Annotated in this window: 58 protein-coding genes, 3 tRNA genes, 2 pseudogenes and 1 riboswitch (2 of these 64 only partly in view); of the genes and pseudogenes, 41 read left to right on the top strand and 22 right to left on the bottom strand. The window is 60.4% G+C overall.

The window, feature by feature from the left end; genetic code table 11:
* Positions 1–35 carry the 3' end of a sodium-translocating pyrophosphatase gene (locus tag N2599_RS10910; protein WP_027508485.1) on the top strand. It extends 2,101 nt beyond the left edge of the window, so the window shows 35 of its 2,136 coding nt (coding positions 2,102–2,136); the start codon falls outside the window, past its left edge; its stop codon occupies positions 33–35.
* A 69-nt stretch (positions 36–104) separates the two neighbouring features.
* Here N2599_RS10910 and N2599_RS10905 read toward each other — a convergent pair whose 3' ends face one another.
* On the bottom strand, positions 105–629 hold the full coding sequence (locus N2599_RS10905) for an outer membrane protein assembly factor BamE (RefSeq protein WP_027508486.1): 525 nt from the start codon (positions 627–629) through the stop codon (positions 105–107).
* 189 nt (positions 630–818) lie between these two features.
* Here N2599_RS10905 and N2599_RS10895 point away from each other — a divergent pair.
* The 6 genes and pseudogenes from N2599_RS10895 to N2599_RS10870 all read left to right on the top strand — a co-directional run bounded on the left by N2599_RS10895 (position 819) and on the right by N2599_RS10870 (position 5,284).
* Positions 819–1,408 (top strand): annotated as a pseudogene (locus tag N2599_RS10895) (ubiquinol-cytochrome C chaperone family protein).
* A gap of 10 nt (positions 1,409–1,418) precedes the next feature.
* Positions 1,419–1,973: a YceD family protein gene (locus N2599_RS10890; protein ID WP_027508488.1), complete on the top strand. Its 555-nt coding sequence runs from the start codon at positions 1,419–1,421 to the stop codon at positions 1,971–1,973.
* 105 nt (positions 1,974–2,078) lie between these two features.
* Entirely contained in the window at positions 2,079–3,125 is a 1,047-nt protein-coding gene (gene plsX / locus N2599_RS10885) for a phosphate acyltransferase PlsX (RefSeq protein ID WP_027508489.1), read from the top strand.
* A gap of 19 nt (positions 3,126–3,144) precedes the next feature.
* Complete coding sequence (locus N2599_RS10880; protein WP_027508490.1) at positions 3,145–4,116, top strand: beta-ketoacyl-ACP synthase III; 972 nt, start codon at positions 3,145–3,147, stop codon at positions 4,114–4,116.
* 111 nt (positions 4,117–4,227) lie between these two features.
* Entirely contained in the window at positions 4,228–4,566 is a 339-nt protein-coding gene (locus N2599_RS10875) for an integration host factor subunit alpha (protein ID WP_022714764.1), read from the top strand.
* Positions 4,567–4,747: 181 nt separating this feature from the next.
* Complete coding sequence (locus tag N2599_RS10870; protein WP_027508491.1) at positions 4,748–5,284, top strand: MerR family transcriptional regulator; 537 nt, start codon at positions 4,748–4,750, stop codon at positions 5,282–5,284.
* A 54-nt stretch (positions 5,285–5,338) separates the two neighbouring features.
* Here the strand turns inward: N2599_RS10870 and N2599_RS10865 are convergent, their stop codons facing one another.
* Positions 5,339–5,653: a DUF1236 domain-containing protein gene (locus N2599_RS10865; RefSeq protein ID WP_027508492.1), complete on the bottom strand. Its 315-nt coding sequence runs from the start codon at positions 5,651–5,653 to the stop codon at positions 5,339–5,341.
* Between the two features lie 296 nt (positions 5,654–5,949).
* On the opposite strand from N2599_RS10865, the gene N2599_RS10860 reads away from it, so the two are divergent.
* From N2599_RS10860 to N2599_RS10850, 3 genes are all read left to right on the top strand, one after another.
* Positions 5,950–6,564: an HAD family hydrolase gene (locus N2599_RS10860; protein WP_051336469.1), complete on the top strand. Its 615-nt coding sequence runs from the start codon at positions 5,950–5,952 to the stop codon at positions 6,562–6,564.
* Positions 6,565–6,655: 91 nt separating this feature from the next.
* A tRNA-Pro gene (locus tag N2599_RS10855) sits at positions 6,656–6,732 on the top strand.
* Between the two features lie 181 nt (positions 6,733–6,913).
* On the top strand, positions 6,914–7,222 hold the full coding sequence (locus N2599_RS10850) for a hypothetical protein (RefSeq protein WP_027508493.1): 309 nt from the start codon (positions 6,914–6,916) through the stop codon (positions 7,220–7,222).
* Positions 7,223–7,290: 68 nt separating this feature from the next.
* Here the strand turns inward: N2599_RS10850 and N2599_RS10845 are convergent, their stop codons facing one another.
* Entirely contained in the window at positions 7,291–7,554 is a 264-nt protein-coding gene (locus N2599_RS10845) for a membrane protein (RefSeq protein ID WP_027508494.1), read from the bottom strand.
* A 322-nt stretch (positions 7,555–7,876) separates the two neighbouring features.
* Here N2599_RS10845 and N2599_RS10840 point away from each other — a divergent pair, with 322 nt between their 5' ends.
* Positions 7,877–8,089: a hypothetical protein gene (locus N2599_RS10840; RefSeq protein ID WP_027508495.1), complete on the top strand. Its 213-nt coding sequence runs from the start codon at positions 7,877–7,879 to the stop codon at positions 8,087–8,089.
* 34 nt (positions 8,090–8,123) lie between these two features.
* Here the strand turns inward: N2599_RS10840 and N2599_RS10835 are convergent, their stop codons facing one another.
* The 5 genes from N2599_RS10835 to N2599_RS10815 are packed head-to-tail and all read right to left on the bottom strand — an operon-like array spanning position 8,124 to position 13,057.
* Positions 8,124–8,417 carry a helix-turn-helix domain-containing protein gene (locus N2599_RS10835; RefSeq protein WP_027508496.1) on the bottom strand — a complete coding sequence of 98 codons (294 nt, stop codon included), beginning with the start codon at positions 8,415–8,417 and terminating at the stop codon, positions 8,124–8,126.
* A gap of 39 nt (positions 8,418–8,456) precedes the next feature.
* The gene (locus tag N2599_RS10830) at positions 8,457–9,701 is read right to left on the bottom strand and encodes an O-antigen ligase family protein (RefSeq protein WP_027508497.1); all 1,245 of its coding nucleotides are present in this window, start codon (positions 9,699–9,701) and stop codon (positions 8,457–8,459) included.
* Positions 9,698–11,248, bottom strand: a complete 1,551-nt coding sequence (locus tag N2599_RS10825; RefSeq protein WP_027508498.1) for an undecaprenyl-phosphate glucose phosphotransferase — start codon at positions 11,246–11,248, stop codon at positions 9,698–9,700. The genes N2599_RS10830 and N2599_RS10825 overlap by 4 nt, the downstream gene beginning before the upstream one ends.
* Positions 11,249–11,293: 45 nt before the next feature.
* A complete protein-coding gene (locus tag N2599_RS10820) occupies positions 11,294–12,475 on the bottom strand; it encodes a glycosyltransferase (protein ID WP_027508499.1) in 1,182 nt (393 codons plus the stop codon).
* Between the two features lie 6 nt (positions 12,476–12,481).
* Positions 12,482–13,057 carry a polysaccharide biosynthesis/export family protein gene (locus tag N2599_RS10815; RefSeq protein ID WP_027508500.1) on the bottom strand — a complete coding sequence of 192 codons (576 nt, stop codon included), beginning with the start codon at positions 13,055–13,057 and terminating at the stop codon, positions 12,482–12,484.
* Positions 13,058–13,250: 193 nt separating this feature from the next.
* Here N2599_RS10815 and N2599_RS10810 point away from each other — a divergent pair, with 193 nt between their 5' ends.
* On the top strand, positions 13,251–15,404 hold the full coding sequence (locus N2599_RS10810; protein WP_027508501.1) for a GumC family protein: 2,154 nt from the start codon (positions 13,251–13,253) through the stop codon (positions 15,402–15,404).
* On the opposite strand, the gene N2599_RS10805 is transcribed toward N2599_RS10810, so the two are convergent.
* Together N2599_RS10805 and N2599_RS10800 are read right to left on the bottom strand one after the other, a co-directional pair.
* A complete protein-coding gene (locus tag N2599_RS10805) occupies positions 15,405–16,643 on the bottom strand; it encodes a GNAT family N-acetyltransferase (RefSeq protein WP_027508502.1) in 1,239 nt (412 codons plus the stop codon). It abuts the gene before it with no gap.
* Positions 16,644–16,766: 123 nt separating this feature from the next.
* Positions 16,767–16,976 carry a DUF2842 domain-containing protein gene (locus N2599_RS10800; RefSeq protein WP_027508503.1) on the bottom strand — a complete coding sequence of 70 codons (210 nt, stop codon included), beginning with the start codon at positions 16,974–16,976 and terminating at the stop codon, positions 16,767–16,769.
* A 111-nt stretch (positions 16,977–17,087) separates the two neighbouring features.
* Here N2599_RS10800 and N2599_RS10795 point away from each other — a divergent pair, with 111 nt between their 5' ends.
* The gene (locus N2599_RS10795) at positions 17,088–18,191 is read left to right on the top strand and encodes a COX15/CtaA family protein (RefSeq protein ID WP_027508504.1); all 1,104 of its coding nucleotides are present in this window, start codon (positions 17,088–17,090) and stop codon (positions 18,189–18,191) included.
* A gap of 21 nt (positions 18,192–18,212) precedes the next feature.
* Here N2599_RS10795 and N2599_RS10790 read toward each other — a convergent pair.
* The 4 genes and pseudogenes from N2599_RS10790 to N2599_RS10775 form a co-directional block, all read right to left on the bottom strand.
* Positions 18,213–18,969: pseudogene (locus tag N2599_RS10790) on the bottom strand (TSUP family transporter).
* Between the two features lie 31 nt (positions 18,970–19,000).
* Positions 19,001–19,933, bottom strand: coding sequence for an N-acetyl-gamma-glutamyl-phosphate reductase (argC, locus tag N2599_RS10785; RefSeq protein ID WP_027508506.1), 933 nt, complete (start codon positions 19,931–19,933; stop codon positions 19,001–19,003).
* A 78-nt stretch (positions 19,934–20,011) separates the two neighbouring features.
* Entirely contained in the window at positions 20,012–20,965 is a 954-nt protein-coding gene (speB, locus tag N2599_RS10780; RefSeq protein ID WP_027508507.1) for an agmatinase, read from the bottom strand.
* Positions 20,966–21,048: 83 nt separating this feature from the next.
* A complete protein-coding gene (locus tag N2599_RS10775) occupies positions 21,049–21,840 on the bottom strand; it encodes a phenylalanine 4-monooxygenase (RefSeq protein ID WP_027508508.1) in 792 nt (263 codons plus the stop codon).
* Between the two features lie 156 nt (positions 21,841–21,996).
* Between N2599_RS10775 and N2599_RS10770 the strand changes: the two genes are divergently transcribed.
* Entirely contained in the window at positions 21,997–22,458 is a 462-nt protein-coding gene (locus tag N2599_RS10770) for an Lrp/AsnC family transcriptional regulator (protein WP_027508509.1), read from the top strand.
* Positions 22,459–22,529: 71 nt separating this feature from the next.
* Here N2599_RS10770 and rpsI read toward each other — a convergent pair whose 3' ends face one another.
* The 3 genes from rpsI to N2599_RS10755 all read right to left on the bottom strand — a co-directional run bounded on the left by rpsI (position 22,530) and on the right by N2599_RS10755 (position 24,120).
* Positions 22,530–22,997 (bottom strand): 30S ribosomal protein S9, encoded by a 468-nt coding sequence (gene rpsI, locus N2599_RS10765; protein WP_027508510.1) that lies wholly within the window; start codon positions 22,995–22,997, stop codon positions 22,530–22,532.
* A gap of 2 nt (positions 22,998–22,999) precedes the next feature.
* A complete protein-coding gene (gene rplM, locus N2599_RS10760) occupies positions 23,000–23,464 on the bottom strand; it encodes a 50S ribosomal protein L13 (protein ID WP_027508511.1) in 465 nt (154 codons plus the stop codon).
* Positions 23,465–23,694: 230 nt separating this feature from the next.
* On the bottom strand, positions 23,695–24,120 hold the full coding sequence (locus N2599_RS10755; RefSeq protein ID WP_027508512.1) for a PaaI family thioesterase: 426 nt from the start codon (positions 24,118–24,120) through the stop codon (positions 23,695–23,697).
* A 73-nt stretch (positions 24,121–24,193) separates the two neighbouring features.
* Here N2599_RS10755 and N2599_RS10750 point away from each other — a divergent pair, with 73 nt between their 5' ends.
* A complete protein-coding gene (locus N2599_RS10750) occupies positions 24,194–25,027 on the top strand; it encodes an enoyl-CoA hydratase (RefSeq protein WP_027508513.1) in 834 nt (277 codons plus the stop codon).
* 204 nt (positions 25,028–25,231) lie between these two features.
* Here N2599_RS10750 and N2599_RS10745 read toward each other — a convergent pair whose 3' ends face one another.
* Both N2599_RS10745 and N2599_RS10740 read right to left on the bottom strand, forming a co-directional pair.
* A complete protein-coding gene (locus N2599_RS10745; RefSeq protein WP_027508514.1) occupies positions 25,232–26,068 on the bottom strand; it encodes an EamA family transporter in 837 nt (278 codons plus the stop codon).
* 476 nt (positions 26,069–26,544) lie between these two features.
* Positions 26,545–26,868 carry a hypothetical protein gene (locus N2599_RS10740; protein ID WP_027508515.1) on the bottom strand — a complete coding sequence of 108 codons (324 nt, stop codon included), beginning with the start codon at positions 26,866–26,868 and terminating at the stop codon, positions 26,545–26,547.
* Positions 26,869–26,965: 97 nt separating this feature from the next.
* On the opposite strand from N2599_RS10740, the gene N2599_RS10735 reads away from it, so the two are divergent.
* The 4 genes from N2599_RS10735 (at position 26,966) to N2599_RS10720 (ending at position 30,304) form a co-directional block, all read left to right on the top strand.
* Entirely contained in the window at positions 26,966–27,394 is a 429-nt protein-coding gene (locus N2599_RS10735) for a CoA-binding protein (RefSeq protein WP_027508516.1), read from the top strand.
* A 104-nt stretch (positions 27,395–27,498) separates the two neighbouring features.
* A complete protein-coding gene (locus N2599_RS10730) occupies positions 27,499–28,782 on the top strand; it encodes an O-acetylhomoserine aminocarboxypropyltransferase (protein WP_027508517.1) in 1,284 nt (427 codons plus the stop codon).
* Between the two features lie 7 nt (positions 28,783–28,789).
* A complete protein-coding gene (locus N2599_RS10725; RefSeq protein WP_027508518.1) occupies positions 28,790–29,134 on the top strand; it encodes a cupin domain-containing protein in 345 nt (114 codons plus the stop codon).
* 387 nt (positions 29,135–29,521) lie between these two features.
* The gene (locus N2599_RS10720; protein WP_051336463.1) at positions 29,522–30,304 is read left to right on the top strand and encodes a DUF1194 domain-containing protein; all 783 of its coding nucleotides are present in this window, start codon (positions 29,522–29,524) and stop codon (positions 30,302–30,304) included.
* A gap of 18 nt (positions 30,305–30,322) precedes the next feature.
* On the opposite strand, the gene N2599_RS10715 is transcribed toward N2599_RS10720, so the two are convergent.
* Together N2599_RS10715 and N2599_RS10710 are read right to left on the bottom strand one after the other, a co-directional pair.
* Entirely contained in the window at positions 30,323–31,567 is a 1,245-nt protein-coding gene (locus N2599_RS10715) for a cytochrome P450 (RefSeq protein ID WP_027508519.1), read from the bottom strand.
* 50 nt (positions 31,568–31,617) lie between these two features.
* On the bottom strand, positions 31,618–32,871 hold the full coding sequence (locus N2599_RS10710; RefSeq protein WP_027508520.1) for a GGDEF domain-containing protein: 1,254 nt from the start codon (positions 32,869–32,871) through the stop codon (positions 31,618–31,620).
* Between the two features lie 367 nt (positions 32,872–33,238).
* Between N2599_RS10710 and N2599_RS10705 the strand changes: the two genes are divergently transcribed.
* From N2599_RS10705 to N2599_RS10675, 7 genes are all read left to right on the top strand, one after another.
* Entirely contained in the window at positions 33,239–33,868 is a 630-nt protein-coding gene (locus N2599_RS10705; protein ID WP_027508521.1) for an ATP-dependent Clp protease proteolytic subunit, read from the top strand.
* Positions 33,869–34,170: 302 nt separating this feature from the next.
* Entirely contained in the window at positions 34,171–35,448 is a 1,278-nt protein-coding gene (clpX, locus tag N2599_RS10700; protein WP_027508522.1) for an ATP-dependent Clp protease ATP-binding subunit ClpX, read from the top strand.
* Positions 35,449–35,850: 402 nt separating this feature from the next.
* Positions 35,851–38,268 carry an endopeptidase La gene (lon, locus tag N2599_RS10695; RefSeq protein WP_027508523.1) on the top strand — a complete coding sequence of 806 codons (2,418 nt, stop codon included), beginning with the start codon at positions 35,851–35,853 and terminating at the stop codon, positions 38,266–38,268.
* On the top strand, positions 38,240–38,476 hold the full coding sequence (locus N2599_RS10690) for a hypothetical protein (RefSeq protein WP_132561580.1): 237 nt from the start codon (positions 38,240–38,242) through the stop codon (positions 38,474–38,476). The genes lon and N2599_RS10690 overlap by 29 nt, the downstream gene beginning before the upstream one ends.
* The gene (gene hupB / locus N2599_RS10685) at positions 38,473–38,748 is read left to right on the top strand and encodes a DNA-binding protein HupB (protein WP_027508524.1); all 276 of its coding nucleotides are present in this window, start codon (positions 38,473–38,475) and stop codon (positions 38,746–38,748) included. Before N2599_RS10690 ends, hupB begins: the two co-directional genes overlap by 4 nt.
* Positions 38,749–38,872: 124 nt before the next feature.
* Positions 38,873–39,022: riboswitch (FMN riboswitch) on the top strand.
* Positions 39,023–39,110: 88 nt separating this feature from the next.
* Positions 39,111–40,010, top strand: coding sequence for a DMT family transporter (locus N2599_RS10680; protein ID WP_027508525.1), 900 nt, complete (start codon positions 39,111–39,113; stop codon positions 40,008–40,010).
* A gap of 93 nt (positions 40,011–40,103) precedes the next feature.
* Entirely contained in the window at positions 40,104–42,302 is a 2,199-nt protein-coding gene (locus N2599_RS10675) for an esterase-like activity of phytase family protein (protein WP_027508526.1), read from the top strand.
* Between the two features lie 67 nt (positions 42,303–42,369).
* On the opposite strand, the gene N2599_RS10670 is transcribed toward N2599_RS10675, so the two are convergent.
* Positions 42,370–43,356 (bottom strand): aldo/keto reductase, encoded by a 987-nt coding sequence (locus N2599_RS10670; protein ID WP_027508527.1) that lies wholly within the window; start codon positions 43,354–43,356, stop codon positions 42,370–42,372.
* 171 nt (positions 43,357–43,527) lie between these two features.
* Here N2599_RS10670 and N2599_RS10665 point away from each other — a divergent pair, with 171 nt between their 5' ends.
* The 15 genes from N2599_RS10665 to N2599_RS10595 all read left to right on the top strand — a co-directional run.
* The gene (locus tag N2599_RS10665) at positions 43,528–43,929 is read left to right on the top strand and encodes a (R)-mandelonitrile lyase (protein WP_027508528.1); all 402 of its coding nucleotides are present in this window, start codon (positions 43,528–43,530) and stop codon (positions 43,927–43,929) included.
* 219 nt (positions 43,930–44,148) lie between these two features.
* Positions 44,149–44,225, top strand: a tRNA-Asp gene (locus N2599_RS10660).
* A 32-nt stretch (positions 44,226–44,257) separates the two neighbouring features.
* A tRNA-Asp gene (locus tag N2599_RS10655) sits at positions 44,258–44,334 on the top strand.
* Between the two features lie 246 nt (positions 44,335–44,580).
* Positions 44,581–44,946 (top strand): NADH-quinone oxidoreductase subunit A, encoded by a 366-nt coding sequence (locus N2599_RS10650; RefSeq protein ID WP_027508529.1) that lies wholly within the window; start codon positions 44,581–44,583, stop codon positions 44,944–44,946.
* The gene (locus N2599_RS10645; protein ID WP_027508530.1) at positions 44,937–45,521 is read left to right on the top strand and encodes a NuoB/complex I 20 kDa subunit family protein; all 585 of its coding nucleotides are present in this window, start codon (positions 44,937–44,939) and stop codon (positions 45,519–45,521) included. The genes N2599_RS10650 and N2599_RS10645 overlap by 10 nt, the downstream gene beginning before the upstream one ends.
* Before the next feature lie 18 nt (positions 45,522–45,539).
* Entirely contained in the window at positions 45,540–46,142 is a 603-nt protein-coding gene (locus N2599_RS10640) for an NADH-quinone oxidoreductase subunit C (protein WP_027508531.1), read from the top strand.
* A 230-nt stretch (positions 46,143–46,372) separates the two neighbouring features.
* Entirely contained in the window at positions 46,373–47,563 is a 1,191-nt protein-coding gene (locus N2599_RS10635) for an NADH-quinone oxidoreductase subunit D (protein WP_027508532.1), read from the top strand.
* A complete protein-coding gene (locus N2599_RS10630; protein WP_027508533.1) occupies positions 47,563–47,835 on the top strand; it encodes a hypothetical protein in 273 nt (90 codons plus the stop codon). Before N2599_RS10635 ends, N2599_RS10630 begins: the two co-directional genes overlap by 1 nt.
* Before the next feature lie 16 nt (positions 47,836–47,851).
* Positions 47,852–48,982, top strand: a complete 1,131-nt coding sequence (gene nuoE / locus N2599_RS10625; RefSeq protein ID WP_027508534.1) for an NADH-quinone oxidoreductase subunit NuoE — start codon at positions 47,852–47,854, stop codon at positions 48,980–48,982.
* Between the two features lie 12 nt (positions 48,983–48,994).
* Complete coding sequence (gene nuoF / locus N2599_RS10620; RefSeq protein WP_027508535.1) at positions 48,995–50,299, top strand: NADH-quinone oxidoreductase subunit NuoF; 1,305 nt, start codon at positions 48,995–48,997, stop codon at positions 50,297–50,299.
* Positions 50,300–50,302: 3 nt separating this feature from the next.
* Entirely contained in the window at positions 50,303–50,920 is a 618-nt protein-coding gene (locus tag N2599_RS10615; RefSeq protein ID WP_027508536.1) for a helix-hairpin-helix domain-containing protein, read from the top strand.
* Positions 50,921–51,117: 197 nt separating this feature from the next.
* Positions 51,118–53,199: an NADH-quinone oxidoreductase subunit NuoG gene (nuoG, locus tag N2599_RS10610; protein ID WP_027508537.1), complete on the top strand. Its 2,082-nt coding sequence runs from the start codon at positions 51,118–51,120 to the stop codon at positions 53,197–53,199.
* 11 nt (positions 53,200–53,210) lie between these two features.
* Entirely contained in the window at positions 53,211–54,254 is a 1,044-nt protein-coding gene (gene nuoH, locus N2599_RS10605) for an NADH-quinone oxidoreductase subunit NuoH (RefSeq protein ID WP_027508538.1), read from the top strand.
* A gap of 40 nt (positions 54,255–54,294) precedes the next feature.
* Positions 54,295–54,786, top strand: a complete 492-nt coding sequence (nuoI, locus tag N2599_RS10600) for an NADH-quinone oxidoreductase subunit NuoI (RefSeq protein WP_027508539.1) — start codon at positions 54,295–54,297, stop codon at positions 54,784–54,786.
* 141 nt (positions 54,787–54,927) lie between these two features.
* Positions 54,928–55,239: the 5' portion of an NADH-quinone oxidoreductase subunit J gene (locus N2599_RS10595; protein ID WP_027508540.1), read on the top strand. The gene runs 303 nt beyond the window's last position; the window shows 312 of its 615 coding nt (coding positions 1–312); the start codon lies at positions 54,928–54,930; its stop codon lies beyond the right edge, outside the window.

The following is a 55,239-nucleotide window of genomic DNA, read 5'->3' as shown; positions in this document are numbered from 1 at the left end:
TCGTCGCCTTGCTGCTCTTGGCCGTCCTAGCCTGATCGAACGCATAGAGACAAAGAAGAAACCCGCCGGATCGCTCCGGCGGGTTTCTTTGTTGAGTCGGATATTTACCGGATACTTGCAGGATTCTGTGGGTTGCCTGAAGGCGTTCCGAAAAGGCTCTTTGCTGCGCCGCCTGCGCCGCCTGCCAGAACCTGCTGCAGGAAGGTCAGTTCGCGGCCACCGGTTGCGGTCACGCGCGAGACCGAATCGAAGACCTTGCCGTCCTGGAGCGTGTAGTTCGCGCGGCGCGCGACGACACCGTCCTTGTCGAAGTAGATCGCAAGCACGCTCTGATCGACAACCTTCAGTTTCTGGAAGGCGACGGCGCGAGTGCGCTTCTGTGAGATGTAATAGAAGACCTCGGTGTCGAACGTTGCCGTCGTCGAAGGCGTGCCGAGCGACAGGAGCACCTGTTCGCGGCTCGAGCCTTCCGGAACGAGATTGAGGGATTGGTCGTCGACGATATAGCCGCCGTTGAGCACTGTTCCCGTTTGGCAACCTGTGAGGCTTGCTGAGGCAATCATGATGGCAATGGCTGCGCTGCTGAAGAATTTTATATCAGACTTGAAATACCGTTTCTTCAACGACATCTACTCCCTTGAGGTATCGATAGGCAACTTCTCGGCCCTGCAATCACCGCTGATGCAAAACCTTTGTGGCCTTTCCGGGGTCGAATACTCCCAATTCCCCGAGATCGAACCGACGAGGGCACTGTCCCGAAAGTGGCCACCTTCGGCATTGCAATTCGCGCCTGCTTCGGTAAACCAGCTTTCGAAATCATGCAACACGACCCACGCAACTCCGCGTGAAGAATGAGGCTTTTCCGGAAGAAACAATGATCCTCGGGCTCTTTCGCAAGAAAAACAATAATCAGGTGATCGTCGAGCGGCAGTATTCGGTACTGACCGCAGCAGCCCGCATGCCGGAATTCTATGAGACCATGCATGTTCCGGACACCGTGATGGGCCGCTTCGAGATGCTGTCGCTGGTGATGATCCTCTTCTTCCGCCGCACACGCTCTTCCGGAACCAGCGGACAGGAAATCGCCCAGGAGATCGTCGATGCCTTCTTTGAGGATATCGACCATTCGATCCGCGAACTCGGCATCAGCGACAATGGTGTGCCGAAACGCATGAAGAAGCTTGCCGGCATGTTCTATGGACGGCTCGAATCCTATTCGGCGGCAATGGATGCCGGCGACCGCGCGGCCCTTGCCGCAGCCCTTAACCGCAACATCCATCCGCAAGCCGCCGGCGCTTACGATATGGCAAGGCTTGCCAACTGGATGTTTGATGCCGAAGCCGACCTGTCGGCCCAGTCCGAAGACCGGATCGCCACCGGCTCAGCGACGCTGCCACAGACAGCGTAAGGAGGACGCCATGAAGCACCGCAACGACGACATTCCGTTTTCTTACCTCGTCAAGGTCGGCCATATCTCCGCGAACCCCGTCGAGGTGCATCTCGAAGCGGACGAGAAGGAGCGGAAGGCGCTTGCCGAAAACTGGAACGTCCTGTCCGTCGACGATCTGCGTGCGGACCTGCAGATCAATCGCTGGAAGAAGGATGGCATCCGCGTGAAGGGCAGGGTACAGGCAAAGATCGTTCAGGCCTGCGTGGTGACGCTCGAGCCGGTGCCGGCTGATATTGACGAGCAGTTCGATCAGATATTCGTGCCCGAAAATTCGAAACTCGCCCGACCTCCGGCCAGCGAGGCCGGCGAAATGATTCTCGATCCCGACGGGCCGGACCTGCCGGAGACCTTCTGCGGCGACACGATCGACGCGGGTGAGGTGGTGATGGAATTCGCCGCGCTGGCGATCGATCCCTATCCCCGCAAGCAGGGTGTCGAGTTTACCGGCCATATCGAGGATACCGGCGAAAACGACAAGAAGCCTTCTGCCTTTGCGGTGCTCAAGGATTGGAAGAAGGACTGAAAACCCGTTGAGTATTTGATACAATTCAGTTGTAAGCGATAGGAAAACCGGTATTTTGGCCGAAATTTTCGCTCCCCTCAGGCGAAAGAAAAGGATCAGGGACGCGTGATAAGAATATCTCTCGACCTCATGGGTGGCGACTTTGGTCCCCAAGTTGTCATCCCCGGTGCCGCGAAAGCTTTGGAAAGGCATCCGGATATCTCCTTCGTCTTTTTTGGACTGAAAGAGCAGTGCGATCCGGTTCTCGCCAAGTTTCCGAAGGTCAGGGAAAAGTCTGTCTTCCACGATTGCGAACTTGCCGTTCGCATGGACGAGAAGCCGAGCCAGGCGCTGCGCCGCGGCCGCTATGTTTCCACCATGTGGCGCTCCATCGAGGCCGTGAAGAAGGGCGACGCCGATGTCGCCGTTTCCGCGGGAAATACCGGCGCGCTGATGGCCATGGCAAAGTTCTGTCTGCGCACGATGGCCAATATCGAGCGCCCGGCGATTGCGGCCATCTGGCCGACGCTTCGGGGCGAGAGCATCGTTCTCGATGTCGGCGCCACGATCGGCGCTGATTCTCAGCAGTTGATGGATTTCGCTCTGATGGGCGGTGCGATGGCGCGCGCGCTTTTCGAACTCGAACGTCCGACGGTGGGCTTGCTGAACGTCGGCGTCGAAGAGGTGAAGGGCCAGGAGGAGGTCAAGGAGGCAGGCCGGCTGCTTCGCGAGGCCCATATCGATTCGCTCGAATATTCCGGTTTCGTCGAAGGCAATGACATCGGCAAGGGCACCGTCGATGTCGTCGTGACCGAAGGTTTCTCGGGCAATATCGCCCTGAAGGCGGCAGAAGGTACGGCAAAGCAGATCGCCGAATACCTGCGTGCCGCGATGTCGCGCACGCTACTTGCTAGGATCGGCTATCTCTTCGCCAAGAGCGCCTTCGACATGCTTCGCGAAAAGATGGACCCTAGCAAGGTCAATGGCGGCGTATTCCTTGGTCTCAACGGCATCGTCATCAAGAGCCATGGCGGCGCCGATGCAGACGGCATCGCCGCAGCCATCGAGGTCGGCTATGACATGGCCAAGAATGGCCTTAATCAGAAAATAGAAAACGATCTCAAGAAATATCATGCCAAGCGGCTGCCCCCGATGGGGCCGGAAGCTGCATGAGCGACAGGGTTTTAGCAGAATGATCCGTTCAGTGGTTCGCGGGTTCGGAGCCGCACTCCCGAAGCGCGTAATGACCAATCGCGAGATGGAAGATGTCGTCGATACGTCGGACGAGTGGATCGTCCAGCGCACCGGCATCCGCCAGCGATACATCGCAGGCGACGGCGAAACGACGTCCTCGCTCGGCGAGCAGGCTGCGCGTGCGGCGCTCGACAAGGCCGGCCTGACGTCTGCCGATATCGATCTCATCATCTGCGCCACCTCAACGCCCGACAACACCTTCCCGGCGACGGCGGTCAATATTCAGAACCGCCTCGGCATGCACCACGGCTTTGCTTTCGACGTTCAGGCCGTCTGCACCGGTTTCGTCTATGCCGTGACGACGGCGGACGCCTATATCCGCGGCGGCCTTGCCAAGCGTGCCCTCGTGATCGGCGCGGAAACCTTCTCCCGCATCCTTGATTGGAACGACCGCACGACCTGCGTGCTCTTCGGCGACGGTGCCGGCGCGATTGTGCTCGAGGCTGCCGAAGGTGAAGGAACGACGGCTGACCGCGGCATCCTGACGGCGCATCTTCGCTCCGATGGATCGCACAAGGAGAAACTCTTCGTCGATGGCGGCCCGTCCACCACCGGCACCGTCGGCAAGCTGCGCATGGAAGGCCGCGAGGTCTTCAAATATGCCGTCGGCATGATCACCGACGTGATCCAGGCCGCGTTCGATTCGACGGGAACGACCGCCGAAGACCTCGACTGGCTCGTGCCGCACCAGGCGAACCGCCGTATCATCGACGGCTCCGCCAAGAAGCTGCATATCGCTCCCGAGAAGGTCGTCATCACCGTCGACCTGCACGGCAACACATCAGCCGCCTCGATCCCGCTCGCACTTGCCACTGCCGCAGGCGACGGACGCATCAAGAAGGGCGATCTGGTGATGCTGGAGGCGATGGGCGGCGGCTTCACCTGGGGTGCCATGCTGCTGCGCTGGTGACGGCGAAGAATCGCAAAAAACTGGCGACGAACAAGAGCTTGACCGTAAGGCGCAAGACAAATAGTCTTTGCTCGCTTTTAAAAAATATTTTGTAGAATTGGCGGGGAGACCATGACCGGAAAGACAGTGACGCGAGCAGACCTGGCGGAATCGGTTTTCCGGAAGGTCGGTCTCTCCAGGACCGAATCTGCCGAACTCGTAGAGACCGTGCTCGACGAAATCTGCAATGCGATCGTCCGTGGCGAAACCGTCAAGCTTTCCTCCTTCGCCACCTTCCAGGTCCGCGATAAGAACGAGCGCATCGGCCGCAATCCCAAGACGGGCGAAGAAGTGCCGATCTCGCCCCGTCGGGTAATGACCTTCAAGGCTTCGAATGTCCTGAAGACCCGTATTCTCAAGGCGCATACGCTGCGCAAGGTCAAGCAGAAGCCCGCAAATCCGGCCATGTAAGGATGCAAAGAGATAGGTTTGCACCTGTCCCTGATTGCTATCTCCCGATCATTTTTTCTTCAATCGCGCTTCCGACTTGTGGGCTATGCGAAGACGTGACTTGAATTCGACGCCGCAAACCGTTGAAATATGATGAGTCGCGGTTTGAACCGCCGCCGGTGATCGCGTAGGGAGTACGACCTTGGACAAGAGCCCCGATGCTTTCCGAACAATCAGCGAAGTCGCTGACGACCTCGATCTGCCGCAACACGTTCTGCGTTTCTGGGAAACACGCTTTCCGCAGATAAAGCCGATGAAGAGGGGCGGCGGGCGCCGCTATTACCGGCCGGAAGACGTGGATCTGCTGAAGGGCATCCGGCATCTTCTTTACGACCACGGCTATACGATCAAGGGCGTTCAGAAGCTCTTGAAGACCAACGGCAACAAGTTCGTCGTCGCTGTTGCGCAGGGTGATCTTGCCAGCGTCGAGGCACTTGCCTCGGGTGGCAGGGACAGCGCTCCGGGTGAGCCGCGCGTCGGCATTGCGGAGGAGGATCAATTGGTCGGCCGCGCCAAGCCGCCGATTACCCGCCGCTTCTTCAATTTCGTTGCCGGCGACGACGATCAGGCGGAAGTCTCGATCGGCAAATCGAGCGTCAGCAAGGAGGACAGGGCACTTCTGCAGGAGGCGCTCTACGATCTTCTGGAATGCAAGCGCCTCCTGGATCAAGTGCGGTAGAAGATTGCGTTCGAGCCTCGCCTCCGCGAGCGGGCGGATTCACGCCTGATCCGATCACTCGAGGATTTCAATGACGCGGTGCGTCTGAGGTTCGACGATCACTCTGCGATTGTTGACGACGGTATAAGCATAGCCGTCGACATTCGGGACCTCATGGATTTCGACCGTTTCCGGAAGTGTCGTTCCGACGACGACATCGCCCTCATAGACGACAGAAGGCACCTGCTGCTCCATCACATAGGTGCGAACTTCGCCCGGCAACACGATGGAACCCGTAGGGGCGGGGTCGATGACAACCGTACCCTGCGCGAAGGCAGCGGAGCAGGCCGTCAGCACGGCGGCGGTCGTGGCCAGCATGGTCTTGCGCATAGGACAAACCTCCTTTCCTTACCCAGCCTTGATAAAAAAACGCCCCCACGGGTCCGTTGTTCCGGAAAAGGTCACCGCCGCCTGCTGCTGCCTCTGCACTGACCTTGGCAAAGCTGCCGGCATCTGTGTAGAGAGGATCGCATGAGCGGACTCGTGCGACGAGAACCGTCAGGAGAAACAGAAGGGACAATCCTGATCTGCGTCCGCCTTTCTGCTTCCAAAGTCCATTTCGCAAGGAATTCCCTGTGTCTTCTCCCAATGTACCCGGCAAAGCCTATGATGCGTTCCTCTTCGACATGGATGGCACGCTGCTCAACTCCATAGCGGTCGTCGAGCGCGTATGGAGCGAATGGGCAAAGGATCACGGCCTCGAGCCGGAAGTCTTCCTGAAGACGATACACGGCATCCGCGCCAGCGACGTCATCCGTCAGCTGGCGCTCCCCGGTGTGGATCCGAAATACGAGGCGGATAAGCTGCTGGCCGAGGAAATGGAAGATGTCGAAGGCATCATACAGATCCCCGGCGCAATCCGCTTTCTAAACAACATTCCCTTCGATAGGTGGGCGATTGTCACGTCGGCCCCGATCGAACTCGCCAAGCGCCGCATGGCTGCCGCCGGCATCCCGATGCCGAAGGTCATCGTCACCGGCGAGGAGGTTTCGGCAGGCAAACCCAGCCCGGAATGCTATCTGCTCGGCGCCAGCCGCCTGGGAGTCGATCCAAAGCGCTGCCTGGTCTTCGAAGATGCGGTTGCGGGCATACTTGCAGGAGAAGGTGCAGGAGCCGATGTCACCGTCATTACCGCAACACATGCCACACCCTTCGAAACGCCGCATTTCTCGATCGCGGACTACGAGGCATGGACCGTGAAGACAATCGGCGGCAGCGGAATCGGAATCGTCGGAGCCTGAGTGGGATATCGGCTTTTTGCGCGGAGAACGGCTTTTTCCGCTTGCATTGGACGCCGCGAAAAACTAAACGAAACAAGCCGTTTCGGCAGGTCGGGGCGTAGCGCAGCCCGGTAGCGCACTTGACTGGGGGTCAAGGGGTCGCTGGTTCGAATCCAGTCGCCCCGACCATTTATCCCCTTGAAATCTCAGTCAAAACTTGACCATGACCTCGTCATGGAGCAAAGCCGGAAGAAAACCGGCCGCTCGCGAAACCGTGATGATCTGTTATCGCGTTATGCCGGTTTTTTCCGGAACAAGTCCGTCCCCCTCAGGGTTAGCCTCCGTCACCCACGCAACACTGGAGGACCCTATGCGTATGAAACTTTTAGCAGCATCGATTTTGGCCCTTGGCATGGCAACATCGGTTTCCTATGCCCAGAGCCAGGGCGCCCCGGCCGGCTCAACGACTTCGCCGCCAATGGTGCCCGAAGCGGAAGACTACCCCTTTGGCCAAGATAACAATCCGCCTGCCAGGGTTGATCCCAATCCAACCGGCAGCATAACCACGACGCCAGGTGGCTCCATGGAAAGCAATTGCTCTGCGTACGACAAGGCACGGACCTCTCCTGGCCGCGGTGACGACCAGACTGATACGGCTGAATTGTGCGGCAACAAGTAACGGGGCGCTGTCGAAAAGGAGGCCGGCTTCCTGCGGGGGCCGGCCCTTCCTTGAGGATCACTGGCTGCTCAGTCGGCGCTGTCGACCACATCACGTCGTCTGACGAGCTTGAGGCTTCTGTCTGCCTGAATGATGTAGGTCTCCTCCACCCATCGGCCGGTCGGGTCGATAAACTGGTGGGGAAGAACGGAGCCGGGCGGCGATTTGCTAAGTCGGGCCTGTGGCTGGCCGCCATATGTGATGCTCCCGCGTATCGGCTCAATTCCTTCGGAGCCGCTGGAGCAGCCAGATAACGCGAGTGCAGCCACCAAAATCGTCCACCGAATTTTCATCATTGCCGGCCTTCAAATGTTTTGCCGCGTAACGGCGTAACGTTTTCAATGTTGCGCGTCTTTCGCGCGCAACGGTAGATGGTGCTCTGCTTTATGCAGGAAAGCATAAGCTCGATTGGCGTGCGAAATAAAGTAGGCAAACGGCAGTCAGGGGGGTGCGAGCACAAGTGCCGTCACGCCAACAACCCACCTCGAACCTCGAGACATTTGTTCCAGTTGCCAAGCCGGAAATCGGCGTGCATACTGTCTATATCGTCGGCCATGGATGGGCGGCTGGCGAATGATGCGGTTGTGCTTTCGCCCTCATGGGAAGTGCGGCTCGATGCTCAATACACCTTTTCATCCCCGTGATTTGCCGCTCTTTTCGGAGGATCTGGATGTGATTTCCGGAGTGCTCGATATTGTCTGCGAGGCGAGGGGGCTGAGCCGTAACACGCCCGAAGCCGAACATCTCGGCGCGCTGATCATCCAGCTCTATCGCCAGGGCGCCAAGGACAGCACAAAACTCGCCGCGCTTGCGCAGGCTTATCTCTAGCCCTCACTTCTCATCGACGGAAATGCGGCAACTATCAATCGTCGTTGGCGGCGTTGAGGTTTTCGGGGCGGATGCCATCGTCGCTTGACGTGCGCGCCCGCAGCCGCACGCCGGGACCGCCTTCGTCCTGATTGCCGCTTGCGATGAAGATCACGCCGGCTGCTTCCAGCGCGTGCTTGGCGGCCAGAAAGGCGCGGGGCTCGCCCGTCCCGTCGCCGTCTTCGAGTGCCTCTATCGCTTCCGGCGTCAGGCCAGACGCAGCGGCAAGCTCATCGATGCTCATCCCGGTCATGGCGCGCGCGCCGCGTATCTGCATTCCTGTGATCATGTTTGGAAGTTTAGCGCGAATGCCGCCGTTCTCAAGTATTTAGGCTGCGCCCGGGGCCGTGAAATTCTGTCGGTGGCGGTGTTCGAGCGCAGCGCATCCCCAGACGATGCCGAGGAGAAGATAGACATGCCGCCAATGGTCGATGTCGATGACGTTGCCGACCGCCGCATGGCCGATGATGCAGATCCAGGCGATCATCAGGTAAGGCTGCCATGGCCGGTCCCTGAGGAGGCTCTTGAAGCCAAGGCAAAGCGTCCACACGAGCATCGACACGTAGGAGACGAAGCCGAGCCAGCCATAGGTTGTCAGCGTCTTCAGCCAGATATTGTGCTCGTCTTCCGGAAAGATCGTGCCGAACACCATCGGCCCGATGCCGAGCGGCCTTTCCATCATCATCTGGAAGCCGATGCGGTGGCGGTCGAAACGGCCGAGATAGGCGCCGTCATATTCCTGGACGAGTTGCGCGCGTGCGCTGAAAAGATCGCTGACCTGCGGAAACTGCAGGGCGATCAAAAGCGCTGAGACCATCAGGACCATCGCCATCAGCGAGAGGACGAGGATGCGCAGCCGGAAGGCGCCGCTTCGCTCCTTCAGCAGCATCATGAATATGAGCAGCGCGACGGCGAGCAGGAAGAGACCCCAGGCGGCGCGCGAGAAGGACAGGAACACGCCGAGCGCTAGGATCAGCAGTGCGGCGGCGCGCAACGGCGAGGTCTTCAGGTCGCGCGTCAGAATGCCATGGATGAGGTAGAGGGAAGGGGCGACGAGGAACGGCCCGAAGACGTTCGGATCCTGGAATGCGCCCTTCGCACGGTCGTAGAGCGTGAAGACTTCGGCGCCGGGAAAGGCATGGAAATAGCCGAGGATACCGAGCAACGAGGTGATGACGGCGGCAAAGACCCAGGCATTGAACATCAGCGGCAGCCGTTTGGCGCTGTCTTCGATGATTGCCGCATAGAACACCGAGGTCAGGGCCAGGAAGGTCGAGACAGCGACATACATCGGCCCGCCGGTCATATCCTTCATTTGGGTTAGCGACAGCATGCCGCCGACATTGAAGGTGAGGAGTAGGGTCAGAAGCACCGCGGTGTAGCGCGAGATGCGAAGGCCGAGGATGAACCAGATACCGACAAGCCCCGCCATCCACAGTTCGTAAGGCGCGGGCTCATTAATCACGAAGCCGGCGAGGAAGACGCCGAAGGCGACCATCGCCGAGCCAATGAGGCGCAGTGCGGCGCGCTGCGGCTGGGCGACGCGGAACTGTGTCGCCTCGACCGCGCTCAATAGGCGTTTTCCGTGTTGAGCAGCCGGATCGGCGTCAGGAACAATATCTTGAGATCGAACCAGAGCGACCAGTTCTCGATATAGTAGAGGTCGTAGGCCGTGCGGAATTTGATCTTGTCGTCATTGTCGATCTCGCCGCGCCAGCCGTTGATCTGCGCCCAGCCGGTCACGCCGGGCTTGACGCGATGGCGTGCGAAATAGCCTTCCACGATATCGCCCCAGGCGCGATCCTTCGTCTGCGCCAGGACGGCGTGAGGCCGGGGACCGACGAGCGACAGATCGCCCTTTAGCACATTGAATAGTTGCGGCAATTCATCGATCGAGGATTTGCGGATGAAGCGGCCGACCGGCGTCACGCGGGGATCGCCCTTGGTCACCACTGTCTTGGCGTTGTAATCGCTCATGCTGGTGTACATCGAGCGGAACTTGAAGACGTTAATGACCTCGTTATTGAAGCCATGCCGCTTCTGCATGAAGAAGACAGGCCCCTTGGACGTCAGCTTGATTGCGATGGCGGTGAGGATCATCACCGGCCAGAGCAGGGCAAGGGCAAGCGATGCGAAGAAGATGTCGAAGCCGCGCTTGGCGACGGAATCCCAATCGCGGATCGGCTTCTTGAAAATGTCGAGCATCGGCACGGAGCCGACGTGGGAATAGGCACGCGGCCGGAACCGCAGCCGGTTGGCATGGGCAGCAAGGCGAATGTCGACCGGCAGGATCCAGAGTTTCTTCAGGAGCTGCAGGATACGGGCCTCGGCGCTGAGCGGCAGCGCGATGATCAGCATGTCGATCCGGGTGAGCCGCACGAATTCGACCAGCTCGGCAACCGTGCCGAGCTTCGGATAGCCGGCGACCATGACCGGCGAGCGCTTCTCGCCCCGATCATCGAAGATGCCGCATATGCGGATGTCGTTGTCGGCCTGTTGCTCGAGGATGCGGATCAGATCCTTGGCAGGTTCGCCGCCGCCGACGATCACGGCGCGGCGCTCCATGACGCCGTTGCGCGCCCAGTTGCGGATGCCGTAGGCGACCAGGAAGCGCGACCCAAGCAGGAAGAGCGAGGCAAGCGAGAACCAGGCGATATGCAGGTTTATCTGCGACCATGGGAGATCGCGGAAGAGCGAAAAGATCACTTCCGTTCCGGTAAAGGCGGCTGCCCAGGCACTGAGGATGCGCGGCAGTAGGCGAATGCGGGCTCTGAGCGCCGGAATGGAATAGGTATCCGCAAGCTGCAGCGCCACAACGCCCAGCGCCGCCACGGCGGCTGCCATGCCCGCGCGTGCAGCAAGGCTTTCGCTACCGTCGCCGGGCCAGATCAGGAAGGCGAGCAGCCCGATTGTGAATTGCGAGACGAATTCGAAGAGGCGCAGCTGGCCGATGACCATCGACGGCGAACGCGTTCCCTCGCGGAACTGTTCGGCGATCTGCCGGGCATAAGGGTTGATTTGTCCCGGCGTTTCCTGGTCGCCGCCGTCTGCGTTGGCCGCGGAGACCCGCTTGCGCAGGGCTTCCACGTCGAACTGATCGCTTTTCTCTGCTTTGTTCATGGGCTTCAGCCGCTCGTTGTCTCAAACGGCATTAGCAGAAAGGCCCTAAGAAAGATTTACGGATGCCTCATAGGTTTCGGAGGTCGGCGCCCCCTCGACGAGCGTGTGGTACAGTTTCAGGACATCTCTTGCCATCACGGCAGCGGAAAAAACGGATTTCACCGAGTCGATCGAAGGCATCACGGCATGATGCCAGCCGGGTGTCGTCAGCGCTTCGGCCATGACGCGGGCAAGGTCATCCGCGTTGTCAGGTGCGACGAGAGCGGGACTGTTCCCGCCGAGCACTTCCGGGATGCCGCCGACGCGGCTGGCGATGACGGTCTTTCCGGCGCCGAGTCCTTCGAGGATGATGTAGGGCATGGCTTCGGCGCGGGATGGCACCACCAGGTTCTGCGACATCCCGAAGGCTTCCTGCACACGCATGGGCGGCAGCATGCCGATACGCTTGCCGAGGCCGCGTTCGACCATCATGTCGCGGTATTTCTCGCGATCCGGCCCGTCGCCGATCATCAGCGCCGAGAGGGGCCGTCCGATCAGCCGTTCGGTTTTGGCAAATGCGTCCACAAACAGATCGGGACCCTTGAGGTCTCGGAGCATGCCGACATAGATGAAATGCACGGCGTCGGATCGTGTGGGGATGATCTGAAAATCCCGCTCTCCGATCCCGTTGTAGATCAGCCGCGTCATGGGCCTCGGCCGTCCGACCTTCTTTGCATAGGTGTCGCGCTCGTATTCGCAGATGAAAACGAGGGCATCGGTGAAATATTCCTGCAGCCGCTCCATCCGCAGAATGAACTGTCCGGTGAGCGACGAGCGGGAATAGTGCAGGCTTCCGCCATGGGCGGTATAGAGGCGGGCTACGCGATACCTGTTCACCCGCAAGGCTGAGCCGACAAGCCGCGCGAGCACGCCGCCCTTGGCGCCGTGTCCGTGCAGCACGTCCGGCCGCAAACTTTTGATTTTGTTGTATGTGTCCCATATCACTCCGATATCGGAGAGCGCGACGGAGCGCCGGATCGGTATGCGCGTCAGCCCGAGCGAGAGGTAGGGACGGATATCGTCGAACAGCCGGTCCTCGTGCTCGCCCCCGGTGGAACTGTCGCAGAGGATGCCGACCTCATGTCCCGCCTTGCTGTGTTCTTCCACCAAATCGCGAACATGGCGAAATATCCCGCCAACGGGGGACCTGAAACAATGGAGTATGCGGAGAGGTCGCTGTTCAGCCATCAGCGATCAGAACAGCCGTTCGCGGACATAGATCGTGTCGCCGGCGATGATCGAGGATGAAATGTTGACGCGTCCGGTCAGTACTTGGCCGTTGATCTTGCGGGTGACGTCGACCGTGCCCTGATTGGCGCGGGAGGTGAAGCCGCCGGCAACGGCGATCGCGTTCTGCACCGTCATGCCCGGCACATAGGAATACTGGCCCGGCTGGCCGACTTCGCCCATGATGAAGATGGAACGGTAGCGGTCGACATCGATCGTCACGTCGGGGTCGCGCAGATAACCCTGCTGCAGTTTTTGGGCGATCTGGCCGGAAAGCTGCTGCAGCGTGCGTCCGCGCGCAGGCACCTGTCCGACGAGCGGGAAGGCGATGTAGCCGGCCTGATCGACCATATAGGTATTGGTCATGCTCGGCTGATCAAAAACGGTGATGCGCAGGCGGTCGCCGCTGTCGAGCGCATAGGGCTGGATGGTGGCCTGGTTGAAAGCTCTCGGCGCTGGCTTATAGGTGTTGCAGCCGCTCAATGCCGCCGTCATTGCGACAAGGCTCAGAGCCAGAAGCGTCTTGGGCTGGGCGAAAAGCATCCGCGTTATGCTCACAGGAAACGAACTCGATGCTGCCGTTATCGATCCGTTAGGGTTAATGGCCGGTAAAAATGCGTCGGATTTTTTGCTCTTCGCCCGGTCACGCTTTGCTTTGCTTGTGCCAGGCAACATTAACCGTCGGGTTACTATAGTCGTTTACACTTCGCGCCATGTTTGTTCTTGGAGTACGAGTATGTCCGGCGTAGCGGGTAATCAGGATGTGGACATCGACCTTGGCCAGCTCGCGCGAGCAGTCTGGACGCGCCGGCTAAAGGTTCTCGCGATCACGCTGATCGGGGCAGGGGTTGCCTTTGCCGGCGCCAAGATGATCTCGCCGAAATACCGTGCCGAAACGCGTCTGCTGATTGAGCAGCGCGCACCGGCCTTCGCCAATACGCGGCCGAACGACGGTAATGCCGGGCCGCTGCTCGACGAGTTGAACATTGCAAGCCAGGTTCAGCTCCTGCAGTCCGCCGATATCATCAAGCAGGTCATCAACAGCGAGAAGCTCTACGAGCTGCCCGAGTTCGACAATGCCGCCAACGGCTCGGCCCTGAGCGATATCCTCGTGGCGCTGCAAATCAAGAAGAACCCGCTCGAAAATCCGCCGGAAGAGCGGGTGATCGACGCGTTCATGGAACGTCTCCAGGTTTACCAGGTTCCGGGTTCGCGCGTCATCGGCATCACCTTCACGTCGAAAGACCCGAAGGTTGCCGCGCGCATCCCGAATGCCATGGCGAATGTCTATCTCGCGACGCAGAGCGGCGCCAAACTCGATACGAACTCCGAAGCCACCCGCTGGCTCGAGCCGGAAATCGACAGCCTCCGCCGGAAGGTGAGCGAGGCCGAGCAAAAGGTTGCCGAATACCGGGCCAAGCACGGCCTCCTGCCAACGAACGGCGGCAGCAATTTTCCGCAGCAGCAGCTCAATGATATCTCAGCCGAGCTGACCCGCGTGCGCGGCGAGAAGGCAAATGCGGAGGCACGCGCCCAGTCCGTCCGCAACGCCCTTGCCTCCGGCGAGGCGTCGGATACGCTGCCGGACATCATGGCGTCGCAATCCATGCAGCGCCTGAAGGCCACCGAATCCGGCCTCCAGTCGCAGATTTCCGATCTCAGCACGTCGCTGCTCAACAACCATCCGAGGCTGAAGAGCCTGCGTGCGCAGCTTGCCGACATCAAGACGCAGATCCGCCAGGAGACGCAGAAGATCCTGGCCGGCATCGAGAGCGAGGCGAAGGTCGCCGGTCTTCGGGCCGCCGAACTCGAGCGCCAGTCCGGCACGTTGCAGGCAAACAGTGCCCAGGCGGGCGAGGACGAGGTCGGCCTCAACGCGCTGCAGCGCGAGGCGAACGCCCAGCGCCAGCTGCTCGAAACCTACCTCGCGCGCTACCGGGAAGCCGCTTCCCGCGCCGACAGCAATTCAAGCCCGGCGGATGCGCGCATCGTCTCGAGCGCCATCGAGCCAGTCGATCCGTATTTCCCGAAAGTCGTGCCGATCGTTGCCGTTGCCGCCATCGCGACACTGATCACGAGCGCGATCGTCATAATGCTCGCTGAGCTCTTCAGCGGCCGGGCCTTGCGCCCGGTCGTCGGCAGCGTCGAGCCCGCCGCCGCGCCGATCGAGGAAGGCAGGCAGGCCGCCGCGGCGCCGAAAGCCAGGCGTGACGTCAAGCCCAGCATGCTTTCGGCACCGGTGGAGGAGGAGCCTGCGGAGGAGGCTTCCGCAGAACCGCATGCAGCTCTGCAAGAAGAAAACGAATTCTCGATCAGCTCCGTCGCGGACTACCTGACGAGCAGCCGGGCAACGCTCGCCGTCGCGATATCGCCAACCGGTGATGATGGCTCCGCGGCAACCGTTACACTTGCCCGCACGCTGACCGATGCCGGCCGGCGCGTGGTTCTGGTCGACATGACCGGTTCCGGCTATCCGACCGAGCTGATGGCTGAGGATCTGAACGCGCCGGGCGTCACCGATCTGCTCTGCGGTGCTGCCGCCTTCGGTGAAACGATCCATGGCGATCGGCACTCCGACGCGCACCTGATCCCGCAAGGCACCAGCGATATCCGTCAGGCGATGCGCGGCGCAGACCGGCTTTCGCTGCTGCTCGATGCATTGTCCTCTGCCTACGACCTCGTGATCGTCGAGTGCGGCGCAGCGGATGTTGCCGGCGTCTCCCGCCTCACGCGCAGCAAGGATGTCGAGATCATCCTTTCGATGCCGGAGGTGATCGAAGAGGAATTCGTCTTCGCGATGACGGAGTTCGAGAAGGCGGGCTATCAGCGAGTCGTGCTGATGTCCGGCGGCGAGGCCATCGCGGACGACCTCCGACGCCACGCCGCCTGATCAGGCGCCGATCTTTGCCCGGATGCGCTGTGCGAATTTATAGAGATCCGGGCGGGCCTTGATATAGGCCTTGCTCCGCGTGATCATCCGGTGTGCAATCCCGGCGATGCGTCCGATAGCAGAGACCGGCAGTATGACGTCGTGGTGATCCGTTTCGATCGGTGCCCAGGAGCGCTTGTAGACCTGGTCGCCGAGGCCGAAATCGAAGAGCGCGGTGCCCTTCCCATGCAGGCCGGAAATCATCTGCCAAAAGAGGAATTCGCCCGGGCTTGCATCGGCCGCCAGGCTCTCGTCGATCGAGCTGAATTGGCAGACCACGTGATCGCCCTTGCGCGAAATGCCGGACAACGCGGCGATATGGCCTTCATTCTCGCCCTTGAGGCGGATCGCGTGCATCTGCAGCCCGAAATCATCGCCGTTGCGAATATCGATCAGGCCATGGAGGAAAGCCCGCGTATCCGCATCCGCAAAGACGTCAAGCAGCCCGAGTGCCTTGAAGCGCTCGGCTTTCTGCGCAAAGAACTGCTCAAGAAAGGCGTGCTGCTCGTCGGCCATCCCGCCTGCGACATAGTCGAAGCCGCCAATGGCCTCGAGCCGCTTCGATTGCACCCGAAACTTCTTCCGGCGGCTCTTGGCGTTCAATTGCTTGAGGGTCGCCTCGAAGTCTTCAAGCAGCGGCAGCTGATAGGCGTGGTTCTGGTTCTGCACCACCGGCAGCAGGCCGAGCGGGTTCCTCCGGCCGCGCCATTCCAGCGGGACGTTCTGCAGCAGCAGCATATCGGCCTTGCCGCGGAGGGCGTGGCGAAGGCTCTTGGCGAACCGATGCGCGTCGAGATCACCGCTGCCGTGGAGAACATGCTCCGAGAAAAGCCCCGTATTGATATTGCTGTGATCGGCACCGATGAATTTCGCGATCCGCACGCCATGGACGCGTTCGATTTCAACCGGCAGGATAAAGGCCGTCTCTAGCCCGCAGACGCCCCGCAAAATGGCGAGCGGCCGTCTGTAGGCGCTGACCCAGCTGTGACACCAGTCATAGGCCTGATGGAGCGATGTCAGATTGTTCCGCTCCAGCGCGCGCCAATCCTTTTCCAGCGGCGCCATCGTGTCGAAGACCGTGACATCGAGTTCTGCGACGGCGAGCTTCGCACCAAGTGAGTGAATGCTTGCGATGCTGGTGTCGGCTTTCGCCGCTTCGTCGAGCGGCGGTTGATGGGCATCGAGCTTTTGCGTCTGCACGGGTCTTCTCCGGTCAAGATGGCTTGGCCGGAAACATAAAGGGCGAGTGCCTTCATTTGGCTTAAATGCAAGAGGGGAGGTCGTCTTTTCCGCGGATCACGGTTATTCCGGCGTTAACGGCACTCACTTCGGCGGCGGGCCGGCCATCCATCTGATGATCAGCATAGCTGGTAGAACCCAGAGAAGGCCCGTCAGCGAGAAATAGAGAAGGTGGACCCACCACGGGGATTCCGCGAGCGTCGCGACGGCGATCGTGTTCGCCAAAAGCGCATAAAGAATCACGAGAACGACGATGAGGATCGTGCCGATGAATTTGCGCAAGCGGACGGGCATGAATTCTCTTTCCGGAACGTATGGAGCGGCGCGACGGCATGCCGCAAAGCTTCGGGGCTTGTTTTGCATGAGCCGGTGGGGCAAATCAACTGCCGGAAAGAAGGAGCAATCATGGCTGTCGCAAACTCGACCACGGAACAGGCGATCTTGAGCGAGGTCCACAGGCTGGACAGGAACCGCCGCGCGCTCCGCATGTGGCTTGGTTTCGTGCTTCTCGCGCTCGTCAGTCTCGTCCTCGTCGGCGGCGCGACGCGGCTTACCAATTCCGGCCTCTCGATCACCGAATGGAAGCCGATCCATGGGATCGTTCCGCCGCTCACTGCCGCCGAATGGGAGGAAGAGTTCAAGCTCTACCAGCGCATCCCCGAATTCCAGCAGTTGAATAGCGACATGACCGTCGAGGATTTCAAGACCATCTTCTGGTGGGAATGGGCGCATCGGCTGATCGCCCGCGGGATCGGCGTCATTTTTGCTTTGCCGCTTGCCTATTTCTGGGTGGCGGGCATGGTCGAACGGCATCTGCGCTGGCCGCTCATCGGCATCCTGGCGCTCGGCGGCCTGCAGGGCTTCATCGGCTGGTGGATGGTCTCTTCCGGTCTTTCGGTCCGCACCGATGTCAGCCAGTATCGCCTGGCGACGCACCTCGTCATGGCCTGTCTGATCTTTGCGGCCTGCATGTGGATCATGCGGGGCCTTTCTCCCCATTCGGATGACGCCGCGCCCACCGCAAGCTCGCGGACATGGGCTGCGATAATCGCAGCCCTCTCGCTCTTCCAGATCTATCTCGGCGCGCTGGTTGCCGGCCTCGATGCAGGCTTCACCTACAACACCTGGCCGCTGATGGATGGCGCGATCATCCCGTCCGATCTTCTTATCCAGCAGCCCGCCTGGATCAACTTCTTTGAAAACCCGAAGACCGTACAGTTCATCCATCGCGCCGGCGCCTACGCGCTCTTCGCGCTCGCGTTGATCAACATGGTGATCGCGCTCCGCGCAGCCCCTCAAACCACCCACGCCCGCCGCGCCGTCGTCCTCTTCGCGCTCGTCGCGCTGCAGGCCGCAATCGGCATCGCCACACTCCTCCTGCAGGTCCCGCTTCATTGGGGTCTTCTGCACCAGGCCGGTGCCCTCGTCGTCCTGGGCTTCGCCGTCGCCAACTGGCGCGCCTTCTACGGCGAGTTTCCGCGCGACACGATAGTTGCCGAAAGAGACTGAGCAGGAGGTGGCGTTGGGCGCTTACTGCAAAATCCCGTCGAGCGCCGGCATGCCGATGATGGCGGCCGCGGCGATGAGCAGATAGCAGATCAGCCGGAAGGTGCTCTCCTTACCAATCCGAATAGCTTCGAGCCGTCATAGAGGCCGAGCGCATAGCCCGGCAGAACGACGAGCGTCAGCGCGAAGACGGCCTGGACGAAAAGCCCTCCGGCATAATAGCTGATCGCGCTGAATCGGGTGGAGATCGCGAAGTAGAGGATGACATTCGCCCGGACAGGGGTGAAGTCGCTCTTGCCGCCGGCCCAATACGCAACGACCGGCGGGTCGCCGAGCTGTGCCGCGCCGCTGGTGAGGCCGACCCCGGCACTGAGCGGCGCGCGGCTCGCCGTGGTAGCGCCAGCCGGATACGAGCGGTGCCAGCAGTGAGATGGGGATGACGGTGATGATCCAGCGGAGCATCACATCAGCGCAAGTGCGACTGTGCCCGCAGGAACGCCGAGCGCTGCGCCGGCCGCCATCGCGAACACCTCGCGCCGGTTGCCGCTGTGCCAGGCAGGTGGAATCATGCCGAGCGTCGCAAGTCCGTCAATGAGCAGCAAAACGGGCGGAATCAGCTTCCGGCCGACGGTCGCTTCGCCGAGCGGAATGAAGATCAGCGCCGCCCCGAGGCCCGAAAGCCGCGCGCGAGCCCGGCAACGAAGGCCAAAAAGATCAACGCAAGGATACCATCCTCTGACAGCGCTGCGGAAACTATTCGGCAACGCCCGCCGAAGCGTATCGTTCGGCATGTCGGCGGGGCTCCGGACGGTTTACGAGGCGAGCATCAGGTCCATGTTCTGGACGGCTGCGCCCGAGGCCCCCTTGCCGAGATTGTCGAGCAGGGCGACGAGGTTGATCTGGCCCGCGCCGGGCGTTCCGAACACGAAGAGCTTCATCGTGTCCTTGCCGGCAAGCTCGACGGCATCAATGCGGGGAAGCGTGCGGCTTTTCTCGAGCGGCACGACCGTGACGATGTCCTGGCCGGCATAATGGGCCGTCAGCGCCGCATGGATGCTCTCTAGCGTCACGTCACCCGGGAGATCGTCGAGATAGAGCGGCACCTGCACGATCATGCCTTGCGGGAACTTGCCGACGGAAGGCGAGAAGATCGGCGCGCGGTCGAGCAGACCATGGATTTTCATTTCCGGCACATGCTTGTGGGTCAGCGGCAGGCCGTAAAGGAAATGCGGCGCGGTGATCGCGTCTTCGCGGCTTTGGTCTTCGATCTGCGCGATCATCTGCTTGCCGCCTCCGGTATAGCCGGAGACCGCGTTGACGGTGACCGGATAGCCGTCCGGCAGGATGCCGGCGGCACGCAGCGGCCGGATGAGGCCGATGGCGCCCGTCGGATAGCAGCCCGGATTGGCGACGAAGCGGGCGGCCCTGATCTTACCGGCCTGCTCCTTGTCCATTTCGGCAAACCCGTAGGCCCAGCCAGGATTGACGCGGAAGGCGGTCGACGTGTCGATGACGCGCGTATTGTTGTTCGCCGAAACCATCTGAACGGCTTCCTTCGACGCATCGTCGGGCAGGCAGAGGATGGCTATATCCGCGCTGTTCAGCATGTCCTCGCGCATTGCGGCATTGCGGCGTTCGGCTTCCGGAATGGACAAAAGCTCGACATCACGCCGGCCGGCCATGCGCGTGCGGATCTGCAGACCCGTCGTGCCGTGTTCGCCATCGATGAAGATTTTCGGTGCCATGATAATCCTGCGCTTTCAATGAGTTCGGATTGCTTCCGGATCAATGTGCCATGAAGTTGAGTCAGATTGATAACGACCTCAGCGTGCCGCCGCGCGCCTCTCGGCGCGGAGCCCCAGCATATACATCGCGACTGTCGCCCCCGCAATGGCGCTGATATCTGCGTGATCGTAGGGCGGCGAGACCTCGACCACGTCCGCGCCGCGGATATCGAGCTGGTGCAGGCGCTGCAGGACCGAAAGAATCTTGGCGCTCGACGGCCCGCCGGCAACCGGCGTGCCAGTGCCCGGCGCATAGGCCGGATCGAGGCAGTCGATATCGAAGGTCAGATAGACTGGAGCGCCATTCGTGTGCGAGATCACTATCGAAGCGATCTCGGCGGCGCTCATCTCTTCGACCTGGTGGCCGTAGAGAATCCGGATGCCGAAATCCTCCGGCGCGTGGGTGCGGATGCCGATCTGGATGGAGCGGCCGGCATCGATGATGCCGTCGCGAACGGCGCGCGCCACGAAGGAGCCGTGGTCGATCCGCCGGTCGTCGTCGAGCCAGGTATCCTGATGTGCGTCGAACTGCACCAGCGCCAGCGGTCCGTGCCTGGCGGCATGCGCTTTCACGATCGGCCATGTGACATAGTGATCGCCGCCGAGCGTCAGCATGAAGGCGCCGCTGTCGAGAATTGTGTTTGCCTGCCGCTCGATGGCCGCCGGCGTCTCTTGGTGATTGCCGTAGTCGAGCAAGCAGTCGCCGTAGTCGATCACCGCCATCTCGGCGAAAATCTCGCGATTGAAGGGATACTGCGGATCGTTGTCGAAGATTGCCGAGGCGCGGCGGATCGCCTGCGGCCCGAAGCGCGTTCCCGGTCTGTTGGAGGTTGCTGCGTCAAAAGGGACGCCCCAGACAACAGCGTCGGCGCCCACGAGATCCTTCGTGAACCGCCGCCGCATGAACGAAAGCGCGCCGGCAAAGGTCGGATCGGTGGCCGTCGAAGTGAGGCTGGTTGCCGTAAAGGCGTGATCGATCGACTTCTGTGCCATGGCGTCCCTCCATTATAGCTTGGCGCGACGTTGGACAATCAGAGCCGACAAGGCAAGCTCGAAGGAAGCGAGATTCCGGCCTCTCAGGACGCCTTGGCTTCGAATGTCGGCGGAAAGTCGCCGAGCGCCTTGGCCTCGTTGATGCGGGCGCCGATATCTTCTTCGATGATCGACTCCAGCTGCGAAAAGCTGTCAATCACGTAGTAGATTGGCTGGACGATGTCGATCCGGTATGGCGTCCTCAGCACGGTCTTCAGGTCGAAGGGCCGGAACTCGCATGCCTTGCCCTCCATCGCCGCCCGCGTCTCGCTGGGCGAGGAGACAATGCCGGCGCCGAAGCAGCGGCGTCCCTGCGACGTTTTGATCAGGCCGAATTCCACCGTGAACCAGAAAATCCGGAACAGATGCCAAGAATATCCCTTTCCGAGGCCGACAGCCTTCTCGCCGAAGCGGCGCACGAAATTGGCGTAGCTCTGGTTGGTCAGCAGCGGACAATGGCCGAAGACCTCGTGGAAGATATCCGGCTCCTCGATGTAGTCGATGTGTTCGCGGCGGCGGATGAACGTCGCCAGTGGAAACCTGCCCTGCGACAGCAATTCATAGAAGCGCGACGGCGGGATGAGGGCTGGCACCCCTTCCACGCCGAAGCCGGTGGTTTCATTGAGGCGCCGGTTGACGTCGCGAAGCTGCGGAACCTTGTCCGGCTTCAATCCGAGCGTCTTCACGCCGTCCAGATATTCCCGGCAGGCTTTGTCGGCGAGCAGCGTCATCTGGCGCTGATAAAGCTCGCTCCAGATTTGGTCTTCCTCGGTCGTGTAGTGATAGATGCCGTCCGCATCCGGCAGGTTCGCCGTGTAGGTGCTTTCCTTGGTCATGAGCGGCCTCCCGTTCTTCTGATCCAATGAGTTGGGGCAATTTCAGTCGCCGGCTGTCATGTCACCACCATTATATCCCGGAAATGCGGGTAAACATTTCAGCATTGCCGGATTATGGTTGGAATATGGGAGAATAATCCGCGGAGAGGGGAAAAAATGAAAGAAAACGTGAAAGCGGCCCGCAAACTCCTGCAGCTTGTGCAGGCCGGCAGCGGTCTGTCGCTTGCCGAACTCGCCGAAAAGGCCGGCATGTCGCAAAGCACTGCCTGGCGCAAAATGCAGGAACTCGAGACGGAAGGCGTCATTCGCAAGCGCGTGGCGCTTCTCGATCCGGCCAAGCTTGATCTCAAGCTCTGCATCATCGCCCATGTGACGTTGGAGGATCACCACGAGGAGGCGATCGAAGCCTTTGCCGCCGCAGTGCGCGACCGGCCCGAGATCATGGAATGCTACGCGCTGTCGGGGACGTTCGACTATATGCTGAAGATCAGGGCGCGCGACGTCGAGGCCTACGAAGCCTTCATGACACGCTACCTGATGCGCAATCCGCATGTGCGCAACGTGGTTTCGAGCTTCGTCCTGCGCGAACTGAAGTCGACGACCGAGCTGCCGATCTGACGGTTGCGAGGGTGGCAAAAAGAAAAGGCCGGGAAAACCCGGCCTTCGCAAAAATCCGTATGCCGAAGCGATTAGCGCTTCGAGAACTGGAACGAACGGCGGGCCTTGGCCTTGCCGTACTTCTTACGCTCGACGACGCGGCTGTCGCGGGTCAGGAAGCCACCCTTCTTGAGCACGCCGCGAAGGCCCGGCTCGAAGTAGGTGAGTGCCTTGGAAAGACCGTGACGAACGGCACCGGCCTGGCCGGAAAGACCGCCGCCTGCAACAGTTGCAACGATGTCGAACTGGCCGTCGCGGCTAGCTGCGACGATCGGCTGGCGCAGGATCATCTGAAGGACTGGACGGGCGAAGTATGCCGAAAAGTCCTTGCCGTTGATGGTGATTTTGCCTGAGCCGGGCTTTAGCCAAACACGGGCTACGGCGTCCTTACGCTTGCCGGTCGCATAGGAGCGGCCAAGCGAATCGACCTTGCGGACGTGAACGGGAGCAGCTGCTTCCGACGACGTGCCGAGATCCTTCAGGGAGGAGAGGTCAGCCATTCTTAGGCGCTCCTTACATTCTTCTTGTTCAGCTTGGCGACGTCGAGGACGGCCGGCTGCTGGGCTTCATGGGGATGGTTGGAACCGGCGTAGACGCGGAGGTTCTTCATCTGGCGGCGGCCGAGCGGGCCGCGCGGAACCATGCGCTCAACGGCCTTCTCAAGGACGCGCTCCGGGAAGCGGCCTTCGATGATCTGGCGAGCGCTACGCTCCTTGATGCCGCCGGCATAACCGGTATGCCAGTAGTAGACTTTGTCGGAATACTTCTTGCCGGTGAAAACGACCTTGTCGGCGTTGATGACGATAACGTTGTCGCCGTCGTCAACGTGAGGCGTGAAAGTAGCTTTGTGCTTGCCGCGAAGACGCATAGCGATGATGGAAGCGAGACGGCCAACGACAAGCCCTTCGGCGTCGATGATCACCCACTTCTTCTCCACCTCTGCAGGCTTCTGGGAGAAGGTTGCCATAGTAAATTCTCTCTTTCGGATCCCTGAGCCCGAGGGCCAAGGGCGTTTCTTGTTGCTTGGTTTGACGCACCCGAAGGCGCGCCAAAAAGAAAGCCGCCCGGAAAGGCTGCGTTTCTGGCGCGGTGTATAGAGGGAAAGGCTTTAACGGTCAATATTACCTATTCGCTCTACTATAAAAAATACGGAACAAAATCAATGTGTTGCTTATGTGGTAATATGCTACCGTAAATTTATCGCGGCGGAATCGAATAAGTTGCCGTTGCATGGGCCACCAATTCGGCCGGATTCTGTTGAAAGATGGCCGCCTCGATGACGGCGAGCCGCTTTCCGAGCTTGAGGATTTTGCAGGTGCAGGTCGTCGGCTGCAGCTTCGGCAGGCGCAGGAAGTTGATGTTGAGGCTGGTGGTGACGGCAAGCGCGACGGGGCCGACATGGGCGAGCACCGCGGCGTAGGCGGTGACGTCCGCCAGCGTGAAGAGGGCAGGGCCGGACACGGTGCCGCCGGGGCGCAGGTGCCGGTCGGATGGATCGAGCTGCATCGAGACGCTGCCGGGCGTAATGTCCGTCACCGTGAAGACGCGGCCGTCTGTATGGATTTGCGGGAAGTCGGTTTCCAGAAATTGGCGGAGCTCCGCGATCGTCATCACCGGTTGCATCGCTTCTCCTCGAAATTGCCGGTAGCTTGTGCCAGAACTGTTAGCACGAAATCGCAATGTGAGGAGTTAGAGCATGGCCGAAGTCGTATCCTTCAGGAAGGATCCAAGCAAAGCGGGTGAGGGTGCACTCGTCCTTCGCCAGTTCAGCGACGGCATATTGCGGCTGACATTCAACAATCCGCCGGCCCACGCGCTTTCGATCGCTGTCATGGAAACGTTGATGGGCGAACTGCAAAACGCCGCAAAGGACACGGCTGTCCGCGTCGTGGTCATCGCATCGACCGGCAACGTCTTCTCGGCCGGCCACGATCTCAAAGAACTGACGGCCCATCGCGCCGATCCGGACGACGGGGTGGCCTTCTTCGAGGAGACATTTGCACTCGCTGCCGATCTGATGCTGGAAATCATCCGCCTGCCGAAGCCGGTGATCGTGGAGATCGAAGGCCTGGCAACGGCAGCAGGCTGCCAGCTCGTGGCCTCCTGCGATCTGGCGATCTGCACCGACAATGCGACCTTCTGTACGCCGGGTGTCAATATCGGGCTCTTCTGCTCGACGCCCATGGTCGCCGTTACGCGCGCCGCGCACCGCAAGCAGGCGATGGAAATGCTGCTGACCGGCGAGACGATCGATGCCTCGACCGCCAAGGATTTCGGCCTCGTCAACCGCATCGTGCCCAGGCAGTACCTGACGCAGGTCGTGACGAAATACGCGTCCGTCATCGCCTCGAAATCGCCGCTGACGCTGAAGATCGGCAAGGAGGCCTTCTACCGCCAACTCGATATGCCTGTGGAAGAAGCCTACAGCTATGCGGCCCAGGTGATGGTCGACAACATGCTGACCGCGGACGCGGAGGAAGGCATCGGCGCGTTCCTTGCAAAGCGGATGCCGGAATGGACGGGCGAGTAGCAGGAAGGCAATGTTCGACGTTCGTCCGCATCCGTGGCCGTATTTCGGAAATTCTCAACGAGAAGCGTGCCGTCAGCCCCGCTTCACCTCGGCCGTTAAAGCGATCCGCAGTTTTGGCTCAATCTGCAATCTGTTGCCGTTGCGGAGCGTGAAAACGGCGAGCGGATTTCGGAAGAGGATCCAGCTCAATCTGCTGCGTAGGCCTTACCCCAGCTTCAGGATCAGTCCGCCGAGAGCGATGACCGCACCGGCGATGTAGCGCCAGACGCTCGCCTTTTCCTTCAGCACTACGACGGAAATGATGAGTGCGAAAAGGATCGACGTTTCCCGCAGCGCGGCGACGGTGGCGACAGGCGCCTTTGTCATGGCCCAGAGGGCGAACCCGTAGGAGGCAATCGAGCCTGAGCCGCCGAGGAGACCGCGCCACCAGTTGTAGCGGACGTGAACGGCAACGGTGAAGAGCCCGTGCCGGCCGATCGCCCAGGCGAAAAGCAGCACCGGCGGCAGCAGCGCCATCCACAGCGTATAGGAAATAGCATTGCCGGAAATGCGCGCGCCAATGCCGTCGACATAGGTATAGCTGGCGATGACGCAGGCGTTGACGAGCGCGAGCATGATGGCATGCCGGCTGCCGTGCCGCGCCTCGAAGGCAAGCGTCAGAATGCCGGCGCAGATCGTCATCGTGCCGATAAGAGCGCCGCCCGAAAGGCTCTCGTTCAGTACGAAACCGCTTGTGGCGGTGATTAGGAGCGGCGCGCAACCGCGCATCAGCGGATAGACGAGGCCGATATCGCCTGCGCGGTAAGCGGCCGCGACCAGCTGAAAATACGCAAATTGCAGGATCGCCGATGCGCCGATGAAAGGCCAGGCCGCAGGCTGCGGCAATGGCAGGAAGGCTAGGAACGGCATCGCCGCGACGGCCCCGCCGGCCGAAACCAGCGCCGCGTCCAGCGACTTGTTGGTTCCGGCCTTGATGATCGCGTTCCATGTTGCGTGCAAAAATGCGCCGAAGAGAACGAGCAGAATGACGTCGAGGGACACGATGCGGACCGGAATGGAGAAACGGGAGGCAATCTGGAGGGAACACGGTATGAGCCGCGTTCACGTAGAAATCAATCTTGCGGGGCGTATTTTGCAACCAGCGGCTGGCCTTCTGTTCAGAAATGGGAATTGTGACATTCAAATTCCGCGGTTAAAGCATTGCAAAATCGGCCCGTAAAGCGTGCGCTCGACATGCGTTTATTTTAGTCATACTTATTCAACTATGAGATGTTTCTAATAGATATGCGAACGAAAAAGGAACAAAAGGAAGACGAAAGAAGCTTAATAGATGATAATATTTCTCCGCTTAGTCCTCCTTCGATTTATACTTCTGTAATAAGGAGATTGTTCTATAATTTTGCTATATCCATTTTGATGCAAACCCAAGTAGTAATTCGAATCATTTCGAACAGCCAAAAGTCGGCTGCTGATTGGTTCCGGCCTTTACGAAATCGTTTTCGCATCGCTGCGGAGGATTACAAGTAATTGTCCGGCACAAAGAACATCCCGTCCAGGTTGTCGATGCTCTGGCAATTGAGAACCGGGCAGGATCGGTCGTCTCTTGTCGGTATGTTCTTCCACTCCGCGTATTCGTTGGCATCGCAGTAGCGGCTGTTGCGGACGTAACGATCGTAAAGCGGCAGGCCGCGCGGCGAGGTCCAGCGGAAGATGACGGCGCCCTGATTGTGGATGGTGGCACGCGCGCTCTGGCAGGTCATGGAAAGCGGATTGTAGCGGGAGATCGCCAGTGCCGGCGCGGCCGCAAGGACAAGTGCTGCGGCGAGAGCAAGTTTTTTCATGGGTTGTTCCTCCTTGGATCCTGAGCGCGTATATATACGCCCGAAAAAAGCCGCCGGTTTCAACTTTCTGCAGATAGTGGCGGCTGGAGGAAAGCCGATGAACCACGACCGTTATCCTGATGATTACATTGCCGGAATTCTGAACTCCGTGAAGACGATTGCGCTGACCGGCGCGTCGCCCAATCCGGCACGGCCGAGCAACGGCGTGATGGGCTATCTCCTGTCGCGCGGCTACAATGTCATTCCCGTAAATCCCGGGCAGGCAGGCAAGCAGATCCAGGGCCAGCTCGTCTACGCCCGGCTCGCCGATATCCCAGTGCCGGTCGATATGGTCGATGTGTTTCGCGCCTCCGAATATCTCCAGGGCGTGGTGGATGAGGCTCTGACGCTTATATGGAGGCCGAAGGTAATCTGGTCGCAGCTTGGCGTGCGCGACGATGCTGCCGCGGCGAAGGCAGAAGCGGCCAGTATAAAGGTCGTGATGGACCGCTGCCCCGCAATCGAAATCCCGCGCCTTGCCGCATGAGTGCATGGATTTTTCGGGGAACGTCCGATGGCTGAAACGCAAAGCGGTTAACTTTTGCGGATCGTAGTCTATGCTCCCGCCATCGATAGCGACGGGAGGACGACATGGCGAAGAACGATCCGGGTTTCAATACGCTGGCAATCCATGCCGGTGCGCAGCCCGACCCTGCGACGGGGGCGCGGGCGACGCCTATCTACCAGACGACAGCCTTCATCTTCAACGATTCCGATCACGCCGCTTCGCTCTTCGGCCTCCAGGCCTTCGGCAATATCTATACGCGCATCATGAACCCGACGCAGGCGGTATTGGAGGAGCGCGTGGCGGCCCTTGAGGGCGGCACCGCAGCGCTTGCCGTGGCGTCCGGTCATGCCGCGCAGGTCATCGTCTTTCATACGATCATGCGGCCGGGCGAGAATTTCGTCGCGGCAAGGCAGCTTTACGGCGGCTCGATCAATCAGTTCGGCAATGCCTTCGAGAATTTCGGCTGGCAGGTGCGCTGGGCCGATTCCGCCGATCCGGCAAGCTTCGAAAGCCAAATCGACGAGAAGACGCGGGCGATCTTCATCGAGAGCCTTGCCAATCCGGGCGGCACCTTCGTCGATATCTCCGCGATCGCCGAGGTGGCGCACAGACGCGGCCTACCGCTGATCGTCGACAATACGATGGCGACGCCTTACCTCATCCGGCCGATCGAGCATGGCGCCGATATCATCGTGCATTCGCTGACGAAGTTCCTCGGCGGTCATGGCAATTCCATGGGCGGCATCATCGTCGACGGCGGCACCTTCGATTGGTCGAAGTCCGGCAACTATCCGATGCTGTCCACTCCGCGCCCGGAGTATAACGGCATGGTGCTGCATTCGACCTTCGGCAATTTCGCCTTCGCGATCGCCGCCCGCGTGCTCGGCCTGCGCGATCTCGGTCCAGCTATCTCGCCCTTCAATGCGTTCCTGATCCTCACCGGCATCGAAACGCTGCCGCTCAGGATGCAGCGCCACAGCGACAATGCGCTTGCTGTCGCCAAATGGCTGAAGGCGCATAGCAAGATTGCCTGGGTGAATTATGCCGGGCTCGAAGACGATCCGAACCATACCCTGCAGAGCCGCTATTCGCCGAAGGGCGCCGGCTCCGTCTTCACCTTCGGCGTCAAGGGCGGCTACGACGCGGGCAAGGCCCTGGTGGAAGGGCTGGAACTCTTCTCCCACCTCGCAAATATCGGCGACACGCGCTCTTTGGTGATACACCCGGCCTCCACGACCCATCGCCAGCTGACCGACGAACAGAAGACCGCCGCCGGAGCCGGCCCCGATGTCGTCCGCCTCTCGATCGGCATTGAGGACGTCAAGGATATCATCGCCGACCTCGAACAGTCGCTTTCGAAGGTGTGAGGGTTCCATGGCAAACCACATCATCCTCGGCATAGACGGCACCGAACCCGAATTTGGCGCGCTGGATGCGGACCGTATCATTTCCGGCGACCCGCAATTTCGCACCTGGAATCTGGAGGAGGCCGAAGGCGGCCTCTATGCGGGCGTCTGGGAGGCGACGCCCGGCAAGTGGCGGATTTCCTATGACGAGTGGGAATATTTCAGCGTGCTCTCCGGCCATTCGATCGTGACCGAGGACGGCGGTGAGCCGGTGCATCTGAAAGCAGGCGACCGGATGATCCTGAAGCCAGGCTTCAAGGGAATCTGGGAAGTTGTTGAAACCACTCGTAAAGACTATGTGATCCGGGTTTAGAGCGCAGAGCTTCGGTCAGTCCTTTTCAGGGCCGGCGGCTAACTTCTTTGCAGAGTCTGGCGAAGCGATGCGGTATCGCATCGCGCAGCGCTGCCGATTCCCCTCGCGCCAATGCGCCGCTTCCCATCGTTCGACACAAATCTCAACCTCGCTCGAAGCGGCTTCCTGAAGCAATGTTGCGGCGCGTTTCTACCAAAGCGAGTTACTTCCAAAGTATTACTGAAATTGGCTGATGGCAAATCGCGTCGGTCGTTATATTACATTTGACTAATTTATTGTTGGGTCGCTTTCCAATATTGAACATCGTCCGGCCCGATCTTCGCGCCTGGCGTTTTCGTCCATGCTTCTTTCTTCAGGCATTCAATCAACACGTTTTAGGAGAGCGACATGCCTCTGCGGGAGGAAGCATGCAAAGGAAAACGCCGTATCGCCGCGAAATTGATTCCCGGCCTTTTGCTTTCCGTTGCTATGTGCGCCGCCGCCGAGGCCGGTGAGCGTGTGGATATGCAGCTCGTGATCGCAGCTGACGTATCGACATCAATGGATGCGGAGGAAAAAGCGCTGCAGCAGCGGGGCTTCGTCGAAGCGTTCCGGCGCCCGGAAATCATCGAAGCGATCACAGCAGGTAGGAATGGCCGGATCGCCGTCACTTATGTCGAATGGGGCGGCGAGCAGCGAAGGCTGGTCATTCCATGGACCATCATCACGAATGAGATGGATTCCTGGCTGTTTTCGCTGAAGCTTGAGGTGAATTCACCGGCAAAGATACACCGGGGCACATCGATCAGCGGCATGCTTTCCTATGCCGATTATCTGATCCGCTCCAGCGGCTATAAGGCGACGCGCTCGCTCATCAACATCTCCGGCGACGGCGTCAACAACAAGGGGCGCGATGTCGCGCCCGTCCGCGGCGGCGTGCTTGCCGGCGGCATCACCATCAATGCCTTGCCCGTTGTATATGGCGGATTACAGGGTGTTGACGAGGAAGCCATATCGCCCGAAAGCCTGCTGGCCTATTTCCGCCGCGAGGTGATCGGCGGCCCGGGCGCCTTTGCGGAGCCGGTTGCAGCTCCCGAACAATATTCATCGGCGATCTTCCGGAAGCTTCTGCGCGAAATTTCCAACATGAGCGAAATCGCAGCGATCACGAACCGGGTGCCGCATCGGTGAAGTTCTGGAGGACAATCGTCACCAGTCGAGGTCCAGCCGGTCCAGTCCATGGAAGTGGTAGACGTCCTTCACAGCCGGTGTCTTCGCCATTCTGAGCCCCGGCAGGCGCGCGAAGAGAATCGGCAGGACGACGTTGAGTTCGAGCCGTGCCAGCGGCGCGCCGATGCAGAAATGGATGCCGGCCCCGAAGGAGAGGTTCGGCGCCTCGTTGCGGTCGGGCTTGAAGCTCAAAGGATCGGTGAATTTAGCCGGGTCGAGATTGGCGGCGGCAAGGATCAGGCTCACCTTGTCGCCCCGCTTGAAGGAGACGCCGTCGATCTCGACGGGCTCCAGGGCCCAGCGCTGGAAGATATGGACCGGCGCGCAGATGCGCAGCGTTTCCTCGACCGTCCGCTCCGTCGCCGCTTCGTCCTTGAACAGTTCGGCGGGATCGCAGCCGCTTTCCAGGATGACCCGTACCGAATTGCCGATCTGGTGCACGGTCGCTTCGTGGCCGGCATTGAGGAGCACGATCGTCGTCGAGACCAGCTCTTCATCGGTCAGATACTGGCCCTTGTGCTCGGTGTGGATCATATGCGTCAGCAGATCGTCGCGCGGGTTGGCGCGGCGCTCGGCGATCACCGTCTTCACGTAATCGGAAAATTCTCTTGCCGCTCCCTCGGCGCCGACCTCGTCCTCGCGCGTGCGGCCGAAAAGGTACATACGGATATAGGCATGCGACCAAGCAAGAAGCTGCGGTCCCATGTCTTCCGGAATGCCGATCATCCGGGCGATCATCGTGACCGGGATGACGTCGGCGAAGGCGGAAAGCAATTCGACCTCGCGCTTGTCCTCGAAGCCGTCTATGAGCCTATTCGCGAGTTCGGCAAGCTCCGGCTTCATCTTCTCGACATGCCGCGAGACGAAGGCGCGGTTGACCAGGGTGCGCAGGCGCGTGTGCTCCGGCGGCTCGAGTTCGAGCAACGAGTAGCGCTCGGCGAGATCGAAATTCGCCAGATGCTCTTCTGGCTCGGCAAGGCCAAGCTCTTCGCGTGTCGCGATGTGCAGAATCTGGCGGCCGAAGCGCCGGTCGCGTAGCAACCCGTTCACATGGTCGTAGCCGGTGAAGAACCACTGCTTCTGCTGTTCCCAATAGAAGGTCGGACAATGGCTGTGCAGCGCCGCATAGACGGCGTTCGGATTGCCGTAGAAAGTCCGATTGCCGCTGTCGAGGGACACGCGGCGGGTGGCTGGATCGATCGAGAAAAAAGGCGCTATCATCATGTTCCGAGGCTTAGCGGATTTGCCCGGCCCCGAAAAGACCGATCGGAAGGTCAGACGGCGCGCGACAGCGAGCCCATCCTGCGAAGCGCGTCGACCTGGTCATCGACCGTCGGGACCAGCTCGCCGGCGTTCTTGTCCATTTCCGCCGGCGCGGGGGCGGCAGTCTCTTCCGCGCCGAAAACGACGCTGCAGTTCCGGCCCGCGCCCTTTGCCGCGTAGAGCGCGCGGTCGGCTGCGGAAATCAGCCTGTCCATATTGGCTTCGGCCGCAGAGCTGAGCGCAATGCCGATGCTGACGGTGGCCGGAACGATCGCCTCGCCGGTTGCGACCGGCACGCGGCAGAATTCGGCGCGGATCGATTCAGCAAGCGCTTCTGCTTCCGTCTGGTCGGCAACGATCGTGAAGGCCGCGAATTCCTCGCCGCCCATGCGGCCGAAGACGTTGTTCGGAACGAACTGGCGCGCGGTCCTCGCGAAAGCGGAAAGAACGGCGTCGCCTGCCTGGTGGCCGAAACGGTCGTTGACGCGTTTGAAATGATCGAGATCGAAAAGCAGAACGGCGATCTGACGCTTGTCATCGAAGGCTCGCTGACGAAAGGCGTCGAATTGGGCGAAGAGGCCGCGGCGGTTCCAGACGCCGGTGAGCGAATCCGTGAGGCTCAAGGCGCGCAAATGCCTTTCCGAACGTTCCATAATCAAGCGGCAGGTGAATGCGAACGCGATGGTCAGCAGGAAGGCGCTCGCCATGGCGGCTGCGCCGCTGTAATTGGTTGCTTCCACGTCGCTCGGCAAGGTCACGGCCATCGTAAAAGCAATAGCAAAGCATAGACATGCCTGGATGACGAAGACGGCGGCAAGCTTACCGCGTGTCGGCTCCCGGCGTATGCCGGCGCTGCAGACGGCCGTGGCAAGGCCGGTGGCCCCGGTCGCTGAGGCAAGATTGTAGAGGATGACACGGTTGCCGTAATCGTCGTTGACCCATGGCAGGTAGACGCCGGCAAGCCACACGGCAGGCGGCAGCAGCGCCCACCATTCGATCTTCCGGCGGTCGAGCGCCATGAAACCCGCAACCCAGGCGCTCTGTCCAAGCAACGCAGTCGCGTTGCCAGCCTCGATCGACAGGATATCGGGGATTTGGCCGCGCAGCGCGATCATGGCGAAACCGGTACCGCTCAGGAAGAATCCGAGGCCCCAATAAAGATAGGCCTTGCTGCGGACGTTATGGCGCCAGGCCATGAACAGCAACAAAGCAAGCGTCATGGCTTCCGAACACCAGATCGATAATCCTGTAGCGACATTAAACACGGCAACACCCCTTAGATGCAGGCATTCTCACTGCCGAAGTTCGACAGCCCATTAATTCCGGGGCCTCCGCTGCCCTATATTCGCCATTAGGCTTTCCGCAAGGTAAACGCCCGAAGGTCGATGCGAATGTGTTTAGAATTCCTTCATCCTGTCGCTGAGAAAAGCTGTGAGGGCGCTTGCCGGCCTCTCGCACTCCTGCGGCGGGCGGGGAATAGGGCTGTTATGAAGTGCATTCTGCCTTCGGGCCGTTTCTTTAACGTTATCCTTATGCGTGCCTTGAAGAGGAGGGCAGTGACACTCTATGTAGGGATGATACATTTTCTTTGATTCCCGGCTGCCGCCGGCAAGACCTTGACAAAGGACGCACATGAGAAACCCAGTCGATACCGCTATGGCCCTCGTGCCGATGGTCGTGGAACAGACCAATCGCGGTGAACGCTCCTACGACATCTTTTCGCGCCTGCTGAAGGAACGCATCATCTTCCTGACGGGTACTGTCGAGGACCAGATGGCAACGCTCGTTTGCGCCCAGCTTCTCTTCCTCGAGGCCGAAAACCCGAAGAAGGAAATCGCGCTCTACATCAATTCGCCGGGCGGCGTCGTGAGTGCCGGCATGGCCATCTATGACACGATGCAGTTCATCAAGCCGGCGGTTTCGACGCTTTGCATCGGCCAAGCCGCTTCGATGGGTTCACTGCTTCTGGCGGCCGGCCACAAGGACATGCGCTTTGCGACGCCGAACGCCCGTATCATGGTTCACCAGCCCTCCGGCGGCTTTCAGGGCCAGGCGTCCGACATCGAACGCCATGCCAAGGACATCCTGAAGATGAAGCGCCGCCTGAACGAGGTCTACGTGAAGCATACGGGCCGCACCTACGAGGAAGTCGAAAGGACCCTCGACCGCGACCACTTCATGGATGCCGACGAGGCTCAGATCTGGGGCGTGATCGACAAGGTTCTGACCTCGCGCATCGAAATCGAAGGCGAGACGGCCTAGTAATTAATAGGGATGGTGTTTTTGCCGCCACAGTTCTATCCCATTTGTGATTGAACAAGGGGTTTAATGCGGTAGCGAAGGCGCTAATAGTAACTATTAATGCTATGTTTGATTTTTTATGACATAGCATTCGGCATTCGAAGGGGAGTTCGTTGCCGCCGGAACCCGGGCATGATTGGTTGGGTACCGGTTCTTACCCCTTAAAGCCTTGGCCGGCTGATGCTCCGGTGGGAGCAGGCCGGCGGGCCATTGAGTGGACCGCAATTTCACCTTGAAATGCGGCGTGCTGGAAGGAAAGTGATATGAGCAAGGTCAGCGGCAGCAACGGCGGCGACTCCAAGAATACCCTGTATTGTTCGTTCTGCGGAAAGAGCCAGCACGAAGTCCGGAAACTGATTGCGGGACCGACCGTCTTCATCTGCGATGAATGCGTCGAGCTTTGCATGGACATTATCCGCGAGGAAAACAAATCCTCGATGGTCAAGTCCCGCGACGGCGTTCCCACGCCGCAGGACATCATCAAGGTTCTCGATGAATACGTCATCGGTCAGCGGCAGGCGAAGAAGATCCTGTCGGTTGCTGTCCACAACCATTACAAGCGCCTGGCGCACGCCACCAAGAACAGCGAAGTCGAGCTGGCGAAGTCGAACATCATGTTGGTCGGCCCGACCGGCTGCGGCAAGACCTATCTCGCCCAGACGCTCGCCCGCATCATCGACGTTCCCTTCACGATGGCCGATGCAACGACGCTGACGGAAGCCGGCTATGTCGGCGAAGACGTCGAAAACATCATCCTGAAGCTTCTGCAATCTGCGGACTACAATGTCGAGCGCGCACAGCGCGGCATCGTCTACATCGACGAAGTCGACAAAATCTCCCGCAAGTCCGACAACCCGTCGATCACCCGCGACGTGTCAGGCGAAGGCGTGCAGCAGGCGCTTCTGAAGATTATGGAAGGCACGGTCGCTTCCGTACCGCCGCAGGGCGGCCGCAAGCATCCCCAGCAGGAATTCCTGCAGGTCGACACGACGAACATACTGTTCATCTGCGGCGGCGCCTTCGCAGGCCTCGACAAGATCATCTCTGCCCGCGGCGAAAAGACCTCGATCGGCTTCGGCGCGTCCGTCAAGGCCCCGGATGACCGGCGCGTCGGCGAAGTGCTGCGCGAACTCGAGCCGGAAGATCTGGTCAAGTTCGGCCTCATCCCGGAATTCATCGGCCGTCTGCCGGTTCTCGCAACGCTCGAAGACCTCGATGAGGATGCTCTGATCCAGATACTGTCCGAGCCGAAGAACGCGCTCATCAAGCAGTATCAGCGCCTGTTCGAGATGGAGGACGTGGAATTGAACTTCCACGAAGACGCGCTTCGCGAAATCGCCCGCAAGGCGATCATCCGCAAGACCGGCGCCCGTGGCCTCCGTTCGATCATGGAAAAGATCCTGCTCGACACGATGTTCGAATTGCCGACGCTCGAAGGTGTCCGCGAGGTTGTCATCTCCGAGGAGGTCGTGCGCGGCTCTGCCCGTCCGCTTTACATTTATGCGGACCGTCAGGAGGAAAAGGCAAACGCCTCGGCCTGATGCCGGTCCTCGTATGGTTAGATTTAGGGGCTTGCCGAAGGCAGGCCCCTTTCTATTTGAAAAATCGTGCACGGTCCTGTTAATAATGGCTGGCAAGACTGGGAAAACGCTGTTGCTGACGTTGCGGAATGTGCCGTCCTTGGCGATGATGGAATGATTCCATAGCGGGTTTTCCGGCCTTGTGCTTTAGGCGGTTCGGAAGCGGTAAGCACCGATCCAGTTATGCGCTTCATTGTACCTGCGTTCTATTGTAATAAAGCTGTCACAACCGGGGAACGCGGGCGTTAGCGTGGCTTGAAATGCTTAGTCAGAACCTCCACTTGTAGCCCCAAGTGAGAGTGCCGGCCGGTCGCATGGCCGCGCCAGAGAGCCCGGAAACGGGACGATGGAAAGGAAATAAAAATGACGAAGAAAACGTCTGTAGCGAACAGCACTGCCTATCCTGTTTTGCCCCTGCGCGACATCGTGGTCTTCCCCCATATGATCGTGCCACTGTTCGTCGGACGGGAAAAGTCGATCCGTGCGCTTGAAGAGGTCATGGGTTCCGACAAGCAGATCATGCTCGTCACCCAGATCAACGCCAGCGATGATGATCCGGATCCTTCCGCAATTCATAATGTCGGCACGGTTGCCAATGTTCTGCAACTCCTGAAGCTACCTGACGGCACCGTAAAGGTTCTTGTCGAAGGCCGCGCCCGTGCCGAGATCGATGCCTATACCAGCCGCGACGATTTCTACGAAGCGCTCGGCCATGTGCTTGAAGAACCACATGACGATGCGGTCGAACTGGAAGCGCTCTCGCGCTCCGTCGTTTCGGAGTTCGAAAGCTATGTGAAGCTCAACAAGAAGATTTCGCCTGAAGTGGTGGGTGCAGCCAGCCAGATCGACGATTATTCCAAGCTCGCCGATACGGTCGCCTCGCACCTGTCGATCAAGATCACCGAGAAGCAGGAGATGCTGGAAACCACCAGCGTCAAGGCCCGCCTGGAAAAGGCGCTCGGCTTCATGGAAGGCGAGATTTCGGTCCTGCAGGTCGAAAAGCGCATCCGCTCGCGCGTCAAGCGCCAGATGGAAAAGACCCAGCGCGAATACTACCTGAACGAACAGATGAAGGCGATCCAGAAGGAGCTCGGCGACGGCGAAGAGGGTCGCGACGAGATGGCCGAACTGGAAGAGCGCATCTCCAAGACCAAGCTTTCCAAGGAAGCCCGTGAAAAGGCCGACGCGGAGCTGAAGAAGCTGCGTCAGATGAGCCCGATGTCTGCTGAGGCGACGGTCGTCCGCAACTATCTCGACTGGCTGCTTGGCATTCCGTGGGGCAAGAAGTCGAAGATCAAGTCTGACCTCAACCATGCTGAACAGATCCTCGAGGCCGATCACTTCGGCCTGGACAAAGTCAAGGAGCGGATCGTCGAGTATCTCGCCGTGCAGGCGCGTGCGACTAAGCTCAAGGGCCCGATCCTGTGCCTCGTCGGTCCTCCGGGCGTCGGCAAGACCTCGCTCGCCCAGTCGATCGCCAAGGCGACCGGCCGTGAGTATGTCCGCATGGCGCTCGGCGGCGTGCGCGACGAAGCCGAAATCCGCGGTCACCGCCGCACCTACATCGGCTCGATGCCCGGCAAGGTCATCCAGTCGATGAAGAAGGCGAAGAAGTCCAACCCGCTCTTTCTGCTCGACGAGATCGACAAGATGGGCATGGATTTCCGCGGCGACCCGTCCTCGGCCCTACTTGAAGTGCTCGACCCGGCCCAGAACATGACCTTCATGGATCACTACCTGGAAGTCGAATACGACCTGTCGGACGTGATGTTCATCACGACGGCGAATACGCTGAACATTCCTGCGCCCCTGATGGACCGCATGGAGATCATCCGTATCGCCGGCTATACCGAAGACGAAAAGCGCGAGATTGCCAAGCGGCACCTGCTGCCGAAGGCCATTAAGGAGCATGCGCTGCAGCCAGAAGAGTTTTCGGTCAGCGACGGCGCCCTGATGGCGATCAGCCAGCAGTACACCCGCGAGGCCGGTGTCCGTAACTTCGAACGCGAGCTGATGAAGCTCGCCCGCAAGGCGGTAACCGAGATCATCAAGGGCAAGGCGAAGTCCGTTCACGTCACAGCCGAAAACATCGATGACTATCTGGGTGTTCCTCGCTTCCGCCATGGTGAGGCCGAGCGCGAGGATCAGGTCGGCGTCGTCACCGGTCTTGCCTGGACGGAAGTCGGCGGCGAGCTGCTGACGATCGAAGGCGTGATGATGCCGGGCAAGGGTCGCATGACGGTCACCGGCAACCTGAAGGAAGTCATGAAGGAATCGATTTCGGCGGCGGCATCCTATGTCCGCTCGCGCGCCGTCGATTTCGGCATCGAGCCGCCGCGCTTCGACAAGAGCGACATCCACGTGCACGTGCCGGAAGGTGCCACTCCGAAGGATGGTCCGTCGGCGGGTGTCGCCATGGCGACCGCGATCGTCTCGATCATGACCGGCATTCCGGTCAACAAGGATGTCGCCATGACCGGCGAGATCACCCTTCGCGGCCGCGTTCTGCCGATCGGCGGTCTGAAGGAAAAGCTGCTCGCGGCGCTTCGCGGCGGCATCAAGAAGGTGCTGATCCCGGAAGAAAACGCCAAGGATCTGGCGGAGATTCCGGACAACGTGAAGAACAACATGGAGATCATCCCGGTATCCCGCATGGGCGAGGTGATCAAGCATGCGCTGGTTCGCAGGCCCGAGCCGATCGAATGGGATGGAACGGTTGAAACACCGGTCATCGCGACGGTCGAGGGCCTCGATGAGACAGGTGCAGCCATCGCTCATTGAGCGCTGTCTGCCACATTTATGTCAAAATGCTGCAAAACTCGGAAAAGGCTGGCTTAAAACGCCAGCCTTTTTTGTGAAAACGTCACAGAGCCGCTTGCTTTTCCTTGATTTGCAGGGCTTTTGGGTTGCGGCGGGCCTGATGAAACCTATTCTGTGCCTGGCTTACAGATTGAGTCGTTTCGAACCATTGAAAGGGGTGGAAACATGAACAAGAATGAACTCGTGTCCGCAGTTGCCGAAAAGGCTGGCCTCACCAAGGCTGACGCTGCTTCTGCTGTCGACGCTGTTTTCGACGTTGTCCAGGGTGAACTGAAGAATAAGGGCGACATTCGTCTCGCCGGCTTCGGCAGCTTCACCGTTTCTCATCGCGCTGCCACCAAGGGCCGCAACCCGTCCACGGGCGCTGAAGTCAATATTCCGGCTCGCAACGTGCCGAAATTCACGCCCGGCAAGGGCCTGAAGGACGCTGTCAACGGCTAATGAGATTTGCTTGGCCGCCGGATAACGAGACCGGCAGTCCAGGTTTGGAAGGGTTCGGCGAAAGCCGGACCCTTTTCGATTTTCTGCAGGATCTTGCAGGGCTCTCAAGTTTCACTTACGGCTTTTCTGTTCTCAGGGCGGGGTGAAAGTCCCCACCGGCGGTAAGGGTCTCTGCCCGAGCCCGCGAGCGCCTTCCTTGCTCAGTGCGGAAGGGTCAGCAGATCCGGTGCGATGCCGGAGCCGACGGTTACAGTCCGGATGAAAGAGAATGATCGCAGGCACGAAGGGCAGGGAACTGCCGGCGGTGTTGTTGCGCTCATGCGTCCTGATTTGTGTTGGTCCTTTTGTTCTGGATGAATGACATGAATCAGACTTCCCTCAGCATTTCCAGGTCGCGTGCCATGGCGGGTGCCGCCTGGATGGTGCTCGCCGGCGTGGCCTTCTCGATCCTCAATGTCGTCACGCAATCGTTGACGATGACGCTTGCCTTCCCGGCCGCTTCCGCCGCCTTTTGGCAATATGCCTTCGCGCTCGTCTTCTCGCTGCCGTTCCTTTATCGCGTCGGCTTCTCGGCGATGCGCACCAATTATCCCTGGCGCCATATCGTGCGCGTCGCTTTTGCCGCCCTCGGCGTCGAAGCCTGGGTCTCTGGTCTCGCCTCCGTGCCGATCTGGCAGGCGATCGCGCTGGTGATGACCTCGCCGTTCTTCATCATCCTCGGTGCGCGTCTCTTCCTCGGGGAACGCGTCGGCCCGGCGCGCTGGGCGGCAACGGCCGCCGGCTTTGCGGGCGCGATGATCATCTTGCAGCCCTGGTCGGACAGTTTCACCTGGGCGGCCCTGCTGCCGGTGCTTTCGGCGCTGCTTTGGGGCGCAGCCTCGCTGATCACGAAGAACCTCACGGGAATCGAGCGGCCCGAAACCATAACGGCCTGGCTGCTGGTGCTGCTGACGCCCATCAATGGCGGGCTTGCCTTGGCGGCTGGCTTCGAGGTGCCGATGGATATCACGGTTGGGCTCTTCATGTTTGCCGGCCTGCTGACCGTGCTCGCGCAGTATTTTCTCACACTTGCCTATGCGGTGGCCGACGCTGCCTATGTGCAGCCTTTCGACGACCTCAAGCTGCCGCTGAACGTCTTTGCGGGCTGGCTCGTCTTCGGTTATGCGCCCACAGGTTATCTATGGCTCGGCGCCGCACTGATCCTCTGCGCCTCGCTTTTTATCATGCGCAACGAACTCAGCCGCGAGCGAACGGCAACATAGACAAGGCAGTGCAAAACGCACTACCTGTCATGCGTCTGTCATCGCCGTGCCGCAAAAATCCCACGTTTCGAATATTCGACACGTGGGGATTTCATGACCATTTCATCGCGCAAGGCAGCGCTGGCTGCCGCTCTTCTCGCATCCGTTGCTTTTCCGGCTGCTGCGGAGCCTGTTTTCAATCGTATCGCGTCCTTCCCGGTTGCCGCAAACCTGCCCGCCGGCAAGGACAAGCTTTCCACAACCTCCGCCGAAATCATCACCGCCACCGATGATGGCAAGACTCTGATTTACAGCGACAGCCCGCTCGGCGCGATAGGCTTCGTCGACATCACTGATGCCAAGGCCCCGAAGGCCGGCGGGGCGCTGATGATGGACGGAGAACCGACCTCCGTTACGTCGGCAGCCGGCAAGGCGCTCGTCGCCGTCAACACCGGCGAGAGCAAGCAGAAGCCCTCCGGCCGTCTCGTAATCGTCGACGTTGCCACCAAGAAGATCGAGAACACCTGCGATCTCGGCGGCCAGCCGGATTCGATCGCGCTCAACAAGGACAAGACGCTCGGCACGATCGCCATCGAAAACGAGCGTGACGAAGACGTCAACGACGGCAAGATCCCGCAGATGCCGGCAGGCGATCTCGTGATCTTCCAGGTCAAAGACGGTACGGTCGATTGCGGTACGATCAAGCACATTGCGCTGACCGGCCTCTCCGCCGTCGCCCCCGAGGACCCGGAGCCCGAATTCGTTTCCTTCAACAGCCAGGACGAGATCGCCCTGACGCTGCAGGAAAACAACGAGATCGTCATCATCGACGCCAAGACCGCTCAGGTGAAGACACATTTCTCCGCCGGCAGCACGGACCTTGCCGGTATCGACACGAAGAGGGACGGCGCGCTGAAGTTTGCTGGCGAGCTGAAGGGCGTGCTGCGCGAACCCGACGCCGTGAAGTGGCTGGACGGCAACCGTCTCATCGTCGCCAACGAAGGCGATTATGAAGGCGGCTCGCGCGGCTTCACGATCTTCGACAAGACCGGCAGGGTTCTCTACGAATCCGGCAGCTCCTTCGAGCGTGCCGTTGCCGATCTCGGCCACTATCCGGATGGCCGCTCAGGGTCGAAGGGCGTCGAGCCGGAAGGCCTGGAAGCCGCGACCTTCGGCGGCCAGCAGTATTTCTTCGTGCTTGCCGAGCGCGCTTCAGTTGTCGGCGTGTACAAGGATACCGGTGCCGATCCGGAACTCTCGCAGATCCTTCCCTCGGGCGTTTCGCCGGAAGGCGCCGTAGCCATTCCCTCGCGCAACCTCTTTGCGACAGCCAACGAAGTTGATCTCGGCGAGGATGGCGGCCCGCGCTCGCATGTCATGATCTACGAGCTTTCCGAAGGCGAGAAGGCCTATCCGCAGATCGTCGCGGCCGAGAAGGATAGCAATCCGGTCGGCTTTGCCGCCCTTTCGGGCCTTGCGGCCGTTCCGGAAAAGCCCGGTAAGCTCTTTGCGGTCAGCGACAGCGTGCTCGGCATGCAGCCGACGATCTACACGATCGATGCGACGCAAAGGCCCGCCGTCATCACCGAAACGCTGACGGTCAAGCGTGACGGTGCTGCCGCCCAGAAGCTCGACATCGAGGGCATCGCCGTCGACGAGAAGGGCTGGTTCTGGCTCGCGTCAGAAGGCAACAGCGATAAGCTGCTGCCGCACGCGCTCTACCACGTCAATCCGAAGGGCGAGATCAAGGCCGAGGTCGCGCTGCCGAAGGAACTGACTGCCAACGAAATCCGCTACGGTTTCGAAGGTGTGACGATCATCGGCTCCGGCGATGATGCAACGCTCTGGATGGCCATTCAGCGCGAATGGAAGGACGACGAGAAGGGCTTCGTGAAGCTCGTGTCCTACAATCCGAAGAGCAAGGAATGGGGCGCCGTGCGCTACCCGCTCGACAAGTCCGAAAACGGCTGGGTCGGTCTTTCGGAAATCTCCGCTCATGGCGACAATGTCTACATCATCGAGCGCGACAACCTCGTCGGCGATGCCGCAAAGCTGAAGAAGCTCTACAAGGTGGCGATCACCGATCTCAAGCCCGCCGAGCTCGGCGGCGAGCTTCCGGCCGTCAAGAAGACCGAAGCCTACGACTTCCTGAACGAGCTGAAGACCGCCACCAACGGCTACGTGCTCGACAAGATCGAAGGCTTCACCTTCGACGCCGGCGGCAAGGCTTATGCCGTCACCGATAACGACGGCGTCAGCGATTCTTCGGGCGAAACGTTGTTCTTCCCGGTCGATCTGGTCGGCACGAACTAAGGTCTCCGGATCGAACCGAAATTGCCGGGGTCAAATCCCGGCCATTTCTGTTTCCGAAAGGATACACTTACCAGCGCTGATGCACATGCGGGGCGATCAACCGCTCGTAGATCTCGCGGATCGCCTCCATGGCATCGTGGGAGAGCGGCGCGAGATCGGCAGCCGCAGCGTTGGCCCTTGCCTGTTCGGCGTTGCGTGCGCCGGGGATGGCCACGGTGACGGCGTCGTTCATCAGGATCCAGCGAAGCGCGAAGGCGGCCATGGTGGCGCCCTGCGGCACCAGCTTGCGCACTTCCTCGACCGCCTGCAGGCCGACCTCGAAGGGAACGCCTGCGAAGGTTTCACCGACATCGAAGGCCTCGCCGTGGCGGTTGAAATTGCGGTGGTCGTCGCTGGCGAACTTGGTGTTGCGGGTGATCTTGCCGGAAAGCAGGCCGCTTGCGAGCGGGACGCGGGCGATCACCGCGACGTTCCTGCGGCGGGCTTCCTGGAAGAACAGACGATCGGGACGCTGACGGAACATGTTGTAGATGATCTGGATGCTTTCAACGCCGGGAAACTCGATCGCCTTCAGGCCTTCCTCCACCGTCGAAACGCTGACGCCGTAGCCCTTGATCTTGCCGGCCTTCTGCAACTCGTTAAGACCCTCGAACACTTCGGGCCGGTAGAGAACTTCCGTCGGAGGGCAGTGGAGCTGGACAAGGTCGAGGCTGTCGACCTGCAGGTTCCTCAGACTACGGTCGATGAAGCCTTCGAGATTGGCCTTCGTATAGCCGTCGGCGACATGCGGATTCAGCCTTCGGCCCGCTTTGGTGGCGACCATCGGGCGCGTGCCGCTACGGCTCTTCAGAACATCGGCGACGATCTTCTCAGACCGGCCGTCGCCATAAACGTCGGCCGTGTCGATGAAGGTCATGCCGGCGTCGAGCGCGGCATTGAGTGCTGCCCGGCCGTCAGCCTCGCTGACATCTCCCCAGGAACCGCCGATCTGCCATGCGCCGAACCCGACATTGGTGATTGAAAACGGCATGCGGCCGAAAGAATGCTGTTTCACGGGGAATCCTCCATTCGTGCTGAAAAGCTCGCGCGGCAACTATCAGCCGGGCAGCGGTCGGGCAAGCACCCGCAGGGGGAGGAGATAGGGCGTCTCGCTGCACTTCAAATGAGCGGATCGATAACCTACTTACCTATGAGCACGCCGGATCAAACAAAAGAGGCAAACACCATGGAAATCAAGAGGGCCGGTTCCCGGCCATCGGCGAAGGCTTCGGCGGACTATTTCGCCGGCACCGTGCGGCTTGATCCGCTGATCGAAGCGCCGGATCCGGCCCGCGTGAGGGTTGTGCATGTGACATTCGAGCCGGGCGCGCGTACCGCATGGCACACGCATCCTCTGGGGCAAACCCTGATCGTCACGTCCGGCAAAGGTCTCGTGCAGAGCTGGGGCGACGAAATTCGCGAAATCCGGCCGGGCGACACCGTCTGGTTCGCGCCCGGCGAGAAGCACTGGCATGGTGCCGCCCTGGAAACAGCGATGACACACATCGCCATCCAGGAATCGCTGAACGGCAACGTTGCGGACTGGATGGAGCAGGTCAGCGACGAGCAATATGCCGGAAAGGCGTGAGGCGGCTTCAGACAACAGGAAAATGCACCGGAAGTCCTGTCAATGCTAAGCTCCTGCGCGGCGGCCCGAGTTCGCTTTGAAAACAATTTCCGGACTGTCATGGTTTTGTCTCCAAAGCTGCTTGACACTCAAATGCTAACCCCTTAGTTAGCCGCTCATCGAAGCGGCCAGTCCGCTTTGACAAGGATGCGAAAGCCTCCGGATTGCTTGAAATGAAATGCGGGTGTAGCTCAGTCGGTTAGAGTGCCGGCCTGTCACGCCGGAGGTCGCGGGTTCGAGCCCCGTCACTCGCGCCATTTCGAGGTTTTCGGCCTTTCCTCCGCCATGCGCGGGTGTAGCTCAGTCGGTTAGAGTGCCGGCCTGTCACGCCGGAGGTCGCGGGTTCGAGCCCCGTCACTCGCGCCATTCTTTTCTCCGAGCTATGCAGTTTTTGGTTGGCTGCCATGCAGCCTCTCGCAACTTGTGCGTATTTGTCGCGACATCGTTGCATCTGCTTGATAATGTCGCATCCTCACAGGCGGAATTGGCCTTCTAAAAGTCTTGCGCCCTGGCTCCGGCTGCGCTAACCACGGCTTGTTGCAACGCACGTTCGCTTGCCGGGCATTTGCCCGTTGCGCTGCCTGGCGCATCCGGCAAGCAGGGATGAACATGATGACTGAACTGCTCAGTTCCTATATTCCGATCGCTATCTTCATCGGCATTGCCCTCGTTATCGGCCTGGCGCTTCTGATTGCGCCGTTTGCCGTGGCCTTCAAGGCGCCTGATTCGGAAAAGCTTTCCGCATACGAATGCGGCTTCAACGCCTTCGATGATGCCCGCATGAAGTTCGACATCCGCTTCTATCTCGTGTCGATTCTCTTCATCATCTTCGACCTCGAAGTTGCCTTCCTCTTCCCCTGGGCCGTTTCGTTCGGCGCTATCGGCTGGTTCGGCTTCTGGTCCATGATGGTCTTCTTAGCTGTGCTGACCGTCGGCTTTATCTATGAATGGAAGAAGGGAGCCCTGGAATGGCAGTGACCTCCGCAAGCGCCCACACGCTCGTGGCGCCGCAGCCGAAGGGGATCATCGATCCCGCAACCGGCAAGCCGATCGGCAGCAACGACGCGTTCTTCGGCGAGATCAACAACGAGCTCGCCGACAAGGGTTTTCTCGTCACCTCGACCGATGAACTGATCAACTGGGCTCGTACCGGCTCGCTGATGTGGATGACCTTCGGTCTTGCCTGCTGCGCCGTCGAGATGATGCAGCTCTCCATGCCGCGCTACGATGTCGAGCGTTTCGGTTTTGCGCCGCGTGCCTCGCCGCGTCAGTCGGACGTGATGATTGTCGCCGGCACGCTGACCAACAAGATGGCGCCCGCGCTCCGCAAGGTTTACGACCAGATGCCGGAGCCGCGTTACGTCATCTCGATGGGCTCCTGCGCCAACGGCGGCGGCTACTACCACTATTCCTACTCGGTGGTGCGCGGCTGCGACCGCGTCGTACCGATCGACATCTATGTGCCGGGCTGTCCCCCCACGGCCGAAGCGCTCCTTTACGGCGTGCTTCTGCTGCAGAAGAAGATCCGGCGCACCGGCACGATCGAACGGTAAGGGTTGAGGACAAGAACTATGAGCGAAGCCCTCACTGAGCTTTCGTCCTATCTCTCGGAAGCGCGTGGCAACCTGATCGCCGCCTCGCAGCTGAAGTACGGCGAGCTTACGCTGACGACGACGGGTGAAAACCTGATCGCGCTTTTGACCTTCCTGCGCGACGACGCCAGATGCGATTTCGTCAACCTGACGGACATCTGCGGCGTCGACTGGCCGCAGCGCGAGCTGCGTTTCGACGTCGTCTATCATTTTCTGTCGCCGAAGCAGAACCAACGCATCCGCGTGAAGGTCGCGACTGACGAGGATACGCCGGTGCCGTCCGCATGCTCCGTCTATCCCGGCGCCGACTGGTTCGAGCGCGAGGTCTGGGACATGTACGGCGTGCTCTTCACGGGCCATCCGGACCTCCGCCGCATCTTGACCGACTACGGTTTCGAAGGCCATCCGCTGCGCAAGGACTTCCCGACGACCGGCTTCGTGGAGGTCCGCTACGACGATGCGGCAAAGCGCGTCGTTTACGAACCGGTGGAACTGAAGCAGGAATTCCGCAACTTCGATTTCATGTCGCCCTGGGAAGGCACCGATTACGTGCTGCCGGGGGATGAGAAGGCGAAGCAGTAGAGATAGGCAAGGGTCCCTGAAGGAGTTGGAAACGCATTTGATACTTTCCTCGCGCGTCGGACTTGTTTCTACAGCTAAGCTGGAGATCGCGATTGGGTGAGGAAATCGGCAAAATGCTGAAGTCGCTGATCCACGCTTTGCAGGATGAACGGAATGATCGCAAGAGTTAATCAAAGCCCTATCGCCTACTGGCTACGGGCTGATCCCTACAGGCGCGGAGCGCGTTGCAAATGACCGAACATAACGTCCGCAACTTCAACATCAATTTCGGACCGCAGCATCCGGCGGCGCACGGCGTTCTTCGTCTTGTTCTGGAGCTTGACGGCGAAATTGTGGAGCGGGTCGATCCGCACATCGGCCTGCTGCATCGCGGTACTGAGAAGCTGATCGAGACGAAGACCTATCTGCAGGCCGTTCCCTACTTCGACCGCCTCGACTACGTGGCGCCGATGAACCAGGAGCACGCCTTCGCTCTAGCCGTCGAGAAACTGATCGGCATCGAGATACCGATCCGCGGTCAGCTGATCCGCGTGCTCTATTCGGAAATCGGCCGTATCCTGTCGCATCTCTTGAACGTCACGACGCAGGCAATGGACGTCGGTGCCTTGACGCCGCCACTCTGGGGCTTCGAAGAGCGCGAAAAGCTGATGGTGTTCTATGAGCGCGCTTCTGGTTCGCGCATGCATGCGGCTTACTTCCGCCCGGGCGGCGTCCATCAGGACTTGCCGGAAAAGCTCGTTCAGGATATCGGCGACTGGTGCGATCCGTTCCTGAAGGCGCTGGACGACATCGACGACCTGCTCACCGGCAACCGTATCTTCAAGCAGCGCAACGTCGATATCGGCGTCGTCTCGCTGGAGGATGCCTGGGCCTGGGGCTTCTCAGGCGTCATGGTCCGCGGCTCGGGTGCAGCCTGGGACTTGCGCCGCGCGCAGCCTTACGAGTGCTATTCCGATCTAGAGTTCGACATTCCGATTGGCAAGAACGGCGACTGTTATGACCGCTATCTGATCCGAATGATCGAAATGCGTGAATCGGTCCGCATCATGAAGCAGTGCGTCAACCGCCTGCTCGGCGATGCCAAGACCGGTCCGTTCTCCTCGATCGACGGCAAGGTCGTTCCGCCGAAGCGCGGCGAGATGAAGCGCTCGATGGAAGCGCTGATTCACCACTTCAAGCTCTATACCGAAGGCTACCACGTCCCAGCCGGCGAAGTTTACGCCGCCGTCGAGGCGCCCAAGGGCGAATTCGGCGTCTATCTTGTTTCAGACGGCTCCAACAAGCCGTATCGCTGCAAGATCAAGGCTCCGGGCTATGCCCACCTCCAGGCGATGGATTTCATGTGCCGCGGCCACCAGTTGGCTGACGTTGCCGCCATTCTCGGCTCGCTCGACATCGTGTTCGGCGAGGTGGACCGCTGATGCAGCTTGCCGCGCTTTCAACAGCCGTTTTCCTTGTGGCATCCGGAGCGCTTGCTCAGGACAATCAGGGATTCGGCCAGAAGCTGGGCGCGCAGGATGCGCCGCCTCCGGGCGGCCAGGCCTCGATGGGTGAGTTGTTGTCCAGGGGCTATGAAATCAAGGCTGCCGTTCCGAACGGCAACAAGTTCGTTGTGTTTATGCAGAAAGACCAGTCGGCCTATGCTTGCGAGATGCAGTCTCTGACAGCCTCGCGGTGTGGGACCCTAAACTGACAAGGCGTGAGGAAGAATGTCCGTTCGTCGACTAGCCGAAGATCAATTCCAGCCCGCCGCATTCGCCTTCAATGACGAAAATGCGGTTTGGGCGGACAAGACGGTCAAGAAATATCCCGCGGGCCGTCAGCAGTCGGCGGTCATCCCGCTGCTGATGCGGGCGCAGGAGCAGGACGGCTGGGTCACCCGCGCGGCGATCGAGAAGATCGCCGACATGCTGGACATGGCCTATATCCGCGTGCTCGAGGTCGCGACCTTCTACACGCAGTTCCAGCTTGCTCCGGTCGGCACGCGCGCCCATGTGCAGGTCTGCGGTACGACGCCCTGCATGCTGCGCGGTGCCGAGGGCCTGATGAAGGTCTGCAAGAGCAAGATCCACGATCACCCGTTCGAGCGCAATGCCGAAGGCACGCTCTCCTGGGAAGAGGTCGAATGTCTCGGGGCGTGCGTTAACGCACCGATGGTGATGATCGGCAAGGATACCTATGAAGACCTGACGCCGGAGCGTCTGGAAGAGATCATTGACACTTTCAATGACGGCAACGGCGCAAGCATCAAGCCCGGCCCGCAGATCGACCGTCATTTTTCCTCGCCCGAAGGCGGCCCGACGACGCTTCTGGCGCCGGATCCGAAGCCGAAGCCTTCCGCGAAGAAGGCTGTACAGGATGCCGTCAGCCTTCCGCCCTCCGAGGCCGGCCGCCCGAAGAGCGGGGACGCTGAAACCAACCCGTCGCTGAAGACGCCGCATACGGCGCCGAAGGCTGCTGCCAAGAATGCCAAGGCCGTCGAGGCCGCGCCGCTACCTGCACCGGCTGAAAAGCCTGCAAAGGCCGCCGCTGCGGCGGCCGCTAGCAAGCCGACGCTGACTGACAAGAACCGCCCGGCGGGCGTTGCAAAGCCGGCGGCTCCGGACGACCTCAAGCTGATCTCCGGCGTCGGTCCGAAGATCGAAGGCATTTTGAACGAACTCGGCATCTTCACCTACGCGCAGGTCGCGGGCTGGAAGAAGGCCGAACGCGAATGGGTCGATGGATACTTGAATTTCAAGGGCCGTGTCGAGCGCGACGACTGGGTCAAGCAGGCCAAGGCGCTCGCCAAGGGCGGCGAAGCGGAATATATCAAGGTCTTCGGCAAGAAGCCGCGGTAAGAGGTGTGAAGTATGTTACAAGATAAAGACCGCATCTTTACCAACATCTACGGCCTCAAGGACAAGTCCCTGAAAGGTGCGATGAGCCGCGGCCACTGGGACGGCACCAAGCAGATCCTCGAAAAGGGCCGTGACTGGATCGTCAACGAGATGAAGGCATCCGGCCTTCGCGGACGCGGCGGCGCCGGCTTCCCGACCGGTCTCAAGTGGTCCTTCATGCCGAAGGAAAGCGACGGCCGCCCACATTACCTCGTCGTCAATGCCGACGAATCGGAGCCCGGTACCTGCAAGGATCGCGACATCATGCGCCACGATCCGCATACGCTGATCGAAGGCTGCGTGATCGCGAGCTTCGCCATGGGTGCGAATGCCGCTTACATCTACGTCCGCGGCGAATATATCCGCGAGCGCGAGGCGCTGCAGGCCGCCATCGACGAATGCTACGATTACGGTTTGTTGGGTAAAAACAACAAGCTCGGCTGGGATATGGACATTTTTGTTCATCACGGCGCCGGCGCTTACATCTGCGGTGAAGAAACCGCGCTGCTCGAAAGCCTGGAAGGCAAGAAGGGCCAGCCGCGTCTGAAGCCGCCATTCCCGGCCAACATGGGTCTCTACGGCTGTCCAACGACGGTCAACAACGTCGAGTCGATCGCCGTTGCCCCGACGATTCTTCGCCGCGGCGCCGGCTGGTTTTCCTCGATCGGCCGTCCGAACAATGTCGGCACCAAGCTTTTCATGCTCTCCGGTCACGTCAACAAGCCGTGCACCGTCGAAGAAGAGATGGGCATCACTTTCCGCGAACTCGTCGATCGTCACGCCGGCGGCATCCGCGGCGGCTGGGACAACCTGCTTGCTGTCATTCCGGGTGGCGCCTCTTGCCCGATCGTGCCCGCCAAGGACATCATCGATTGCCCGATGGATTTCGACGGCCTGCGCGCTGTCGGCTCGTCCTTCGGCACGGCCGCCGCGATCGTCATGGACAAGTCGACGGACGTCATCAAGGCGATCGCCCGCATCTCGGCTTTCTTCAAGCATGAGAGCTGTGGCCAGTGCACGCCGTGCCGCGAAGGCACCGGCTGGATGTGGCGCGTGATGGAGCGCATGGCCAAAGGTAATGCGCACAAGCGCGAAATCGACATGCTCTTCCAGGTCACCAAGCAGATCGAAGGTCACACCATCTGTGCGCTCGGCGATGCCGCCGCATGGCCGGTGCAGGGTCTGATCCGTAACTTTCGCCCGGAGATCGAAGCGCGCATCGACCAGTACACGGCGAGCGCGATGGATCACGGTGCGGTTCTGGAGGCTGCGGAATAAGAGATGACGAAGGCATCCGACAGCACAACAAGGAAGGACGGAGCAGCCGAATTCGCAGCTGACTTCGGCCGTCTTGCTGCCGGGATGCTGGAACGGGCTTTACCGGTGCATCCGTTGATGGGGCCTCCCGTAGCCGCGATGGCTGCGGCAACCGCGATCGGTTTTGGTTTCTCGACGCAGATAGCAAGCGCGTTCTTCGGCGCTTTGCAGGGTGCGTTTGAGGCAACTCATAAGCTGGCGGAGGCGCTCGACGACACGGCGCCGGAAGAGTCGAAGCCGGAAGTGCGCATCAAGCCGGAGAATATCCGGCCGGCAGCCGCGAAGAAGGCCAAGCTTTCGATTGTCGGCGCAACCGGAACCGGCCCAAAGCCTACGGCACCGAAGAATCCGGCGGCGCGGGCGAAAAAGGCTGACGATCTGAAGCTGATTGCAGGAATCGGCCCGAAGCTCGAGCAGGTGCTGAACGCAAAGGGCATCCGCACGTTCGCCGAGATCGCGTCCTGGACGGATGCGCAAATCGCAAAGCTCGACGGCGAACTTGGTTTCAACGGCCGCATCGCACGCGACGATTGGACCGGTCAGGCGAAGGCGCTTTCTGCGAAGGGCCGGAAGCGGACGTGATTTTTTCCGGCTGACCCAAGCAGGCGGAAGGAGATGGCGAAGCGGCAAACGGGCAAGCGCCTTTGAGCTGCAAGCCGGAAAGACAATTTGGGCGACACCGGTGCTTGCGGGGACAAAATCCCCGCATGGCAGCGGCAATGTTGCAGGATAGGTTTGTTTGCCGCCATCCGGCGAACAGGAAACAGGACTGAGTGACGATGGCAAAACTGAAGATTGACGGCAACGAGATCGAAGTCCCGGATCACTACACGCTCATTCAGGCGTGTGAGGAAGCCGGCGCTGAAGTTCCGCGCTTCTGCTTCCACGAGCGGCTGTCGGTCGCCGGCAATTGCCGCATGTGCCTTGTCGAAGTGAAGGGTGGCCCGCCGAAGCCGCAGGCCTCCTGCGCCATGGGCGTGCGCGATATCCGCGGTGGCCCGAACGGTGAACTGCCTGAGGTCTTCACCAACACGCCGATGGTCAAGAAGGCCCGCGAAGGCGTGATGGAATTCCTTCTGATCAACCATCCGCTCGATTGCCCGATCTGCGACCAAGGTGGCGAATGCGACCTGCAGGACCAGGCGATGGCCTTCGGCATTGACACCTCGCGCTACCAGGAAGACAAGCGCGCCGTCGAGGACAAGTATATCGGCCCGCTCGTCAAGACGGTCATGAACCGCTGCATCCACTGCACGCGCTGCGTCCGCTTCACGACGGAAGTCGCCGGCATTTCGGAGCTTGGCCTGATCGGCCGCGGCGAAGACGCCGAAATTACCACCTATCTCGAGCAGGCGATGACCTCCGAGCTGCAGGGCAACGTCGTCGACCTGTGCCCGGTCGGCGCGCTGACCTCGAAGCCCTTCGCCTTCACGGCTCGTCCGTGGGAATTGAACAAGACGGAATCGATCGACGTCATGGACGCGCTCGGCTCCGCCATCCGCGTCGATACCCGCGGCCGCGAAGTCATGCGCATCCTGCCGCGTGTCAACGAGGCGATCAACGAGGAGTGGATCTCCGACAAGAGCCGCTTCATTTGGGACGGCCTGAAGACGCAGCGCCTGGACCGGCCTTATGTCCGCAAGGGCGGCCGTCTGCAGCCTGCGACCTGGGCGGAAGCCTTCAGCGCCATCAAGACCGCAGTTTCCAAGACGACCGGCGAAAAGATCGGCGCGATTGCCGGTGACCTCGCTTCGGTCGAGGAAATGTATGCGCTCTCCGAGCTGATGAAGTCGCTGGGTTCCGGGAACCTCGACTGCCGCCAGGATGGGACGGCACTTGATCCGTCGCTCGGCCGCGCAAGCTACCTTTTCAACCCGACGATCGAAGGCATCGAACAGGCCGACGCGCTGCTCATCATCGGCGCCAATCCGCGCTTCGAGGCAGCCGTGCTCAACGCCCGCATCCGCAAGCGCTGGCGCCGCGGCGGCTTCCCGATCGGCGTGATCGGCGAAGGCGCCGACCTGCGTTATGACTACGAATATCTCGGCGCCGGTCCGGATACGCTGAAGGATCTGGTGGATGGCAACCATGCCTTCGCCAAGGTCCTGACCGATGCCAAGAAGCCGCTGATCATCATCGGCCAGGGCGCGCTTTCGCGCACGGATGGCGCAGGCGTTCTGGCAAGTGCTGCAAAGCTCGCCGTCAATGTAGGCGCGGTCGTCGAAGGCTGGAACGGTTTTGCCGTCCTGCATACGGCCGCATCGCGTGTCGGCGGCCTCGACCTCGGTTTCGTGCCAGGCACCAAGGGCGTCAACGCGGCCGAGATGCTGGGCTCGATGGACGTGCTCTTCCTGCTCGGCGCCGACGAACTCGACCTCTCCGCCAAGAAGGCCAAGCTCACGGTCTATATCGGCTCGCACGGCGACAACGGTGCGCACTATGCCGATGTCATCCTGCCGGCTGCCGCCTATACCGAAAAGTCGGGCATCTGGGTCAATACCGAAGGCCGCGTCCAGATGGGCGGCCGCGCCGGTTTCGCACCGGGCGATGCCCGCGAAGACTGGGCGATCCTGCGTGCGCTTTCCGACGTCCTCGGCAAGAAGCTTCCCTTTGATTCGCTTGCCGAACTGCGCTCGAAACTCTACGCCGCGTTCCCGCATTTCGCCGCCATCGATGAGATTGCCGAAAGCGACAGCGCCAAAATTGCCGCACTGGCCAAAAAAGCCGGGAAGATGAACAAATCCGGGTTTGCGTCACCGGTCAAAGACTTCTATTTGACGAACCCGATCGCACGCGCCTCGGCTGTCATGGCCGAATGCTCGGCATTGGCCCGCAACAACTTCAAAGTCGCGGCAGAGTAAGGGCAGGGACGATGGACTCTTTCTTTTCCACATATGTCTGGCCGGGGATCATCATGGTCGGCCAGTCGCTTCTCCTGCTGGTCTGCCTTTTGGTCTTCATCGCCTACGTGCTCCTTGCCGACCGCAAGATTTGGGCGGCGGTGCAGCTTCGCCGCGGCCCGAACGTCGTCGGCCCTTTCGGCCTGTTCCAATCCTTCGCCGACCTTCTGAAGTTCGTCTTCAAGGAGCCCGTCATTCCGGCGGGCGCAAACAAGGTCGTCTTCCTACTTGCGCCGCTCGTCGCCGTGCTTCTGGCACTGTCCACTTGGGCGGTCGTGCCGCTCGCGGACGGCTGGGTGATTGCCGACATCAATGTCGGCATCCTCTATATTTTCGCGATCGCCTCGCTTGAGGTCTACGGTATCATCATGGGCGGCTGGGCTTCGAACTCGAAGTATCCGTTCCTCGGTGCGCTCCGTTCTGCTGCGCAGATGGTTTCCTACGAAGTCTCGATCGGCTTCGTCATCGTCACCGTCCTGCTTTGCGTCGGCTCGCTGAACCTGACCGACATCGTCAATGCGCAGCATGACGGCCTTGGAACGATGCTCGGCCTGCCGGCGTCCTTCCTCGACTGGCACTGGCTGGCGCTGTTCCCGGTGTTCATCATCTTCTTTGTTTCCGCCCTTGCCGAAACAAACCGTCCGCCCTTCGATCTTCCGGAAGCGGAATCGGAACTGGTCGCCGGCTTCATGGTCGAATACGGCTCCTCGCCGTACATGATGTTCATGCTCGGCGAATATGCGGCCGTCTGCCTGATGTGCGCGCTGACGACGATCCTCTTCCTCGGCGGCTGGCTGCCCCCGGTTGACGTTTGGTTCCTGAATTGGGTGCCGGGCATCATCTGGTTCACGCTGAAGGCCTGCCTGGTGTTCTTCATGTTCGCGATGGTCAAAGCCTTCGTGCCGCGCTACCGCTACGACCAACTGATGCGCCTCGGCTGGAAGGTCTTCCTTCCGCTATCGCTCGCTATGGTCGTCATCGTTGCATTCGTGCTGAAACTGATGGGATGGGCATGATGACGTGCGCTCTCGTTTCCAGCAAATTTGGAGGTTGAAGATGGCAAGCTTGTCCAGCGCCGTCAGCTCGCTGTTCCTCAAGGAATTCGTCGGCGCATTCGTCTTGTCGATGCGTTATTTCTTCCGCCAGAAGGCGACGATCAATTATCCTTTCGAAAAAGGTCCGGTCAGCCCGCGCTTCCGCGGTGAACATGCGCTGCGCCGTTACCCGAACGGCGAAGAGCGCTGCATCGCCTGCAAGCTTTGCGAAGCGATCTGTCCCGCTCAGGCGATCACCATTGAAGCAGGTCCCCGCCGCAACGACGGCACCCGCCGCACGGTGCGCTACGACATCGATATGGTGAAGTGCATCTATTGCGGCTTCTGCCAGGAGGCATGCCCGGTCGATGCGATCGTCGAAGGCCCGAATTTCGAATTCGCCACGGAAACCCGCGAAGAGCTTTATTTTGACAAGCAGCGGCTTCTGGACAATGGCGACCGGTGGGAACGCGAAATCGCCCGCAACATGGCGATCGACGCGCCGTACCGCTGATTGGAATTGGAAATGCCGCGCGGCGGGCACTCGCCTCCCGCGGTCAACATGCACCGGAGCTTTGCTGGCTTGACGTCTTGCGAAGCTTCATCGGGCAGGGAACCTCCCGGCTGCCCGGGGGAAGATGAAAAAGGCACCAACATGGGTCTGCAGGCTCTATTTTTCTATCTTTTCGCCTTTGTCGCGGTAGCGTCGGCGTTCATGGTCATCTCGGCGAAGAATCCGGTTCATTCGGTTCTCTTCCTCATCGTGACCTTCTTCAATGCCGCGGGCCTCTTCCTGCTGCTCGGCGCCGAGTTCCTGGCGATGATCCTGCTCGTTGTCTATGTCGGCGCGGTCGCGGTCCTCTTCCTCTTCGTGGTCATGATGCTCGACATCGACTTCACGGAGCTACGCGCGGGCGTTCTGGAATACGCCCCGATCGGCGGCCTGATCGGTCTGGTTCTTGCGGCC

Origin of the sequence: Rhizobium sullae, assembly GCF_025200715.1 — a bacterium.
Taxonomy (GTDB): Bacteria; Pseudomonadota; Alphaproteobacteria; order Rhizobiales; family Rhizobiaceae; genus Rhizobium; species Rhizobium sullae.
The sequence above is the reverse complement of the archived record's forward strand: the minus strand, read 5'-3'. Positions and strand labels throughout refer to the sequence as shown.

Coding starts and splice junctions, on each gene's coding strand:
- N2599_RS10905 (WP_027508486.1), bottom strand. CDS start 629: ATGTCGTTGAAGAAACGGTATTTCAAGTCTGATATAAAATTCTTCAGC.
- N2599_RS10890 (WP_027508488.1), top strand. CDS start 1,419: ATGAAGCACCGCAACGACGACATTCCGTTTTCTTACCTCGTCAAGGTC.
- N2599_RS10880 (WP_027508490.1), top strand. CDS start 3,145: ATGATCCGTTCAGTGGTTCGCGGGTTCGGAGCCGCACTCCCGAAGCGC.
- N2599_RS10875 (WP_022714764.1), top strand. CDS start 4,228: ATGACCGGAAAGACAGTGACGCGAGCAGACCTGGCGGAATCGGTTTTC.
- N2599_RS10865 (WP_027508492.1), bottom strand. CDS start 5,653: ATGCGCAAGACCATGCTGGCCACGACCGCCGCCGTGCTGACGGCCTGC.
- N2599_RS10860 (WP_051336469.1), top strand. CDS start 5,950: ATGGATGGCACGCTGCTCAACTCCATAGCGGTCGTCGAGCGCGTATGG.
- N2599_RS10850 (WP_027508493.1), top strand. CDS start 6,914: ATGCGTATGAAACTTTTAGCAGCATCGATTTTGGCCCTTGGCATGGCA.
- N2599_RS10845 (WP_027508494.1), bottom strand. CDS start 7,554: ATGAAAATTCGGTGGACGATTTTGGTGGCTGCACTCGCGTTATCTGGC.
- N2599_RS10840 (WP_027508495.1), top strand. CDS start 7,877: ATGCTCAATACACCTTTTCATCCCCGTGATTTGCCGCTCTTTTCGGAG.
- N2599_RS10835 (WP_027508496.1), bottom strand. CDS start 8,417: ATGATCACAGGAATGCAGATACGCGGCGCGCGCGCCATGACCGGGATG.
- N2599_RS10825 (WP_027508498.1), bottom strand. CDS start 11,248: ATGAACAAAGCAGAGAAAAGCGATCAGTTCGACGTGGAAGCCCTGCGC.
- N2599_RS10820 (WP_027508499.1), bottom strand. CDS start 12,475: ATGGCTGAACAGCGACCTCTCCGCATACTCCATTGTTTCAGGTCCCCC.
- N2599_RS10815 (WP_027508500.1), bottom strand. CDS start 13,057: ATGCTTTTCGCCCAGCCCAAGACGCTTCTGGCTCTGAGCCTTGTCGCA.
- N2599_RS10810 (WP_027508501.1), top strand. CDS start 13,251: ATGTCCGGCGTAGCGGGTAATCAGGATGTGGACATCGACCTTGGCCAG.
- N2599_RS10800 (WP_027508503.1), bottom strand. CDS start 16,976: ATGCCCGTCCGCTTGCGCAAATTCATCGGCACGATCCTCATCGTCGTT.
- N2599_RS10795 (WP_027508504.1), top strand. CDS start 17,088: ATGGCTGTCGCAAACTCGACCACGGAACAGGCGATCTTGAGCGAGGTC.
- argC (WP_027508506.1), bottom strand. CDS start 19,933: ATGGCACCGAAAATCTTCATCGATGGCGAACACGGCACGACGGGTCTG.
- speB (WP_027508507.1), bottom strand. CDS start 20,965: ATGGCACAGAAGTCGATCGATCACGCCTTTACGGCAACCAGCCTCACT.
- N2599_RS10775 (WP_027508508.1), bottom strand. CDS start 21,840: ATGACCAAGGAAAGCACCTACACGGCGAACCTGCCGGATGCGGACGGC.
- N2599_RS10770 (WP_027508509.1), top strand. CDS start 21,997: ATGAAAGAAAACGTGAAAGCGGCCCGCAAACTCCTGCAGCTTGTGCAG.
- rpsI (WP_027508510.1), bottom strand. CDS start 22,997: ATGGCTGACCTCTCCTCCCTGAAGGATCTCGGCACGTCGTCGGAAGCA.
- rplM (WP_027508511.1), bottom strand. CDS start 23,464: ATGGCAACCTTCTCCCAGAAGCCTGCAGAGGTGGAGAAGAAGTGGGTG.
- N2599_RS10755 (WP_027508512.1), bottom strand. CDS start 24,120: ATGCAACCGGTGATGACGATCGCGGAGCTCCGCCAATTTCTGGAAACC.
- N2599_RS10750 (WP_027508513.1), top strand. CDS start 24,194: ATGGCCGAAGTCGTATCCTTCAGGAAGGATCCAAGCAAAGCGGGTGAG.
- N2599_RS10740 (WP_027508515.1), bottom strand. CDS start 26,868: ATGAAAAAACTTGCTCTCGCCGCAGCACTTGTCCTTGCGGCCGCGCCG.
- N2599_RS10735 (WP_027508516.1), top strand. CDS start 26,966: ATGAACCACGACCGTTATCCTGATGATTACATTGCCGGAATTCTGAAC.
- N2599_RS10730 (WP_027508517.1), top strand. CDS start 27,499: ATGGCGAAGAACGATCCGGGTTTCAATACGCTGGCAATCCATGCCGGT.
- N2599_RS10725 (WP_027508518.1), top strand. CDS start 28,790: ATGGCAAACCACATCATCCTCGGCATAGACGGCACCGAACCCGAATTT.
- N2599_RS10720 (WP_051336463.1), top strand. CDS start 29,522: ATGCCTCTGCGGGAGGAAGCATGCAAAGGAAAACGCCGTATCGCCGCG.
- N2599_RS10715 (WP_027508519.1), bottom strand. CDS start 31,567: ATGATGATAGCGCCTTTTTTCTCGATCGATCCAGCCACCCGCCGCGTG.
- N2599_RS10705 (WP_027508521.1), top strand. CDS start 33,239: ATGAGAAACCCAGTCGATACCGCTATGGCCCTCGTGCCGATGGTCGTG.
- clpX (WP_027508522.1), top strand. CDS start 34,171: ATGAGCAAGGTCAGCGGCAGCAACGGCGGCGACTCCAAGAATACCCTG.
- lon (WP_027508523.1), top strand. CDS start 35,851: ATGACGAAGAAAACGTCTGTAGCGAACAGCACTGCCTATCCTGTTTTG.
- N2599_RS10690 (WP_132561580.1), top strand. CDS start 38,240: ATGAGACAGGTGCAGCCATCGCTCATTGAGCGCTGTCTGCCACATTTA.
- hupB (WP_027508524.1), top strand. CDS start 38,473: ATGAACAAGAATGAACTCGTGTCCGCAGTTGCCGAAAAGGCTGGCCTC.
- N2599_RS10680 (WP_027508525.1), top strand. CDS start 39,111: ATGAATCAGACTTCCCTCAGCATTTCCAGGTCGCGTGCCATGGCGGGT.
- N2599_RS10675 (WP_027508526.1), top strand. CDS start 40,104: ATGACCATTTCATCGCGCAAGGCAGCGCTGGCTGCCGCTCTTCTCGCA.
- N2599_RS10665 (WP_027508528.1), top strand. CDS start 43,528: ATGGAAATCAAGAGGGCCGGTTCCCGGCCATCGGCGAAGGCTTCGGCG.
- N2599_RS10650 (WP_027508529.1), top strand. CDS start 44,581: ATGACTGAACTGCTCAGTTCCTATATTCCGATCGCTATCTTCATCGGC.
- N2599_RS10645 (WP_027508530.1), top strand. CDS start 44,937: ATGGCAGTGACCTCCGCAAGCGCCCACACGCTCGTGGCGCCGCAGCCG.
- N2599_RS10640 (WP_027508531.1), top strand. CDS start 45,540: ATGAGCGAAGCCCTCACTGAGCTTTCGTCCTATCTCTCGGAAGCGCGT.
- N2599_RS10635 (WP_027508532.1), top strand. CDS start 46,373: ATGACCGAACATAACGTCCGCAACTTCAACATCAATTTCGGACCGCAG.
- N2599_RS10630 (WP_027508533.1), top strand. CDS start 47,563: ATGCAGCTTGCCGCGCTTTCAACAGCCGTTTTCCTTGTGGCATCCGGA.
- nuoE (WP_027508534.1), top strand. CDS start 47,852: ATGTCCGTTCGTCGACTAGCCGAAGATCAATTCCAGCCCGCCGCATTC.
- nuoF (WP_027508535.1), top strand. CDS start 48,995: ATGTTACAAGATAAAGACCGCATCTTTACCAACATCTACGGCCTCAAG.
- N2599_RS10615 (WP_027508536.1), top strand. CDS start 50,303: ATGACGAAGGCATCCGACAGCACAACAAGGAAGGACGGAGCAGCCGAA.
- nuoG (WP_027508537.1), top strand. CDS start 51,118: ATGGCAAAACTGAAGATTGACGGCAACGAGATCGAAGTCCCGGATCAC.
- nuoH (WP_027508538.1), top strand. CDS start 53,211: ATGGACTCTTTCTTTTCCACATATGTCTGGCCGGGGATCATCATGGTC.
- nuoI (WP_027508539.1), top strand. CDS start 54,295: ATGGCAAGCTTGTCCAGCGCCGTCAGCTCGCTGTTCCTCAAGGAATTC.